General features: G+C 63.0%; 52 protein-coding genes, 1 pseudogene and 1 riboswitch (2 of these 54 cut by a window edge). Of the genes and pseudogenes, 31 read left to right on the top strand and 22 right to left on the bottom strand.

Annotated features, from left to right (window positions below; all coding sequences use genetic code 11):
* The 4 genes from GNH96_RS14235 to GNH96_RS14220 form a co-directional block, all read right to left on the bottom strand.
* A protein-coding gene (locus GNH96_RS14235; RefSeq protein WP_169604258.1) for an efflux RND transporter permease subunit crosses the window boundary here: on the bottom strand, positions 1 to 1462 show its 5' end (the start). The gene continues 1589 nt to the left of window position 1, outside the view; only the first 1462 of its 3051 coding nucleotides appear in the window; the start codon lies at positions 1460 to 1462; its stop codon lies off the left edge, out of view.
* A complete protein-coding gene (locus GNH96_RS14230) occupies positions 1459 to 2556 on the bottom strand; it encodes an efflux RND transporter periplasmic adaptor subunit (protein WP_169604257.1) in 1098 nt (365 codons plus the stop codon). Before GNH96_RS14230 ends, GNH96_RS14235 begins: the two co-directional genes overlap by 4 nt.
* Entirely contained in the window at positions 2553 to 3797 is a 1245-nt protein-coding gene (locus GNH96_RS14225) for a TolC family protein (protein ID WP_228719884.1), read from the bottom strand. Before GNH96_RS14225 ends, GNH96_RS14230 begins: the two co-directional genes overlap by 4 nt.
* Positions 3798 to 3905: 108 nt before the next feature.
* Entirely contained in the window at positions 3906 to 4301 is a 396-nt protein-coding gene (locus tag GNH96_RS14220; protein ID WP_169601129.1) for a hypothetical protein, read from the bottom strand.
* A gap of 294 nt (positions 4302 to 4595) precedes the next feature.
* On the opposite strand from GNH96_RS14220, the gene GNH96_RS14215 reads away from it, so the two are divergent.
* The 3 genes from GNH96_RS14215 to GNH96_RS14205 are packed head-to-tail and all read left to right on the top strand — an operon-like array spanning position 4596 to position 9325.
* Positions 4596 to 7274, top strand: coding sequence for a UPF0182 family protein (locus GNH96_RS14215; protein WP_228719883.1), 2679 nt, complete (start codon positions 4596 to 4598; stop codon positions 7272 to 7274).
* Positions 7275 to 7320: 46 nt separating this feature from the next.
* Positions 7321 to 8409 (top strand): glycine oxidase ThiO, encoded by a 1089-nt coding sequence (thiO, locus tag GNH96_RS14210; RefSeq protein ID WP_228719882.1) that lies wholly within the window; start codon positions 7321 to 7323, stop codon positions 8407 to 8409.
* Between the two features lie 40 nt (positions 8410 to 8449).
* The gene (locus GNH96_RS14205) at positions 8450 to 9325 is read left to right on the top strand and encodes a Kdo hydroxylase family protein (RefSeq protein ID WP_169604255.1); all 876 of its coding nucleotides are present in this window, start codon (positions 8450 to 8452) and stop codon (positions 9323 to 9325) included.
* Positions 9326 to 9329: 4 nt separating this feature from the next.
* On the opposite strand, the gene GNH96_RS14200 is transcribed toward GNH96_RS14205, so the two are convergent.
* The 8 genes from GNH96_RS14200 to GNH96_RS14165 all read right to left on the bottom strand — a co-directional run bounded on the left by GNH96_RS14200 (position 9330) and on the right by GNH96_RS14165 (position 18443).
* Positions 9330 to 10379 (bottom strand): glycosyltransferase family 9 protein, encoded by a 1050-nt coding sequence (locus tag GNH96_RS14200; RefSeq protein ID WP_169604254.1) that lies wholly within the window; start codon positions 10377 to 10379, stop codon positions 9330 to 9332.
* Positions 10376 to 11044: a sulfotransferase family 2 domain-containing protein gene (locus GNH96_RS14195; RefSeq protein ID WP_169604253.1), complete on the bottom strand. Its 669-nt coding sequence runs from the start codon at positions 11042 to 11044 to the stop codon at positions 10376 to 10378. Before GNH96_RS14195 ends, GNH96_RS14200 begins: the two co-directional genes overlap by 4 nt.
* Before the next feature lies 1 nt (position 11045).
* Positions 11046 to 12659 (bottom strand): cytochrome P450, encoded by a 1614-nt coding sequence (locus GNH96_RS14190; protein ID WP_169604252.1) that lies wholly within the window; start codon positions 12657 to 12659, stop codon positions 11046 to 11048.
* A gap of 13 nt (positions 12660 to 12672) precedes the next feature.
* The gene (gene thiC / locus GNH96_RS14185; protein ID WP_169604251.1) at positions 12673 to 14547 is read right to left on the bottom strand and encodes a phosphomethylpyrimidine synthase ThiC; all 1875 of its coding nucleotides are present in this window, start codon (positions 14545 to 14547) and stop codon (positions 12673 to 12675) included.
* A 64-nt stretch (positions 14548 to 14611) separates the two neighbouring features.
* Positions 14612 to 14709: riboswitch (TPP riboswitch) on the bottom strand.
* Complete coding sequence (locus tag GNH96_RS14180) at positions 14672 to 14998, bottom strand: hypothetical protein (RefSeq protein WP_169601127.1); 327 nt, start codon at positions 14996 to 14998, stop codon at positions 14672 to 14674. It overlaps the preceding riboswitch by 38 nt.
* Before the next feature lie 82 nt (positions 14999 to 15080).
* The gene (locus GNH96_RS14175; protein ID WP_169604250.1) at positions 15081 to 15911 is read right to left on the bottom strand and encodes a F0F1 ATP synthase subunit gamma; all 831 of its coding nucleotides are present in this window, start codon (positions 15909 to 15911) and stop codon (positions 15081 to 15083) included.
* Positions 15908 to 17419, bottom strand: a complete 1512-nt coding sequence (locus GNH96_RS14170) for a F0F1 ATP synthase subunit alpha (protein WP_169604249.1) — start codon at positions 17417 to 17419, stop codon at positions 15908 to 15910. Before GNH96_RS14170 ends, GNH96_RS14175 begins: the two co-directional genes overlap by 4 nt.
* Complete coding sequence (locus tag GNH96_RS14165) at positions 17379 to 18443, bottom strand: helix-turn-helix domain-containing protein (protein WP_169604248.1); 1065 nt, start codon at positions 18441 to 18443, stop codon at positions 17379 to 17381. The genes GNH96_RS14170 and GNH96_RS14165 overlap by 41 nt, the downstream gene beginning before the upstream one ends.
* A gap of 307 nt (positions 18444 to 18750) precedes the next feature.
* Here GNH96_RS14165 and GNH96_RS14160 point away from each other — a divergent pair, with 307 nt between their 5' ends.
* The 5 genes from GNH96_RS14160 to GNH96_RS14135 all read left to right on the top strand — a co-directional run bounded on the left by GNH96_RS14160 (position 18751) and on the right by GNH96_RS14135 (position 25942).
* The gene (locus GNH96_RS14160) at positions 18751 to 20604 is read left to right on the top strand and encodes a S8 family peptidase (protein WP_169604247.1); all 1854 of its coding nucleotides are present in this window, start codon (positions 18751 to 18753) and stop codon (positions 20602 to 20604) included.
* Positions 20605 to 20841: 237 nt separating this feature from the next.
* Complete coding sequence (locus GNH96_RS15915) at positions 20842 to 21597, top strand: pentapeptide repeat-containing protein (RefSeq protein ID WP_223163437.1); 756 nt, start codon at positions 20842 to 20844, stop codon at positions 21595 to 21597.
* A 26-nt stretch (positions 21598 to 21623) separates the two neighbouring features.
* The gene (locus GNH96_RS14145) at positions 21624 to 22946 is read left to right on the top strand and encodes a TolB-like translocation protein (RefSeq protein WP_169604245.1); all 1323 of its coding nucleotides are present in this window, start codon (positions 21624 to 21626) and stop codon (positions 22944 to 22946) included.
* Positions 22947 to 22993: 47 nt separating this feature from the next.
* Positions 22994 to 24904, top strand: a complete 1911-nt coding sequence (locus tag GNH96_RS14140) for an InlB B-repeat-containing protein (protein WP_169604244.1) — start codon at positions 22994 to 22996, stop codon at positions 24902 to 24904.
* Between the two features lie 108 nt (positions 24905 to 25012).
* On the top strand, positions 25013 to 25942 hold the full coding sequence (locus GNH96_RS14135) for an alpha/beta hydrolase family protein (RefSeq protein WP_169604243.1): 930 nt from the start codon (positions 25013 to 25015) through the stop codon (positions 25940 to 25942).
* A 350-nt stretch (positions 25943 to 26292) separates the two neighbouring features.
* Here GNH96_RS14135 and GNH96_RS14130 read toward each other — a convergent pair whose 3' ends face one another.
* The 5 genes from GNH96_RS14130 to GNH96_RS14110 form a co-directional block, all read right to left on the bottom strand.
* Complete coding sequence (locus tag GNH96_RS14130; RefSeq protein WP_169604242.1) at positions 26293 to 27054, bottom strand: F0F1 ATP synthase subunit delta; 762 nt, start codon at positions 27052 to 27054, stop codon at positions 26293 to 26295.
* A 2-nt stretch (positions 27055 to 27056) separates the two neighbouring features.
* Positions 27057 to 27323: an ATP synthase F0 subunit C gene (gene atpE, locus GNH96_RS14125; protein WP_169604241.1), complete on the bottom strand. Its 267-nt coding sequence runs from the start codon at positions 27321 to 27323 to the stop codon at positions 27057 to 27059.
* A complete protein-coding gene (locus GNH96_RS14120; protein WP_169604240.1) occupies positions 27320 to 28006 on the bottom strand; it encodes a F0F1 ATP synthase subunit A in 687 nt (228 codons plus the stop codon). Before GNH96_RS14120 ends, atpE begins: the two co-directional genes overlap by 4 nt.
* Positions 28007 to 28012: 6 nt before the next feature.
* On the bottom strand, positions 28013 to 28306 hold the full coding sequence (locus GNH96_RS14115) for an AtpZ/AtpI family protein (protein ID WP_169604239.1): 294 nt from the start codon (positions 28304 to 28306) through the stop codon (positions 28013 to 28015).
* 91 nt (positions 28307 to 28397) lie between these two features.
* Entirely contained in the window at positions 28398 to 29501 is a 1104-nt protein-coding gene (locus tag GNH96_RS14110) for an integron integrase (RefSeq protein WP_456085583.1), read from the bottom strand.
* 30 nt (positions 29502 to 29531) lie between these two features.
* On the opposite strand from GNH96_RS14110, the gene GNH96_RS14105 reads away from it, so the two are divergent.
* The 12 genes from GNH96_RS14105 to GNH96_RS14050 all read left to right on the top strand — a co-directional run bounded on the left by GNH96_RS14105 (position 29532) and on the right by GNH96_RS14050 (position 40917).
* Positions 29532 to 30032 (top strand): AAA family ATPase, encoded by a 501-nt coding sequence (locus tag GNH96_RS14105; RefSeq protein WP_169604238.1) that lies wholly within the window; start codon positions 29532 to 29534, stop codon positions 30030 to 30032.
* Positions 30033 to 30346: 314 nt separating this feature from the next.
* Positions 30347 to 30880 carry a hypothetical protein gene (locus tag GNH96_RS14100; protein WP_169604237.1) on the top strand — a complete coding sequence of 178 codons (534 nt, stop codon included), beginning with the start codon at positions 30347 to 30349 and terminating at the stop codon, positions 30878 to 30880.
* Positions 30881 to 30954: 74 nt separating this feature from the next.
* Complete coding sequence (locus tag GNH96_RS14095) at positions 30955 to 31779, top strand: hypothetical protein (RefSeq protein WP_169604236.1); 825 nt, start codon at positions 30955 to 30957, stop codon at positions 31777 to 31779.
* 110 nt (positions 31780 to 31889) lie between these two features.
* A complete protein-coding gene (locus tag GNH96_RS14090) occupies positions 31890 to 32474 on the top strand; it encodes a winged helix-turn-helix domain-containing protein (RefSeq protein ID WP_169604235.1) in 585 nt (194 codons plus the stop codon).
* A gap of 78 nt (positions 32475 to 32552) precedes the next feature.
* The gene (locus GNH96_RS14085; protein WP_169604234.1) at positions 32553 to 32948 is read left to right on the top strand and encodes a YybH family protein; all 396 of its coding nucleotides are present in this window, start codon (positions 32553 to 32555) and stop codon (positions 32946 to 32948) included.
* A gap of 94 nt (positions 32949 to 33042) precedes the next feature.
* Positions 33043 to 33510, top strand: coding sequence for a hypothetical protein (locus tag GNH96_RS14080; protein WP_169604233.1), 468 nt, complete (start codon positions 33043 to 33045; stop codon positions 33508 to 33510).
* Positions 33511 to 33597: 87 nt separating this feature from the next.
* Entirely contained in the window at positions 33598 to 34254 is a 657-nt protein-coding gene (locus tag GNH96_RS14075; protein WP_169604232.1) for a hypothetical protein, read from the top strand.
* A 129-nt stretch (positions 34255 to 34383) separates the two neighbouring features.
* A complete protein-coding gene (locus GNH96_RS14070) occupies positions 34384 to 37974 on the top strand; it encodes a RecQ family ATP-dependent DNA helicase (RefSeq protein ID WP_169604231.1) in 3591 nt (1196 codons plus the stop codon).
* A complete protein-coding gene (locus GNH96_RS14065; protein ID WP_169604230.1) occupies positions 37971 to 38441 on the top strand; it encodes a hypothetical protein in 471 nt (156 codons plus the stop codon). The genes GNH96_RS14070 and GNH96_RS14065 overlap by 4 nt, the downstream gene beginning before the upstream one ends.
* A gap of 84 nt (positions 38442 to 38525) precedes the next feature.
* The gene (locus GNH96_RS14060) at positions 38526 to 39188 is read left to right on the top strand and encodes a RipA family octameric membrane protein (RefSeq protein WP_169604229.1); all 663 of its coding nucleotides are present in this window, start codon (positions 38526 to 38528) and stop codon (positions 39186 to 39188) included.
* Positions 39189 to 39514: 326 nt separating this feature from the next.
* Positions 39515 to 40009, top strand: a complete 495-nt coding sequence (locus GNH96_RS14055) for an SHOCT domain-containing protein (protein ID WP_169604228.1) — start codon at positions 39515 to 39517, stop codon at positions 40007 to 40009.
* Between the two features lie 251 nt (positions 40010 to 40260).
* Entirely contained in the window at positions 40261 to 40917 is a 657-nt protein-coding gene (locus GNH96_RS14050) for a transposase (RefSeq protein ID WP_267313376.1), read from the top strand.
* A 671-nt stretch (positions 40918 to 41588) separates the two neighbouring features.
* On the opposite strand, the gene GNH96_RS14045 is transcribed toward GNH96_RS14050, so the two are convergent.
* From GNH96_RS14045 to GNH96_RS14030, 4 genes and pseudogenes are all read right to left on the bottom strand, one after another.
* Positions 41589 to 41900, bottom strand: coding sequence for a type II toxin-antitoxin system RelE/ParE family toxin (locus GNH96_RS14045; protein WP_169604226.1), 312 nt, complete (start codon positions 41898 to 41900; stop codon positions 41589 to 41591).
* Complete coding sequence (locus tag GNH96_RS14040; RefSeq protein WP_169604225.1) at positions 41887 to 42072, bottom strand: hypothetical protein; 186 nt, start codon at positions 42070 to 42072, stop codon at positions 41887 to 41889. The genes GNH96_RS14045 and GNH96_RS14040 overlap by 14 nt, the downstream gene beginning before the upstream one ends.
* A 317-nt stretch (positions 42073 to 42389) precedes the next feature.
* Positions 42390 to 42526: pseudogene (locus GNH96_RS14035) on the bottom strand (F0F1 ATP synthase subunit A); the annotation flags it as partial.
* Positions 42527 to 42660: 134 nt separating this feature from the next.
* Positions 42661 to 43221, bottom strand: coding sequence for a CDP-alcohol phosphatidyltransferase family protein (locus GNH96_RS14030; protein WP_169604224.1), 561 nt, complete (start codon positions 43219 to 43221; stop codon positions 42661 to 42663).
* Between the two features lie 193 nt (positions 43222 to 43414).
* Here GNH96_RS14030 and purM point away from each other — a divergent pair, with 193 nt between their 5' ends.
* From purM to pmbA, 11 genes are all read left to right on the top strand, one after another.
* Positions 43415 to 44452 (top strand): phosphoribosylformylglycinamidine cyclo-ligase, encoded by a 1038-nt coding sequence (gene purM, locus GNH96_RS14025; RefSeq protein WP_169604223.1) that lies wholly within the window; start codon positions 43415 to 43417, stop codon positions 44450 to 44452.
* A 29-nt stretch (positions 44453 to 44481) separates the two neighbouring features.
* The gene (locus GNH96_RS14020) at positions 44482 to 45213 is read left to right on the top strand and encodes a glycosyltransferase family 2 protein (protein ID WP_169604738.1); all 732 of its coding nucleotides are present in this window, start codon (positions 44482 to 44484) and stop codon (positions 45211 to 45213) included.
* 14 nt (positions 45214 to 45227) lie between these two features.
* A complete protein-coding gene (locus GNH96_RS14015; RefSeq protein ID WP_169604222.1) occupies positions 45228 to 45599 on the top strand; it encodes a cupin domain-containing protein in 372 nt (123 codons plus the stop codon).
* Between the two features lie 76 nt (positions 45600 to 45675).
* Complete coding sequence (gene nadA / locus GNH96_RS14010; RefSeq protein ID WP_169604221.1) at positions 45676 to 46773, top strand: quinolinate synthase NadA; 1098 nt, start codon at positions 45676 to 45678, stop codon at positions 46771 to 46773.
* A 9-nt stretch (positions 46774 to 46782) separates the two neighbouring features.
* Entirely contained in the window at positions 46783 to 47250 is a 468-nt protein-coding gene (gene rlmH, locus GNH96_RS14005; RefSeq protein ID WP_169604220.1) for a 23S rRNA (pseudouridine(1915)-N(3))-methyltransferase RlmH, read from the top strand.
* An 8-nt stretch (positions 47251 to 47258) separates the two neighbouring features.
* The gene (locus GNH96_RS14000) at positions 47259 to 47867 is read left to right on the top strand and encodes a Maf family protein (protein WP_169604219.1); all 609 of its coding nucleotides are present in this window, start codon (positions 47259 to 47261) and stop codon (positions 47865 to 47867) included.
* Positions 47864 to 49318 carry a ribonuclease G gene (gene rng, locus GNH96_RS13995; protein ID WP_169604218.1) on the top strand — a complete coding sequence of 485 codons (1455 nt, stop codon included), beginning with the start codon at positions 47864 to 47866 and terminating at the stop codon, positions 49316 to 49318. Before GNH96_RS14000 ends, rng begins: the two co-directional genes overlap by 4 nt.
* Before the next feature lie 111 nt (positions 49319 to 49429).
* Entirely contained in the window at positions 49430 to 53239 is a 3810-nt protein-coding gene (locus GNH96_RS13990) for a YhdP family protein (protein ID WP_169604217.1), read from the top strand.
* Positions 53240 to 53293: 54 nt separating this feature from the next.
* Entirely contained in the window at positions 53294 to 54115 is an 822-nt protein-coding gene (locus GNH96_RS13985) for a carbon-nitrogen hydrolase family protein (protein ID WP_169604216.1), read from the top strand.
* Positions 54116 to 54142: 27 nt separating this feature from the next.
* Positions 54143 to 55588, top strand: a complete 1446-nt coding sequence (tldD, locus tag GNH96_RS13980) for a metalloprotease TldD (RefSeq protein ID WP_169604215.1) — start codon at positions 54143 to 54145, stop codon at positions 55586 to 55588.
* The gene (pmbA, locus tag GNH96_RS13975) at positions 55581 to 56954 is read left to right on the top strand and encodes a metalloprotease PmbA (protein ID WP_169604214.1); all 1374 of its coding nucleotides are present in this window, start codon (positions 55581 to 55583) and stop codon (positions 56952 to 56954) included. The genes tldD and pmbA overlap by 8 nt, the downstream gene beginning before the upstream one ends.
* Before the next feature lie 267 nt (positions 56955 to 57221).
* Here the strand turns inward: pmbA and GNH96_RS13970 are convergent.
* Positions 57222 to 57671 (bottom strand): IS5 family transposase gene (locus GNH96_RS13970; protein WP_228719880.1) (it continues 502 nt past the right edge of the window). Within the gene, positions 57222 to 57671 belong to an annotated coding region that runs on past the window's edge; the region does not span the whole gene.

The raw sequence follows: 57671 nt of genomic DNA, 5'->3' as shown, positions 1-57671 counted from the left end.
GGATGACCAGCAGCGACATAAACAACGAACCGCCCATGGCGAACACGTTGGTGAAGGCCACAGGCCTGAACAGCTTCCCTTCAAGCCCTTGCAGTGACAGCAGAGGCACGAAGACGATGGCGATGATGAGGGCGCCGGACACCACCGGCGCGGTCACCTCGCGCATGGCGCGGTAGATGAGGTGTAGGCGGGGAAGTTTGCCCTGCATGCGGGGATCGGCCAGGTGCGTCGTGATGTTTTCCACGACCACGACCGCGGGGTCGACCAGCTTGCCGATGGCGATTGCGAGGCCGCCGAGGCTCATCAGGTTGGCCGAGAGGCCGAACTGGTGCATCAGCAGGAAGGTGAACAGCGCGGACAGCGGCAGGATGCAGGCGACGGTAAATGCGGCACGCAGGTCGCCCAGGAACAGCAGGAGCAGGATGACAACCAGCACGATGGCTTCCACCAGCGCCCGGACGACGGTATGCGTCGCCCGGTTCACCAAATCGCTGCGGTCGTAGAACACGTCGAGCGTGACGCCTTCCGGGAGGGCAGGCCGGATTTCCTCGATTTTCCGCTTGACGCCTTCGACCACCTCCCGCGCATTGGCTCCGCGAAGGCCCAGCACCAAGCCCTCCACGGCTTCGTCCTGGCCGTTCTGGCTGACTGCTCCGTAGCGCGTCAGGGCGCCGATGCGCACTTCGGCCACGTCCCCGATCGTGATGGCGACGCCATTCTGATTGGCGATGACGATGGCCCGGACATCGTCCAGGTCGCGGATCTGCCCTTCGGCACGAACGAGCAACGCTTCTTCGCCCTCGGGCAGGCGGCCGGCGCCGTCATTGCGGTTGTTGGACTTGAGCGCTTTGATCAAGGCATCCATGGTGATGCCGCGCGAGGACATGCCTGCATTGTTCGGGATCACCTCGAAACTTCGCACCATCCCGCCCAAGGTGTTGACGTCGGCTACGCCGGGCACCGTGCGAAGGGCGGGACGAATGACCCAGTCGAGCAGGTTGCGCCGCTCCATCAGGGTGAGGTCGCCGCCTTCGATGGTGAACATGAACATTTCGCCCAGTGGCGTCGTCATCGGCGCCATGCCGCCTTCGATTCCGTCCGGCAGGTTGCCCCAAACGCCGTTGAGCCTTTCGGCGATCTGCTGCCGTGCCCAGTAGATATCGGTGCCTTCCTCGAAGTCGACGGTGATGTCTGTCAGCGCGTACTTGGCGATGGAGCGCAGCATGGTCTGCTTGGGGATGCCGAGCAGTTCCAGCTCGATGGGCGCGGTGATGCGGGTTTCGACTTCCTCCGGCGTCATTCCCGGTGCTTTCACGATGATCTTGACCTGGGTCGGGGAGACGTCGGGAAAAGCGTCGATGGGAATCCGGGTGGTGGCGACATAACCGGCACCGGCCAGCAATGCGGTGAGAAGGATGACCAGCAGGCGCTGGGTCAGCGCGAACTGGATCAGGCGGCTCATTCGTCGCCTCCGCCGAGACCGGTCCAGGCGGCCTTCAGGGCGGCGACGCCTTGGACGGCGACCCGGTCGTCGGCGGTCAAGCCTTCATGAATGATGGCCTTGCGTCCGTCCACGGCGGCGACCTTCACCGGGCGCACGGCGAACCCTTCGGGTGTCCGCACGAAGACGTACTGTTGTCCTTCCTCGCTGAAGACTGCAGCGAGCGGTACCCGACAGATGAAGTCCGTGCTGGCATGCATGACCTGCACATTGATGTTCTGTCCAGCGCGGACGCTGTCGTCGTGCTCGTCGATGATGGCACGCACCAAGGCGCTCTGGCTATCCGGCCTGACATTCTGGCTGACTTCGATGATCGTCGCGCGAATCCGCGGGGAGTCGAGCTCGACCCGGTCTTTGAGCCTGATTTCGTTGAGACGCTCCTGCGGCATATCGATTTCCAGCCACAACTGGTCGACATTGCCGATCCGGAACAGCGGTGCCAGCATGCTGACCCGCTGGCCCACGGTGGCGAGGCGTTCCAGCAACACGCCCCGGATCGGCGTGCGCAAGGCGAGGGTATGGCTTATGCTGCGGGATCGCTTGAGGTCTTCTATATCCTTCGCGGTCATGCCGCTGGCCTGAAGCACTTGCTCCGCCTGGCGGAGGTTGGCCTGAGCCTTGTCGAAGGCGCTGCGGGTTTCCTGCCAGCGCAACCGGGAGATGACGCCTTCGTCGAGAAGCTTCTGGTCGCGGTTCAGCTTGGAGCGGGCGAGTTCGTATTCGGTTGATGCATTGAGAAGGTCCCGTTGCAAAGTAAGCAGGTCGGGGCTCTGCATCTCCGCGACGACTTGGCCCGGTACGACGGACGATCCCAGTGCCACATCGATCCGGCTGATGACGCCGGCCTGCGGCGCACTCACGATAAACTCCCGGTCCGGCGGAATGACCACGCGTGCCGGCGCCCAGGCCAGGGGCAATGCATCGACGACTTCAGGTTTGGCAACGCGAACGTCGAGGTGTTCGATCTGCTGGGCATCCATCTTGACGAGCGTGTCGGCCGTGAGCGCGGGAGCCGCTAGAAGACAGGCGAGAGCGAGGAAAAAATGCGGTTTCATGGCGTCACCCCCACGACCTGATTGTAAGCGGCAGTGTCTCGTTTGAGCTGGATTTCTTTCTGCATGGCGTCCCAGATGGCCGCCTGGGCGGTGGTCTGCACCTTGAGAAAATCGATGAGCTGGATTTCGCCGGTTTCAAGGGCGATCCGGTTCATCCGGATCAAGGTTTCGGCCATTTCACGCCGATTCCTGGCTATCTCGAGGGCTTTGCGATCCGCCTCCAGCGTCTGTTGGGCCTGCTTGAGCGCGCGTTGGAGAAGGCGGATCAGGTTGTCGCGTTCGGTGATCTTCTGGGTCAGAGCCAGATTGGCCTGGGCGACGAAGGGTTCGTTATAGGCATCTCCGCCGATGGGAATCTGTAGAACCACGTTGGTGTCGTTCTGCACGTTTTTGTCGTTGAAGGCGCGATGCTGGGCGCCGATCAGGACGGTGGGCTGGGTGCCCTGCTTCCACTGCCGGACGAATTCCACGTCGGCCTGGGCGCGTTCGATCATGGCATTCAGGGCGGCCAACTGAGGGTGGTCCTCATCGATTGCCACCGACTTGGACAACTCTTCGTCGAACTTTTCCGGTGCCGCCTGCAACCGGCTCAGGTTCGCGAAAGCCTGATGAGCGTGCTGCAGATCGACGGTGGCCTGGGTGAGGGCGGTCTTCTTTTCCAGCGAATCGCTTTGGGCCAGCAGCAGGTCGGCCTGGGCGAGGTCCCCGAGCTCGACGCGTCTGTTGACCGTCTCGACCAGCTTCAGCGACACTTCGTAGACCGTCCTGGCGAACGCATGGCGGTTCTGCATCATCTTGAGATTCCACAGGCTCTCCCGGACCAAGCCGGCGACTTCGTGCCTGAGGCCGCGGGCGAATTGTTCGGTGCTTTCGGCCGCCCTGTCGGTGACCGCCCGGCTCGCGTCCCGCTGTCCCCAGCGCCAGATGGGGAATTGATAGCCCCATTGGGTCATGCCTTCGCCGTCGCCCGCGACATTCTGGTTGTTCTGGACGTAGACCATGGGGTAGCCCGGAATCCAACTGTCGCTGCGCTGCTGCAGGGCGCTGGTTTCCTGGCGCATGGCGTCGACCATCGCCGCTTGCGGATAGTTTTCGAAGGTGGTTTGCACCACGCTGTGGAGACTGAGCCGGCTGTCGAAGGGAAGCAGGCCGGGCGGCTCGGCCGTGGCATCCTCTTCGCCGCGAACCGATGCGCAGGCAATGGCGAGGAGGATTCCGAGGAGTCCCTGAAGGAAGATCATCGGCAGTACCAGATTCTTGGTGTCAGCATACCAAGCGCCGCCGCGGTGTCGGGAACTTCAGCGGGCGCCGTCGTGCGTGCGGGAAAGCCGCCACGCGAGAAGGAAGAATCAGCGGGGAGGACCGCGCGCCGGAGGAGCTTGGGACGACGGCGAGCCGGGGACGGGGAGGGTCACCGGATGGGGGGGGAAAGCCTTCGCTCGTGCCAGTGGCTGCGCTTCGGCCTCGATCCGGCATGGAACATCATCCGGCGCGGGTTTGTCGGCCTGGCAAGGCCACAAGGCGCGCGATGGCTCCAAAATCCCGTTCTGCACGGCGATGACGACGGACGATTCCGAAGCCGGCGCATGCCACCCTTCCCCCGGCAGGCGTTCGAGAAACTCGAGGCCGGGTAGGTGGAGCTGGCCCCCCGCTTCGCCGTTGGCCGTATGCGCATGGACCAACGGCGCCCAGAGCTGGATCAGCACCGAGAGGCACAGCGCGAGGAGTTGGGCGTATCGAATCAAGGGGCGGACCGTATTCCGTGCGCGTCGACCGGGGAATAAGCACTTCGAAAACGCTTGTTTCTGCGTTCCCCCGGTAGTGTATCCGAATTGTCTGGCCGGCGCATGTCGGCCCTCTGGGCGACCAGAACCGGTCCGCTTTCGCCTATCGAATTGCAGGGCGGTCGGGTATCATTTACTGGTTTGGCTTCGCCAGCGCGAGCAAAGCCGATCACGCCGGAGCATGCGCTTGCCGCCCGCGTTCCATCCCCCTGCAAGCCCATCCCTACGAGTAAGACGACGCCGAACGAGGACGATATGGGAAACTGGAAACGACTGCTGATTTCCGCAGCCGTGGTCATAGCGGTTCTGGCTGGCCTGTTGCTCGCGCTCATACTGGCGGCGACGCATTTCCTGGTGGATTGGTGGTGGTTCGAGTCGCTGGAACTCGGTGCCTATTTCTGGCTGCGTTTCCTGTACCGCTACATTCTGTCGGGCGGTGTGACCCTGTTCTTCTTCCTGATCTTCTTCCTGAACTTCTGGGCCGCCTCTCAGTATCTGGGGGTCGACCAGGCGGTTTACGCCGCTGGATCGGAGGAGTCGCGTTACCGGCGCTGGCTGCGGATGTTCCAGACCGGCGCATTGCCGGTCTATCTGCCCTTGTCGGTGTTCCTGGCGGTGCTGGTCGCGTTGCCGTTCTATTACGAGTGGGAAGCCGGCCTCCTGTTCTTTTTCGCGCCCGATGCCGGCGTCACCGAGCCCGTGTTCGGGGAAGACGTTGGATACAAGATGTTCCGTTTTCCCATCTGGCTCTTGGTGCAATCGGAATTGCTGGTATGCGTCGGCATTCTGGCGGTGATGGTGGCGGCGCTCTACTGGGTGGAGCACGAGTTTTCCCCGGCCCACCGGCGGCCGTGGCCCCGGGGCGCCCGCATCCATTTGAACCTGCTGGTGGTGCTGGTCGCCGTCGTGGCTGCGTGGGGGTACATGTTGGAGCGGGACGAGCTGCTTTTTGTGGACGATCATGAGCCGGTGTATTTCGGTCCGGGGCTGATCGAACTCCGTTACCATCTGCCTCTGATCTGGGTTCAGATTGTTACGCTGATCGTCGGCGTCGTTGCCGCATTATCGTTCGTGCAGCGCCACCGGGGTCTCAAGCTGGCGCTCGCCTGCGCGCTGGTCTGGGTTTCCGCCGCGGGGCTGCGCAAGATCGAAGCCATTCCCCATCTGATCGATCGTTTTCTGGTCAAGCCGAATCCGGTAAAGACCGAACACGAATACATGAAGAACAACATCGACGCTACCTTGGCGGCTTACGATCTCGACGAAATTCGGACCATCGATATCACTGCGGTGCCCGAGGGTTCCGAAACCATCGATCCGCACGTGCGCGAGCACTTGCACAATATCCCTGTGTGGGATCCGGAATATCTGGATGACGTGTACCAGCAGCTTCAGGGCATCCGTCCCTATTACAGCTTCACCGAGGTCGATACCGCGCGCTATCTCGTCAACGGTCAGATCGAACAGGTCAACCTGGCGGCCCGCGAAATCAATCTCACCAAGCTGCCGAAGGAGGCCTTGACGTGGGAGAACATTCATCTGCGCTATACCCATGGCTACGGTGCGGTGATCACGCCAGCCGCCCAATCCGGCGATCAGCCGATGCAGTGGTGGCTGAGGGATCTGAGCATGCATTCGGATGTCGGTCTGACCACGGACAAGCCCGATATCTATTTCGGTCTGGAAAACCTGGATTACGCGATCGTGCCCAACCGCCTCAACATCGTCGACATCGCCAGCTTCGACCAGGGGTCCAGCCAGAATTATTCCGGCAACGGCGGCGTTCCGATCTCGTCGCTGCTGCGGCGACTGCTTCTGTCCATCTATTTCCGCGACGAGCGGCTGTTTTTTTCGCTCAACATCACCGAAAGCAGTCAGGCGCTGTTCCGCCGCAACATCATCGAACGGATCAACACGGTCACGCCGTTCCTGGCGTTGGACAGCGATCCGTATATCGTGGTGACCCCGCAGCGGATTTTCTGGGTGGTCGACGCCTATACTCTGCAGGCGTCCTATCCGATTTCGAAGCCGACACGCTACCGGTTCAATGGCGACAAGGAAGAGCGCGAGTTCAATTACATCCGCAACTCGGTCAAGATCGTGGTCGACGCTTTCGACGGCTCGCTGGATTACTACGTGGTGGACCACGACGACCCCGTCATCAAAGGCTACAGCAGGGCCTATCCCGGACTGTTCCAGGATGCCAGCGCCATGTCTCCGCTGATTCGGGAGCAATTGCGTTTTCCGCGCGACTACTTCGAGATCCAGATGCGGATGTACGCCAAATACCACCAGACTCAGCCGGAGCTGTTCTACCAGCAGGCGGAAACCTGGGATTTCGCCAAGGTCGGCGTGAGGCGCCGCGATGGCCAGACCGTGATGCGAACCGTGGCGCCCTATTACTTTACGACCCAGCTCGATGGTTGCGAAAACATGCAGAACTTCGTGCTGATCAACCCGATGACGCCGATCGGCCGCAACAACATGAGCGTGCTGGCGATCGGTGGCGCATTGCGGCCCGAAGCCTGCGGCATGCCGTACTCCAAGTCGATCGTGCTCTACAAGTACAGCAAGGATGTCCAGGTCGACGGCCCGGCGCAGGTGAGCGCGATGATCGACCAGGACGCGGAAATCGCCAAGGAGTTCGCCCTTTGGGACCAGAAAGGCTCCCATCTCACCCGCGGCCGCATCATCATCCTTCCGATCGGGCGCTCGCTGCTGTACGTGCAGCCGGTCTACATCGAGTCCACCAGCAGCGTCAAGATTCCGGAGCTTGCCCGCGTCATTCTGTCGATGGGTGACATCGTGGTGATGGAAACCTCGCTGGAGGCAGCGCTGAACAAGCTGGAGCAGCGGCTCCTTGCCTTGCAGAAGGCGCGTGGAATCGCACCGGTGCCGTCCAGGCGGGAGGCGCCTGGCATGCATCCCATGTGAGCGGGATGGTTTCGTCATTCGTTTCTCGATGGGAGGGGCGGCGAACGTGAGCGATGTAATCGTCGTCGGCGGCGGAATCAGCGGCCTGTTGGCGGCGCGCGAACTGGCCGGGGCCGGCTTGTCGGTCACGATTCTGGACAAAGGGCCTGCCGGACGCGAGTCCTCGTGGGCGGGGGGGGGGATTCTGTCGCCGCTGTATCCTTGGCGCATGCCGGAAGCGGTCACCGCACTGTGTGCCTGGAGCCAGCAGCGTTATCCCGCCTTGGCTGGGGAGTTGCTGGAGGCGACCGGCCTGGATCCCGAATGGCGGCAAAGCGGGCTGTTGATGCTGGATCCGGAAGATGCCGTGCTTGCCGATGCGTGGTGCGAGGCGCACGGCATGCGCCGCGAGTGGGTCGAGGCCTGCGCCTTGCGATCGCTGGAGCCTCGGCTTGCGCCGGTTTCCGCGCCGGCGATTCGCCTGCCCGAGGTGGCCCAAGTGCGCAATCCCCGCCTGTTGCAGGCGATACTGGCGGACGTTCGCCGGATCGGCATTGCCGTAGAGGAGGATGCCGCGGTGACCGCGCTGGAAACGCGGAACGGAAAGGTCGTGCGGGCGCTGACCGGGCGGGGGGCGTTCGAGGCGGAAACCTATCTCGTCACTGCCGGCGCCTGGTCCGCTGAAGTGTTGCGGAAACTGATTCCGGATCTGCCCGTCGCTCCGGTCAAGGGACAGATGCTGGCGCTCCGGGCATCCGCCGGACTGGTCGGTCACATCGTGCTGGCGGAGGACCGTTACCTCATTCCGCGCCGGGATGGGGTCTTGCTCTGCGGCAGCACCGTGGAGCATCGCCAGTTCGACAAGGTTCCGGATGCCGAAGGGCGGCGGATTTTGCTGGAATTCGCCCGCCGGCAGGTGCCGGCGCTGGCCGATGCCGATGTCATCGGCCATTGGGCCGGTCTGCGGCCGGGATCGCCGGAAGGCATACCCTTTATCGGGGCGGTTCCCTCGGCCGCGAATCTGTATGTGAGCTGCGGCCATTTCCGCAACGGCCTGACCATGGCTCCCGCCTCGGCCCGGCTCGTGGCCGACCTGATTCTCGGGCGTCCGCCGATCGTTCCCGCTGAACCGTACCGCGTCTCGCGCCGCGAGTGAAGACGCACGACAATGAGGCATCAGGAGAGAGGTACAGCGTATGAGCAGAACATTCGAGTTCGACACCGCCGACTGGGATGTGTCTTTTTCCGCGGAGAAGCGTGGCGACGCGCTGAACGAAATCGAACAGGGCAAGGTCCTGTATTTCCCGAACCTCGGGTTCGGAATCGAGGAGAACGAAAAAGCTTTCCTGTCACCGCAGGCGGTGGCCAAGAGCAAGAACGTCAGCTTCGATGCGGCCAGCGGCGATCTGCACGGGACCGGGCCGGCGGTGGCGGACGTGGAAGCGCTGCGCGGCATGATGGCGCGCTTCGCGGCCCGGGCGGCTGGCCTGGTGGCGAGACTGCTGCCGGAATACAGCGCCGCCCTGGTGCAGGGCCGCACCAGCTTCAGGCCGGTGGAAGCCGCCGGACGCGCGAGTTCCTGGCGCAAGGATGACACCCGGCTGCACGTGGACGCCTTTCCGTCGTCTCCCGTGCAGGGGAGAAGGCTCCTGCGCGTGTTCAGCAACGTGAACCCGGAAGGCCGCCCCCGCTGCTGGCGGCTGGGCGAGGCGTTCGAGCCCATGGCGCGGCGGTTCCTGCCCTCCATCCCGGCGCCGCTTCCGGGCAGCGGCCCGCTGCTGCAATGGCTGGGGCTGACCAAGAGCCGCCGCAGTGCCTACGACCACTACATGCTGCAACTGCATGACAGGATGAAGGCGGACATGGCTTATCAGGCGGAGGTGGATCAGGCGCCCTTCGATTTTCCGCCTTCGACCACCTGGATGGTGTTCACCGACCAGGCTTCGCATGCCGTGATGTCCGGCCAGTACCTGCTGGAGCAGACCTTCTATGTGCCGGTCGAAGCCATGCGCGATCCGGCCAAATCGCCGCTGAAGATACTCGAACGGCTGACCGGGCGGGCACTGGTTTGAAGGCCTAGGCCCGTTTCAGGAGAGCATCGACGGCGGCGAGGGTCTTCTCGATGGTGAGCTGCGCCATGCAAGGGAAGGCGCCGTCGCATGTGGGATGGCGCTCGCAGGGCGAGCATGGCAGCGCCTCGTAGAGGACGATGGCATCGTTGCGTCCCGTTTCGAGATAAGGCGCGGTGGAGCCGAACAGAGCGAGGGTGGGGCAGCCGAGGGCGATGCTCATGTGGGTCAGGCCGGTATCCACGCCGATGCCGAGGGCCGAGCGTTGGATCAGAGCGCCGCTGACGGCCAGTCCGGTTTTTCCCGCCAGGTTTTTCAGATCCGAGCGGCAGCGGCTTCGTATCCCCGCGGCCCGCTCGGTGTCGCCCGGCCCGCCCAGCATGACGACGGGCCAGCCGTAACGGCTGCTGATCTCATCGGCCAAGGCCGACCAGTTGTCGTCGATCCAATGCTTCTGCGGGCGAGTCGTGAACGGGAAGATCGCCGCGTACGGGCCGGCGATGCCGAGCGAATCCAGGACTGTCCCGGCTTCTGCCATGGCCTCGTCGCCCGGCACGAAATCCATGGCGAAGGCGGTGGTGTCCAGGCCCAGTTCTCCGGCGAGCTTCAAGTATTCGCTGCCGATGACGTACGACTCGGTGCGGCGGTCGATGCAGCGGTTCATCAGATATTGGCTGCCTTCGCGCGAACCGAGGCCGATGCGGGTCTTCCCGCCCGCCAGCGCCGCCCAGACGCCGCTCTTCATGAGTCCCTGCAGGTCGAGCACCCAGTCGAAACGCTCGTCCCGCAGGCTCCGCACCAGGTTGCGGCATGCCTTCAGCAGGATGCCGTAATGGCCGTCCTTCCGCAGCCTGGCCCAGTGCGCGCGCGGCCAGGTCGCGACCCGGTCCAGGCGGGGATTGTGGATCAACATATCCTTGTAGGCCTCATCGGCCAGCCAGACCAGCCGCGCGTCGGGAAACGCCTGCCGCAACACCGGGATCAGCGCGGAGGCGAACACGATGTCGCCTATCGCCCCCAGCCGGATGATCAGGATGGATCCGGGGTGCTCCGTCACAGGAACGGCTCGTCGAAACGGTAGCCGAAGCGCTCGATGTCCGGACGGTAGTGCGCTTCGATCAGCTCGGCGGTGGCGTCGTCGTAATAGCGTCGGTAGTCCTTGCTTCGGTCCTGGGCCTTGCGGCTGTGCAGCAGTTTGGGGCATGCGATGCCGATGCGCCGGCAGGCTTCCTCGAAATCTTCGGCCAGGCGTTCGTAGCGGCCGACGAAGTCGACGATCAGGTTGCCGTGCAGGTCGATGAGGTAGTCGGTCTGGAGTTCGATCGACATGTCGGCGTGGTACTGCGGCGGGCGTTCGGGGTCGAGCTTCCAGCGCAGGAACGCCTCGAAGCCGTCGATGCCCGCCAGCAGGTCCGGGCGCTCGCGCCGGATGTGATGATAGGAACTGACCTGCAGGTCCCAGGGATTGCGCACGAAGGCGAACTTGAACAGCTTCTGGTACAGCTCGCGCGGCAGCATCTCCATGGCGGCGATGGCCTTGGCGTGGCGCGGGAACTTGGCGCCGATCTCGTGGCCGGTGAGCCCGCTGAGCTTGCTGCACAGGAACTGCGGAATCCGGGCCGGGTCGGTCCATTTGTAGCGCCACAGCGAGTCGCGCACGCTGGTGCCACCGGTCTTGGCGATGTGGACGAACAGGAAGTTGTAACGGAGCGAGAGCAGCATCTCAGGTTTCTACCGGCAGGATCGTGATGGCCCGTGCCGGGCAGAATTTCTCTGCGGCCTGGGCTTTCTCGGCCAGGGCGGGATCGGGCGTTTCGCTGAGCAGGCTCAGCCGTCCGTCTTCGTCGACCCGGAAAATCTCCGGCGCCTCGGCCATGCAATTGCCGTGGCCTTTGCACAGGTCCCAGTCCACTGCGACCCGGAAGGCGCCCCGCAGCGTTTCGGGCGGGGTCTCGGCGACGGTTGCCTTGCCATCCTTGGCGGCCGGCAGATCGCGCCTGTGGTAGCGGATCATGCAGGGCGAAGCCGGTTCGACGACCATTTTCTTGTAGTCGTCCCGGTAGGTTTCGGGCGCCGCCGCCAGTTCGAATTCGTAGTTCCGCAGCAGGACGCAGACGATGGCCTTGATCTGGAACATCGCGAAGGCATTGCCGGAGCATTTGTGGCGGCCGCCGCCGAAGGCCTGCCAGCCGTACAGGTCCTTGTCCTCGGCCCGTTCCGGGGTGTAGCGGTCGGGATCGAACAGTTCGGGGTCGGGGAACAGCTCGGGAATCCGGTGAGTGACGGAGGGCGCGGCGCAGACGAATTTGCCGGCCTCGATGCGCATGCCCTGGACCTCGAAGTCCTTCATCACCTTGCGCATCAGCAGGATCAGCGGCGGGTGCAGCCGCAGCACTTCCTTGATGACGTTTTCCAGTTGCGGCATCTGCCGGAGCGATTCGAAAGTCACCCGGCCATGGGCCTCGAACAGGGCGTCGATCTCCGCCCGTACCCGCCGCAGGTATTCCGGACGCCTCAGCAGCTCGATCAGCACCCAGGCGGTGGTGCCCGAACTGGTGTGGTGGCCGGCGAAGATGGTGGCGATCAGCATGCCGGTGATTTCGTGGGGCGTCAGCTTGCTGCCGTCGTCGTAGCTGGCATCGATCAGCATCTGGAACACGTTGGTGCTGCGTTCCTGCGATCGGGCGCGGCGCTCCATGATCTGGGTCACCAGTTCCTGCAGCCGGACGCGCGCCTGGTCTCGCCGCTTGAATACCGGCAGCGGCAGGTTGGGGAAGACATAGGCGATGGGCTGGATGCCCATTTCCAGGTCGCGGTAGATCTCGGCGAATTCGGCGTTCAGTTCGTGGCGGAACTCCGAGCCCAGCAGGCAATGGCTGGAGGTGTAAATCGTGAGTTCCTTGGTGAGCTCCAGCAGATCGATGGTGCCGGCATCCTCCCAGTCCCGGATCATGGCCTCGACTTCGGCGACGATGATCTCGGAGTAACTGCGCATCGGCTTGTCGCGCAGCGCCGGCATCAGCATCTGCAACTGCTGGTTCTTGCGCTCGATGCAGGCGTCGAACACCACGCCGCGGCCGAAGATCGGGGTCATGATCTTGTAGGCCGGACCCTGGTCGAGCACCTCGTCCGGGGCCCGGTAGAAGGCCTCGCTGGCTCGGCTGCCGGTGAGCAGCACCATGCGCTGGTGGAACATCCGGAACTCGGCGACGTCCCCGAAATCGCGCCGCAAGGCCATCATGAAGGCATGGGGATTCTTGCCGAACTCCAGGATGTGGCCGAGGAGGGGCAGGCCGCCCGGCTTGACCGGCGGTGTGGTCGACACTTGATTTTTCATCTTGGGACGATGGTCAGGTGCGGTGGTAGACCTCGGCCCCGGCCTTGACGAATTCGTCCGATTTTTCTTGCATGCCTTTGGCCAGCGCTTCGGCTTCTTCGAGTCCGTGCTCGCGGGCATAGTCGCGCACGTCCTGGGTGATCTTCATGGAGCAGAAATGCGGCCCGCACATGGAACAGAAATGCGCCTGCTTGGCGCCCTCCTGCGGCAGGGTCTCGTCGTGGAATTCCAGGGCTTTTTCCGGGTCCAGCGACAGGTTGAACTGATCCTGCCAGCGGAATTCGAAGCGGGCCTTGGACAGGGCGTTGTCGCGCGCCTGGGCGCCGGGATGGCCTTTGCCCAAGTCGGCGGCGTGGGCGGCGATCTTGTAGGCGATGATGCCATCGCGCACGTCCTGCTTGTTGGGCAGCCCCAGGTGTTCCTTGGGCGTGACGTAGCACAGCATGGCCGTGCCGTACCAGCCGATCATCGCGGCGCCGATGGCGGAGGTGATGTGGTCGTAGCCGGGAGCGATGTCGGTGGTCAGCGGCCCCAGGGTATAGAACGGCGCCTCGTGACAGTGCTTCAACTGCTCCTCCATGTTGGCCTTGATCATGTGCATGGGCACATGTCCCGGGCCTTCGATCATCACCTGCACGTCGTGCTTCCAGGCGATCCGAGTCAGCTCGCCCAGGGTGCGCAGCTCCGCGAACTGGGCCTCGTCGTTGGCATCGGCGATGGAGCCGGGCCTGAGGCCGTCGCCCAGGGAGAAGGCCACGTCATAGGCCTTCATGATTTCGCAGATGTCCTCGAAATGGGTGTAGAGGAAGCTTTCCTCGTGGTGGGCCAGGCACCATTTCGCCATGATCGAGCCGCCGCGCGAGACGATGCCGGTAACGCGTTTGGCGGTCAGGGGGATGAAGGGCAGGCGGATGCCGGCGTGGATGGTGAAGTAATCGACCCCCTGCTCGGCCTGCTCGATCAGCGTGTCGCGGAAGATTTCCCAGGTCAGCTCCTCGGCCTTGCCGTCGACCTTTTCCAGGGCCTGGTAGATAGGTACGGTGCCGATGGGTACGGGCGAGTTGCGGATGATCCACTCGCGGGTCTCGTGGATGTTCTTGCCGGTGGACAGGTCCATCACCGTGTCGCCGCCCCAGCGGATCGCCCACAGCATCTTTTCCACTTCCTCTTCTATCGAAGAGCTGACGGCGGAATTGCCGAGGTTGCAGTTGATCTTCACCAGGAAATGGCGGCCGATGATCATCGGCTCGGATTCCGGGTGATTGATGTTGTTGGGGATGATGGCGCGGCCGCGGGCGACCTCGTCGCGCACGAATTCGGGGGTGATGACTCGGGGGATGGTCGCGCCGAAGGCTTCGCCCGGATGCTGGAACTTGTACATCTCCGCCAGGGCGTCCAGCTTCTGGTTTTCGCGGATGGCGATGAATTCCATCTCCGGCGTGATGATGCCCTGCCTTGCATAATGCATCTGGGTGACGTTGGCGCCGGCCTTGGCCCGGCGCGGGGCGCGGATATGCTCGAAGCGCAGGGACGCCAGGGCCGGATCGCGCTGGCGCTGAAGGCCGTAGGACGACGAGGGGCCCGTCAATCGTTCGGTGTCGCCGCGTTCCTCGATCCATGGCTCGCGCAGGGGCGGCAGGCCCAGTCTCAGGTCGACCGATACGGCGGGATCGGTGTAGGGTCCCGACGTGTCGTAGACGTACACCGGCGGATTTTTTTCCCGGCCCAGGCTCGTTGGCGTGTCCGACTGGCTGATCTTGCGTAGGGGGACGCGCAGGTCCGGGCGGCTGCCCTGGATGTAGACCTTTTCCGAGGCCGCGAACGGCTGGATCGAGGCTTTTTTGGCGGTGACCGCCTCGTGCAGGAATTCTTGGGGGATCGCGCTCATCGCTTGCTCCTGGTTGGACACGGATAAGGCGCGCGGGGGAGGATGTCGATCGGGTTCTTCGAACAGCTCGAAAGCTCAGCTTCCCTACGCCGGTATCAGCCGGATCAGGTTCGAAGGGTGTGTCTCAGCCCGGCCATTCGCCAGGCACCCCCAGCCTTACAGACCGCTCACGGTAATGCATCGAAGGAGGGATTTCAAGCTTTGCGTCCGGAGGGGAATTCCGACGCCATACGGGATCATCGTGACGAAAGGGGGCACGATCCCGAGCACGACCGGCGCCTTCACGGCCGACCGCCCAATAGCCCAGATCGGCCAGGAAACCCTGCGCGAGGGCGGTCAGGACGAGGCCGTAGAGGACGGCCTTGATCGTCACTGCGAGCGTGCTCGAACAGCGGGGACCGTCGATCTCGATTGCTTGCTTCCTCAGCGTGATCACCGGCGCTTTGATCATGGCATGCCCTCAAAAGGGGAACGTGTCTGCGGCGGCAGGGGATCGGAACCGCCTGCCAGTTTGCGGAACGGGCCCATGCGTTTCAAGCCGAGTCCAGGGCTTCCGCGCCCAGCAGGATGACCTGCAGTTCCTCGGTGATCTCCTCCTGGCGCAGGCGGTTGTTGCTGGAGCGTAAGGTTTCCAGGGTGTCTTCGATGCGGCGGGTGGCGCCGTCCAGGTGGCGGATCCGGTACTGGTGCTCGCTCAAGAGGGAACGGTCCAACAGCCAGTGCAAGACGGCGAACAGATAGTGTTCGACGAGGTGGCGGAAGACGTCATCCGGCGCCTGGTACAGCAGCGGCGGATACGGGCGTTTCGATCTTGCGGACGGCTTGCCGAACGGCGGCACGATCCGCGTTTCCAGCACCGTTTCCGCGTCGTCGGCATGGTGGAGGGCGGTGATCCGGAGCGGGCCGCGACTTTCGATGAGCTGGTTGATGGCATCGATCAGGGCGGGGAGCCGCTCGGCGGTTTCATCCGCGGTGAGCGGGCCGGGCAGTTGCCGATGGACGGCGACATCCAGGGCGGCGAATTCGGCGCCGATCCGGCTGCCCACGACGATCACCGGCTCACCCGGAGACCGCCGCTGTTCCAGGATGGCGCGCAGGCGGGTGTTGAAATCGCCGCAGAAGCCGCGTTCGGAACCCACCACCAGCCAGGCGGTCGCAGCCGGCTGGACGGGCAGCAATGCGGGATAGTGGCCCAGCAGTTCCTCCGCGCTGCTCCGCAGCGCCGCCTCCAGATGGCGCTGGCATTCCACGGAACGTGTCAGTCGGCGGCTCTCGATCACGGCCAGCGTGCGCATGGATTCGAGGATGCCGGCGATTTCGCCCAGCGTTTTCATCCGCCGGCGGAGGAGGTGGCGCCGGCTCACGGATCGTCCTGTCCCGGCCGGGGCAGATTTTGCCTCAGCCACTCCACCCATTCGCCGCGCGAAGCCTCCAGCGCCGGAGAGCCGCTCCGGACGGCCGTGTTCAACACGTTCAAGGCGTTCTGAACCGCGGCGAGCGGAACGGCGTCCAGCAGCCCTTCGTTGTAGGCGGTCATCCAGGCGAGCTGGAACTCCGGCGGCAGCGGCTGCAGGCGCTCCTGCCGGAGGATTTCCCGCAGCAGCCTTCCCCGCCGGATCCGCGCTTCCATCCCGCTTTCCAGCCGCGCCCCGAAACGGGTGAATATCTCCAGCTCCAGGAATTGCAGATAGTCCAGCTTCATCCGCCCGGCTTCTTCCTTGATGCGCGGATGCTGGGCCTTGCCGCCGATGCGGGAGACCGAGCGGGTGACGTCGATCGCCGGCTTGAAGCCCGCGGCGAACAGGTCGGGGTCCAGGTAGATCTGGCCGTCGGTGATCGAAATCAGGTTGGTGGGGATGTAGGCCTCGATCTCGCCCAGCCGGGTCTCGACGATCGGCAGCGCCGTCATGCTGCCACCGCCGTTGGCGGGATTCAGCACCGTGGCGCGCTCCAGCAGCCGGGCGTGGAGGTGGAACACGTCGCCCGGGTAGGCCTCCCGCCCCGGCGGGCGTCGCAGCAGCAGCGACAGTTCACGATAGGTCTGGGCGTGGGTGCTCAGGTCGTCGTAGACCACCAGGGTGTCGTGCCCCAGCGCCATCCAGCTTTCGGCGATGGCGCAGCCGGCGAACGGGGCCAGGTACTTGAGGCCGGGCAGCGCGCCGGCTTCGCCCACCACGACCGTGGTATAGACAAGCGCACCATAGTTGCGCAGCAGGTCGATGGTGCCGACGACCGCGGATCGCTTCTGGCCGATCAGCACGTAGACACAGCGCACATCGCGGCCCTGTTGGTTCAGGACCGCGTCGATCGCCAGGCTGCTGCGCCCGGTTCCCTCGTCGCCGATGATGAGCTGGCGCTGGCCCTTGCCGATCGGCACCAGGGTGTCGACCAGGCGGGTGCCGGTGTAGAGCGGTTGCTGGACGAAGTCGCGCGCGACGATGGGGGGCGAGGGGCTGTCGAGCGGGCGTCGGCTGCGGGATTCCAAGGGACGCCCGCCGTCCAGCGGATTCCCGATCGGGTCGATCACCCGTCCGAGCAGCGCCTCGCCGACCGGAACGTCGAGTGTCCTCCCGGCCAGCCGGGCCGAGGTGCCGGCGGTCAGGCTTTCGGTCTGGTGCAGCAGCACGGCGCCGATGCGCTTCCGGGTCAGGGCGAACACCACCGCCCAGCTCCCGTCCTCGAACATCAGCACGTCGTCCATCGCCGCCGATGGCAGGCCCGTGATCCAGGCGATGCCGTCCCCGATTGAGGCCACCGTGCCGTATTCGCCAATGCGCAGCCGGGGCCGGTAGTCGCCGATGCGGACCGTTTTTGCGAGCGCGGAAGCCGGCTCAGAAAGCCGGGGCATTGAGTTCTCTGACCCAGCGTTCATAGCGGCGATCGATGGGGTGGTCATGACCCTCGGTAGTATAGCGGACGGCCTGCAGGCCGATGGACCGCGCTTCGCTCGGACTCATGCCGAAGGCGTGACGGAAGCTTCTGCTGAAATGGGCCTCGTTGCGGAAACCCACGCGGTAAGCGATCTCGCTGACACGCCACGGCCGGGAGGCCGGTTGGGTCAGCTCCAGGAAGGCGCGCCGGAGCCGTTGCTGCTGGATGTAGCGGGTGATTCCTCCCAGTGGCTGGAACAGGGAATACAGGTAGGACCGCGACACGCGGAAGTACGCCGCCAGGGACTCCGGCGTCAGCCGGGGATCGCCCAGATGATCCGCGATGTGGCGGCGTAGGGTCTCCAGCAAGGCGGCTCCGGTTTCCGGACGGTCTTCCTCGACCCGGCCTTCGCCGAAATAGGCGCCGATTAGATGGACCAGTCCTTGGGCAATGCCGTGGGCCTCGTCGGAACTCAGGGTCGTCGCGACCTCCCACAGCGTGCGGAGGTGCTGGCCCAACAGGCGTCCGCGGGCCGAGTCACGGGCCAGCGACTGGCCATGCAGTCGCTCGGGCGCGCCAAGATGCTGTGCCAGCAAGTCACGCGGCAGCATCAGCGTCAGATTGCGGAAATCGCTGGCGCAAGAATCCAGCGGCTGGGTCAGGTCGAGCAGGAAGACGTCGCCCGGCTGGACGGTACTGTGTCTTTTCCCCCATTCGCCGCGGGTCGTGCCGTTTTGGTAAACCTGGATGATGCAATGGTCCAGCCCGTCGCGTGCGATCAGCGGCGATTTCCGCTGAAAATATTGTCCGACGCTGGACGTCTCCGCCAGCAGCATGGAGCCGAGATGACAGGTCGTCAGCATTGCGGCAAACGGTGCAGAGCCTGCCTCGACTTCCCGTTCCACGTCGAAGATGACGGAAATGCTCTCCTTCCAGATCGAATAGCGGTCCTCCGCCGGAAGACTGCCCAGATCGAAGCGCGCGATCGGGACGGTGTCCGGAGGCCTTTCGGATTCACCCTTCACGTCATTGCCCTCTTGGTGCACGTGTTTTTTTCATGGCTGGCGACGGACCGTTGGATCATGCGCATTCGAATTGGCTCCCCGTGGCGACCATACGAAAGCGAGCCGCCAGCTCCGCCGCGAGCTTTGTGGACACGGCGGCAAGAAATCGTGGACGCAGAGACAAAACGAGCGCCCCGATTTTATCTACGATGTCGCCCTCGACGCGATAACGGCGTTCGAACGCGCTGACACATGGGATTTCACGAAACGCCAAAGTGCCATAGGCAAGATCATCGGATCATTTGCCGACGGGAGAACAGGAGTTGCAATGAAGAGGCTCTCAAGGGTTTCCATCGCATCGTTGTTGCTGGCCGCTGCGAGCGCTTCGGGGATGGCGGCGAATGCGCCGGTCTCGATCATCGTCATGTTCAAAAGCGATGTCGACCGCGATGAGCCCGGCGCGATCAATGCGGCCGAGCTCGATCGTCTGCAGGCCGAGACCGGTTTCGATTTCAAATGGATGGGGAATACCCGGACCAACGCCAGGATTTTGCGGACGCTCGATACGTTGACCCAGGATGAGGCGACGGCCCTGGCGCGAAGGATCGGCGTCATGGACGGTGTGCTGTGGGCCGATGTCGACGCCGGGCGGGGGACGGCATCCGCCAGGTCGGCCGTTCCGGCCGTTGCCGGCATCGAGGAATTCATCATCAAATTCAAACGCGGGGCGGGTTCGCTGCCGCTGGATGTCGAGAAGCTCTCGGCGGCTGCCGGAGCACGGCTGGTCCCCACGTCGGAAACCGTAGGCGCGGCGCAGGTGTACCGCCTCGCCCGTCCGGTGGGCGTGGCGGACGCGGGCGCGATCGAGCGGCGCCTCGAAGCCTTGCCGGAAGTACGCTATGCCGATCCGGTAACGCGCATGAAGGCCCAGGCCGCCGCCGAGCCGGTCATGCCCAGCGACGAATATTTCCCCCAGCAGTGGCATCTTCAGAGCGGTCCCGGGGCGGTTGCCGGCTCGGCCAATGTGCAGGCCGCCTGGTCACTCACCCGGGGGACGCCCGAAGTCACGGTTGCGGTGCTGGACAGCGGCGTCTTGTTCGCTCCGACCCATCCCGACCTCGAAAGCCGGCTGGAATACCGGAATGCGGAGAAAACCGTGATCGTCGGCTGGGACATGATCCGGAATCCGAGGTTTGCCCGGGACGGCAATGCCCGCGACAAAAAGCCGAAGGACGAGGGCGACTGGGAGGCGGTGGGCTGGTGCGGGAAAGAAGATGGAATACCCGTGCCTACGGCGTTCAAGCCTGCCGAATGGCATGGCAGCCATGTCGCCGGCATCATCGGCGCCGCCACCGACAACGGTATCGGCGTGAGCGGCGTCGACTGGCTCGCCAGGATCGAACCCGTGCGGGTGCTCGGCCCTTGCGATGGCAACGTCAAAGACATCATCCAGGGGATAGGGTGGGCCGCGGGCAAGAAGGGCGTGGGAGGAACCCAGCCGAATCCCAGGCCGGCCAATGTCATCAACATGAGCCTGGGGCCCGATGCGCCCGGCACGGGACCCTGTCCGGACGCCATGCAGGAAGCCATCGACTACGCCCTCTCGCGCAACGCCGCGGTCGTCGTATCGGCCGGCAACGAAAACGACAACACCCGCAACTATGCCCCGGCGAATTGCCGCGGCGTGATCGCAGTCAGTGCCGTCGGGCCGTCCGGCGACTTGGCCTCGTACAGCAACTTCGGGGCGGAGGTCGCCGTCGCGGCGCCCGGCGGAGACATCGGCGCGAAGGGTGAACGTCCGCAGGACGGCATCCTCTCGACCCTGAATACCAGCCAGAAGCGGCCTTCCGCCGAGGGCATGTCCTATGGGGCGATGGATGGCACCAGCATGGCGGCGCCCGTGGTTTCCGGCGTCGTGTCGCTGATGCTGGCCGCGGATACCGAGAAAAAACTCAATCCGCAGCGGATCATGGCCATCCTTCGGGACACCGCGCGGCCGTTTCCGGAAGGTTCGCGCTGCACCACCTACCTCAAGGGACAGTGCGGAGCGGGGATCGTGGACGCCTATGCCGCGGTGAAGGCCGCGATGCCGACACCGCCGGTTGGCAGAATCGAGCCCCATGCGCAAGGCAATGGCGCCGATTTGTCCGGCCGGAATCTGTCGATTGTCCGGGTTCGGTAGGCAGGCGAATGCATGACGAACTTGCATGGAGCGCAACTTGGATCGGCGAACTTCGCCGATGCCGATTTGATGGCGGCGGATCTGACGGGGCATGGGGTGCCAGCCTCTCTTACCCAGTTAAAGACGCGACCACTACCTGCCCGGATGGAGCCCATGGACCCTGCCGCTGATCCGCGGGTTTTCCGTTGGGCAGCCGGAAACTGTCACGAGTTTGTCAGATGATATGGTAGGAGATATATGCTGAATAACCCGACTATCACGTTACCGCAGCGGTTTCTGGCGAGCATCATTAAACTTGGCATGTGTTTGCTGCTTTCGATTGCCGCCGAGGCTCGCGCCGCTTCGGTGACAGTAACGAACTACGGATGGTTCGTTGCCAGTTTTGCCCTGAAAGGCTGTGACAAAGAATTTAATGCCGGCGATATCCCGGTCGAACAATATCGTACCTTGAACCTCAATGAATTGGGCTGTTCCAAGGAGCAAACGGTGAAGTTGGAGATATATTATCACTGGTGGGGATGGAAACTCCTTGACTTCCCCCCTGTCGTGGAGCTGCGTTGGGTAGGCGACCGGGTGTGGCGTGTGGCGAATGGGGTGAATGGCAGGGACCTGGCGACACAAGGGAATATTTCGATTCGTTTGGACGGGCCTGCGTGGGCCCCGGAAGCCTCCCTCATGGATGTTAAAAAGGACCTGGAGAAGGCCGACTTGCCTGGCGCGGACCTGGCTTATGTCGACCTGAGCAAGGGGAACCTGGAGTCTGCCAATCTGCCCAGAGCGGATTTGCGCGGAGCTGACCTGCGCCGGGCCGATCTGTCACGGGCCAATCTGTCCAAGGCGGACTTATCCGGTGCGTATTTATACGGCGCGGATTTGAATGGAGCCGACCTTTCCGGAGTGAAGGGCGCTGATCTTGAAAACGCTATCACGACACGGGCGACGACCTGCCCCAATAAAAAACCCGGACCTTGCCGCAGAGATGATTGGTATTGAATACTTGGCCCGTTTGGAGATCCAGCATGATTAATCGCCTTGGCTACCGCCGCCGTGTCGATTCGAATCCCGTCCTGCCGTTCAGTGTGCTGATGGCGCTGCTGTCGGGAGGCGTTGCCGAGGCCGCCGTGCCGTCCCTCAAGGTCGTCAGTCCGCCCGTACGGACCAGCGGCCTGCCCTCGGTCAGCGCCGACGCAAGCCGTGTGGCCTACGTCACCAACGTGGTTCGGAAGCACGGCGAACAGCAGCGCGACCAGATTTTCCTGTGGGAGGATGATGCCGCCCGTCGCAGTTTGATGAGCCGGAATGGGGGAGGAAAACAGGCCGCCGGTAACAGTCTTTTTCCCGCGCTCGGTGGCGATGGCTCGGTGGTGGTGTTCACTTCCGACGCCACGGATATCGATCCGGCTTGCGCCGTTCCGGGGGTCAGGAATATTTTTCGGCAGGATGTCTTGGCGCGGGAAACGCCGCCTCTCTGTCTCTCTGTTCCGGCCACAGCGGCGGCCGCCGACGGCGACAGCCTGTATCCGGCGGTCAGCGCCGATGGCCGGGTCGTCAGCTGGGCATCGGCGGCCAGCAATCTGGTGAAAGGCGACAGCAATGGTCTCCCCGACGTGTTTGTCCGCGGCGTCGATGGCGTCATCCGGCTTGTCAGCATCGCGAGCAGCGGCGAGCAAGGGAACGGCCTAAGCTCCCTCTCCAGCCTGAATGGCGATGGCAGCCGCATCGTCTTCATGTCCGAGGCGACGAACCTGGTTGCCGATGACAGCAACGGCGTCAGCGACATCTTCCTGCGTGACTTGGCCAGCGGTGAGACCACGCGTATCAGCAAGTCCTCGACCGGCGAGCAGGCCAACGGTCCCAGCTATGGCCCTGTCTTCAGCGCCGGAGGCCGCTACGTAGGGTTCGTTTCCTCCGCGTCCAACCTGGTTGCGGGCGACAGCAACGGCAAACGAGACATTTTCCTGCGAGACCTCGAAACCGGTATCGCCGAACGGGTCAGTATCCGGACCGATGGTGGCCAAGCCGATGGCGACAGCGATTATGCCAGCGTCACTGCGGACGGACGCTGCGTCGCCTTCCAGAGCAAGGCCACCAATTTGGTGCCGGACGATGGCAATGGCGAAGAAGATGTGTTTGTCCACGACCGGCAGACCCGCAAGACCCTCCGAATCAGCATGACCGGCAAGGGCAAGGAAGCGCGCGGTGCGGGTTTTTTCCCCGTCATCAGCGCCGACGGCAGTGCCGTGGTTTTCACTTCCGACGCCCCGGGCCTGACGCCAAACGCCGACGGTAAAGATGATCCGGATGTCTATGTACGTCGGTTGGCATCGGGGTGGTGCCGATAGAGGCGGGAGATGACGGGAGGGGATCTCTTCGGCCTCTCCGATCCGGCGTGACGAACCAAGTTTCACCCTTTGAGCCATCAACATTCGGAGACCGTGCCTTGCCTATGTTCCGTCTTGCAAACGAAGTCCGCCCCACAGGGCGCTTCTCCATTCCGCCCTTGTGGGCTTGGGGAGTCCTGGCAAGTCTCGTTTGCTCGCCAGGGCGCGCCCTGGCGGAAGGGTCGTGGTCGGATCAGGTCGTCGATCTCAGCGCCGCCGGCCGGATCGCTCGCAATCCTGCGGCAGCCGTGGATGCGAGCGGCAACGTGACCGTCATCTGGGGGCTCGATCATGCGAACGAGAATACGATCCTGCAGGGCAACCGCTTCAGCACCGGCTGGAGCGGTGCCATCGACATCGATGGCACGGGCAGCAATTGGCAGCCCCGTGCCGTGGCGGAGCCGGCTGGCGCCGTGATTGCCGTCTGGGAATCGAAAACCGGCGAGCAGTGGGCGGTTCGGACCGCCCGTTTCAGCAACGGCGGCTGGAGCAGCCCGATCAGCCTCAGCGCCCCTGGCCTGGATGCGCGGTCTCCCGCCGTGGCCGTGGACGGGAGCGGAAACGTCACGGTCGTTTGGCAGCGCGGAAGCACTATCCAAAGCGCGCGGTCCATTGGAGGGAGCTGGGAGAAAGTCGTCGACCTGGGAGATGCCGGTACGGCGACCGCGTCTCCTCAAGTGGCCGCGGATGCCAATGGCAATGTGACCGCGGTATGGGAACGCGGAGGTGACGGCGGTGTAACCATCCAGAGTGCCCGGTTCAGCGAGGGACACTGGGCTGCTCCCGCCGAAATCAGCGTTCCGGGAAAAGACGCAAGGAGGCCGAACGTGGCAACCGACTCCAACGGCAATGTCACGGTGGTATGGGAGCTGGCCGGCGCCGCGGATCGGATCGTCCAGAGCGCCAGATTCCGTGCCGGCGCCTGGACTGCCCCGATAGATCTGAGTGATGCGGGCGCCCAAGCCGGCAAGGCGCAAGTCGCGGTCGACGGAACCGGCAACGTGACCGCGGTTTGGGGTGCCAAGGTCGGTAGCGATTTGATCATCCAGAGTGCCCGCTTCGGCAATGAAGGCTGGAGTAGACCCGTGGATATCGGCGTCGCGGGCAAACTCGAGACCTGGGGAGAGCGAGGTTTGCCTTCGCCAAAGGTGGCTTCGGATCGCGCGGGTACGGCGACGGTCGTGTGGGAGCGCGTCGACGATCGCGGCGTGAGCGTCCAAAGTGCCCGTTACGCTTCGGCAAGCTGGGGAGCCGCCACCCGGCTTGCCGAGGCAGGACCGGCCAGCGCGTCTCCCCAGGTCGTCGCCGATGATGCTGGCAACGTCACCGCGGTGTGGTTGAACAGCGGCATCGTTCAAAGCAAACGAGGTGGCGACGCCCCCCAGCCGCGCACCTACACCATCACCATGGCCAAGTCGGGCGAGGGGACCGTCACCAGCTCACCGGAGGGTATCGATTGCGGGACGGTCTGCAACGCCGCCTTCGAGGAAGGCAGCTATGTCTTTTTGTTCGCCAAGCCGGGTTCCGGCCAAGTGATAGGCGGCTGGTCGGGTGACTGCGGGCAGTGGATAGGGCCTCCGAAGGCATCGTGCATGTTGACCATGAAAGCCAACAAGACCGTAAGCGTCTCGTTCCGCCCTGCCAGTGCCAACACAAAGACACTTCAGCTGATCAAGAAGGGCAAGGGCACTGGAACCGTCAACAGCGAACCCGCCGGATTGTCCTGCCGGGAAGATTGCCGGACCACCTTGGCCAGTTTCGAGAAAGGGGCCCGAGTGACGTTGACGGCAGCAGCGGGCGAAGGCTCCCGCTTCAAGGGTTGGAGTGGCGCCTGTAGTGGTAAGAAGACAACCTGTGTATTGAAGATGGGCCAAAGCAAGCGGGTTGGCGCGATATTCGATACCTATCCAAGGAACTGAGCCCAACGGAATTGAAAATTGCTTGCCAGGTATTCCACAGGGGCAGGGTAATACAGTTTGAAAGGTAATTCCATACTCTCGCCAGCAAGGCTATCGAAGGAAGTTATCATGGCCCGTTATGCAGGACTTATCATTTTTGTCGCTTTCGTTGGTTTCTCAGCGATAAGTGCGTTCGGTGCCATGCCGCCCGGCCAGCCCAACGATTTGACGGCAGATAACGCCCAGGCGAAGGCGCAGAATTCCGTTCAGGTTCATACGATTTCGCTCGCGGTCAAAAGCGGCGCGCAGCGTTCGGCCTATCTCATCCAACCTGCCGGAGCAGCATTTCCCCCTCGGAATGTTCCGATGGTCTTGTGGCAGCAGGGAGGCCCTGGCGGCGAGATGGTCAATAGTTGGAGCGCCGTGGCCGAGTCGCCTTTCAATCTGTTGCCCAACTTCGGCATTTCCGTTCTGGTGCTGCCTTTACAGATGCGTCCGGGGTGGGGAGAAGAACGATGGTTCGATCTGGCAAACGGCCGCCATTTCGGCCGGATAGATATCGATGAGGCCGCCCAGTTCGTGCGTAAGCTGATAGCCAAAGGCTATACCTCCCAACAGCGGGTCGGCATTTCAGGGTGTTCCTACGGTGGCTATTTTGCGAGCCAGAGCGTGTCGCGGCATCCCCGTCTTTACGCTGCGGCCAATCCGGCTTGCAGCCTCCTCGATATTCCCACCGAGTTTGCCTCCGGCTATACAGCGTTCATAGCCTTTCTGGAAGGGAAAACACCCTATCAGAACCTGAGAAAGTACCGCGCCGATTCCCCCATCTATCAAGCCGCCCGCGTGGTGACCCCCACGCTGGTTTTCCACGGCAGCCAGGATTTCCTGCCCGTCGGCATCGCGGCGAACTTCTATGCGGGCATCTCGGGTCGAGGCACGCCGGCTCGAATGGTGGAATTCAACGGCGAGGGTCATGGCATTCGCGAGCCCAAGAACGCCTTATATCAAGCCCAGGAGCAAATTGCCTGGTTTCGCCATTACTTGGGGCAGGATCGATAGATAGCGAGTACGTTTAGCCGGTGCCTCGGGGTCCAGCGGCGTCGTGCTGATTGATCGACGAAAGGCAAGGGCACCTTTCTCAAAGTGCTCTTTGGGGCCGCTGACATGGCGGTGAAGGAAGCGGGCTCTTGTTTTCGTCTTTCGCGCTTGCGCTAAGGCTGAACCCTCAGAAGGTCAGGGACATCCTCACGGCGACCGCTCGGCCGTTCCCGGAGGGCACCCGCTGCGCGACCGACCCTTCGGCTGAGCTCAGGGCAGGCCTTCAGGGCGCGTGCGGGGCAGGTATCGTCGACGCCCGTGCGGCCGTCAAGGCCGTGCAAGACCTGCAGTGACGCTGGAGCGGCCGGGGTTCACCCGCCGCCAAGGGAGTTCTCCGCCCCGTTCGCGAAAAACTTCAGTTCCTCACTGACATTGGCTGAAAGTACCCGATGGCCCGCCCGCAGCCGGATGCCGCAGATCAGGGCGGGGTCCTGGCGGAAACGCCAGGTGATGGTCCGGCCGGTGCGGGTCTCGATCAGCCGCGTGAGGTCGGCGCAGGATTCGGGCTTCAGCGGGAACGCGCTGGCGATTTCGGCTTCGGCGCGTTCCGGTTCCTCCAGCGCGCGTGTGAGCGCGAGCCAGTGCTCGGGGGGCATGGCGGCGAGGTCCTCGCCGAACATCCGGAGCAGGGCGGCTTCCATCTCCGGCCCGGCCAGCCGTTCGAGAAAGCGGGCAGCGAACTGCCGGCTCAGGCGCAGGGCCTCGCGCTTAAGGTCCGATTCCATGTCGCGGCGCTGGCGCTCGATCAGTACTTGGGCCTTTTCCCGTTCGGCCTCCAGCGCCTTCTCCAGCTCGCCCAAAGCGCGCTGCCGTTCCGCTTCGAGTTCCCGTTTGAAGGTTTCGCGCGCCTGCCGTTTTTCGGTTTCCCAATCGGCCAGCCGCGATTCGTACTGCATCCGCAAGGCTTCCGCCGCCGCCTGGGTCTCGTGGGCCTCGTCCACCGTCCGGGCGATCTGCCGGCGCCGTTCGTCGATGGCCGCGCTCACCGGCTGGTACAGGAAGCGCTTGAGCAGCCACACCAGGATCAGGAAATTGGCGACTTCCAGAACGAAGGTGGAAGGGTTCAGGTCCACGGTCAGCGGCCGAGGTATTCGATCAGCGGATTGCGGAACAGCACGATCAGTACGATCACCAGCGCATAGATGGCCAGCGACTCGATCATCGCCAGCCCAATGAACAGGGTGCGCATGATGGACTTTTCCGCCTCCGGTTGGCGCGCCAGGGCTTCCAGCGCCGTGGCAATGGCGCGGCCCATGGCCAGCGCCGGCATCATCACCGCCACGGCGATGCCGGCCACCGCGGCCACGGTGGAGAGGCTGACGAACCCGGTCATGTCGTTCATGGGGAGTGGTTCTCCTGTTGCGGGCCGGACTGAATGCCGCCGGCGATATAAACCAGTGCCAGAATGCCGAAAATATACGCCTGCACCAAGCCCTCGACGATGTGCAGAAGCAAGATCGGCACCGGCACGAACAGTCCGCCGATGACCAGCAGCAGCAGCCCGATCAGTTCCATACTCATCATGTTACCGAACAGACGGATCGCCAGCGCCAGCGTGCGGGTGATTTCGCCGATCAGGTGGAAGGGCAGCAGGATGGGGTTGGGCGTCAGGTAGTGCTTCAGATAGGCTGACAGCCCCTGCTGGCGGATGCCGAACCAGTGCACGGAGAAGAATACCAGCACGGCCAGTGCTGAAGTCACTGACAGATCCCGCGTGGGCGAATCGAAGCCGGGAATGAGGCTGATCAGGTTGGCGGTCGCCAGGAACAGCCACAGGCTCATGATGAACGGCGTCACCTCGCGGTAAGCGGTCGGGATCACGTCGCGCACCGCGTTCTCGCAAGCCGACACGATGCCTTCCAGGACCACCTGAACGCGGTCTGGCAGCGCCGTCCTGCGCCGGGTCAGGACCGCCGAAACCGCCGCGAGCAAGCCCGTCACCAGCACCGACGTGAGGAGGCTGTCACTGATCGCCACCGGCCCGATGTGGCCGAGGACGCTGGCGAAAAAGTCGATCTGCTCCATCCCCGCTCAATCCTCATGCCGCCGGATCAGCTGCCAGGCGTTCCAGGCGCCGACGACCAGCCCGAGGAACAACAGGCTCAGCGTCCAGCGGATCGAATAGCCCGCACTGTGCTGGTCCAGCCATCGCCCCAGATACGCCCCCGCCACCAGCGGCAGCACGAACACCAGCCCCAGCGTGCCGAGATAGGCCGTCTGCGCCAGCACCCCGCGGCGCTCGCGCTCGGCCCGGCGCAGGCGCTGGGCCTGGCGGTCGACCGTGGCGCTGAGGCGGGTTCTCGAATTAGGGAGGGGCGGTTTCAAGAGGTTTCCCGTTACCAAAGTCGCTCCGGGTAGTTTGGCATGATGCGCCCGCCTCGTGGGAGTGGGCCGGGGTACAAAGAATTTTATCCGCTTAGATTCGATCCAACGGACTCACTACGCCTTGCCCGCCCCGGTTAAGCACGTGGGTGTAAATCATCGTCGTGCTGACATCCTTGTGCCCCAGCAATTCCTGAACGGTGCGGATGTCATAGCCGGCTTGCAGCAGATGGGTTGCAAACGAATGCCGCAAGGTATGCGGTGTCGCCGGCTTGGCCAGCCCGGTATCCCGCACCGCCTGTTTCATCGCCCGCTGGATGCATTTTTCATCGAGGTGATGGCGGCGCATCGCGCCCGAGCGGGGATCGACCGAAACCTGGGTTGCCGGAAACACATACTGCCAGCCCCATTCTTTCCCTGCATTCGGATATTTTCGCTCAAGCGCAAAGGGCAGATAAACGCTGCCGAACCCTGCCTTAAGATCGTCCTCATGCTGCCGCTTGACGGCCTGCAGATGCATTTCCAAAGGTTCGATCAATACCGCAGGCAACATCGTTACCCGATCCTTAAATCCTTTCCCGTCCCGTATGATGATTTCTCTGCGTTCAAACTCGATGTCCTTGACCCGCAGCCGCATCGCCTCCATCAGCCGCATTCCCGTTCCATACAACAGGCGGCCGATCAAGCCGTGCACCCCTTGCAAACGATCCAGCAAAGCGTTGACTTCCCCATGGGTCAAGACCACCGGTATGCGGCGGGATTCCTTGGCTGCTTCCACCCCTTCGAGCCAAGGCAGCTCCTGCTGCAGCACTTCCCGATACAGAAACAATAACGCCGCGCGCGCCTGATTCTGCGTAGAGGCGGCAACCCTTCCTTCCACGGCCAAGTGGGTCAGAAAAGCTTCCACTTCCGCCGCCCCCATTTCCGCCGGATGGCGTTTGCCGTGAAAGAAAATGTAGCGCCGTGCCCAGTCCACATAGGCCTGTTCGGTGCGCAGACTGTAATGCTTGAGCCGAATTTTGTTACGAACCTGATCGAGAAGTTTTGGCGGTCGCGGCGACGGAGCCGAAGGTGTGAGCAGCTTCATTTTTAGGGTGCTCATATACGCGATGTTGCAATCAGAAAGGCTGTTCTGTAGAGTTGCATCAAAATTGTACACCTTGAAGGTGCAAGAAGATACGCCCTTTAGGGTGTCCATTTGTAGTTAGGCTTAATCAGGAGCTACGAAATGAGTTTCCAAAAAATGAAATTGTCGCTCGTTAATGCTTACGATAGGAACGTTCAGGTTGTCCGTATGAAACAACTCATCAGCGATGGTCATGTGATCATCGGAGACCACTCTCCGGGAAAATTGAGAATCCCGGTTTTGTCTGGCCTGACAGGAATTGGCAAAACCGCTTGTGTTACAGAGTTTGCAACTGAAAAAGATTTTGAGCTAATCAAGTTAGATTGTTCGTATATGCCGTCCAGCACTTTGGCAACGTTCATGTACAGCGCTATTAATCGCATTCTTGCGGGGCAAATCAACGGATGTGTGCTACTAATTGACAACATTAACGAAGCGGATAGTGAATGGCTAGAATTATTTGATCAATATTCAAAGAACTATTTTGATGCCCCTGTAAATATTGCGGATGACGCCAATCAGGATCGCATATGCAAGACAAGAGAGCGAATTGACGAAATTCCAGAGGGGCTATTCATTGTTGGCGAGCAGAGACCAAGCTAGCGGAGGAAATTTTTATGCTGAATCTATATCACGGAAGCTGTGACAAATGCGGCTCGACATGCTTTCCATTTACCGAACAAAGCGTATCGGTAACATGCAAGAAATGTGGGGAGAAATTCAAAATATGCAATGAATGCAAACCAAAAGGGTGTCCTAAATGCGGCGGAAAACTCGAATCACAAATGGATTGGGCTGCAAGAAATGGCATTATGTTTTAGTTTGGAGTAAAGATGCCTAACAATCGCATCAACTCGGACTGCCAACTACGCTGCGCTTCGTTAGCAGCCGGTTATGCCGCACGTTAGAGCTCACTGATGAGTGAACCGGCTCTCAAAGATGCATTCGTCCGCGACTTCAGCGGGGACTTCACTATCCACAAGGATATTCCGGGTGAGAGCCTCGTGGAAGGCAAGCCCGTTGTCATCGATTTCCTGATAAAACCCAAGCAACACTTGATCGATAGAGGGTTTGATAACGATTGGATCGGCGTTGAAGTCAAATACCTGAAAAGTTACAAGCTAGGTGAGGTCAACGCTTTGGCTTGGCAGGCACTTTCTTACGCACAGTCTCGGTTCAATGTTGGCTCTATGCAGGTTCGGCCAATGTTCGTGCTCATGCACGCCAATCTTTCCCTTAATCTGCAGAACGCCAAGAACAAAGGCATCCCGGATGACTCCTCAGGAGTGATCTCCTTCGTCGAGCGAGGCAACGTCGGCTGGATTGAGCGAGACCCTAAGTACACGTGGCGGATCGGCTTCGGGAGTCACGGTTACTTCAACATCAAGTACGGCAGAGCCGCCATAGCAACCTTGGGCATCAAACGAAATGCAGGCAACGTGAGGTGCTAGGCGTGAGCTCTAACAATTCATTCAAGCCGAAACCGCTTCGCGGTTCGGCTTAATTCAGGTGTTAGCGAGCACATATGGACGCCAATCGCTTCAACCAGATTCTAGTCGTTGACTCAATCCCGGCCGGAGAGCTCAATACAGCGAAGCGATTGATCGACGATATTAGTACTTACGCTGCCGCGTACTCACCATCGCCGGCGGTTAAATACGTACGCGTCGAGACCGGCGACGAGCTTATCGAGCAGATCCATAGTTGCCGCAAGGCTGTACTCGACCAAGGCATCGTCCCCATGCTGCACATCGAATGTCATGGCGATGAGGATGGGTTTCAGTTCGCAGATGGTTCGCTCGCTGACTGGGAAGAACTGAAGTTACCGATTACCGAGCTAAATGCTGCAACGCATCTCAACCTGATGATTGCGGTTGCCGCATGTACGGGAGGCGCACTCGCTAAGGTACTTCGGATGAGCGATAGAGCGCCGTTCTGGGGACTCATTGGCCCAACAAAGACGGTCACGGCCGCAGCGCTCGAGAAAGCCTACCGCGCGCTGTATCTAACGCTTCTAAGTACGAAGTCTCCGGCGGAAGCGGTCAAGGCGATGGATGCAGCAACGGAGCCAGGGCTGTTCTTGCGTACAACAGCGCAGGGCCTATTCGAGAAAGGATGGGCCGGCTACAGGAAAGACTACTGCACCCCGGAGGCCCTCGATATCCGTGCCAAGAGGATGCAAGCACGCTTCATGGAGCTGTCCGACACGATGCCACCGAGTCTAGAAGAGTTACGGACGCGTCTTATCAAGCACGAGCCGAAGGCGTTCGAGCGATACCGGGCCAATTTTTTCATGTACGACCTGTTTCCCGAGCATCGATCGAGGTTCCCGATTCAGTATGTGCCATGAGTCAGAGGTGCTCGCTAACCTCGCGCTGAACCGGACGCACAAACAGCGGCGCTGCGCTTGCTGTTTGTGCGCCGGTTAGCGCGGTCGTTAGCCGTCTTCAGGAGGGATCCATGATCGAAAACAACCCGACAAACGTTGTCGCAGCCTTCGAGATGTTGCTCGAAGAGATCGAAGCGGAGATCGACTTTGTGAATCGGGTGGGCGCTCGCGCCTTCGAAGTCCGTGACTACGACAAGGCGAAGGAAGCCCTTGAACGTGCGGCACACGTTACAAGCTTCCGGGACAAGGCTGATGCTCTTCGTCGCGAATGGGGAAATCTGTTTGCCCGCGACGAAGAGGAGGAAGGTGTTGAAGCACATGCTGAACGGCGCAATCTTGGCCGTCTCCGCCGTGGCCTGCGCACCCGCGAAGAAGCATACTATCGCCCAATCTTGGAGGCCCTTGAATCACTGGGAGGCTCGGCGCCTATGACGAAGGTTCTTGACCATGTTCTCCAGAGCATGAAGGGGGCGCTGAAGGATGTGGACTACGAGCCGCTCGCTTCTGACCCAGAGATGCCGCGCTGGAAGAATGCCGCCCAATGGGCGCGCAACTCGATGGTCAAAGAGGGGCTGCTGCGAAGTGACAGCCCGCGAGGAGTGTGGGCAATCAGCGAGGCAGGAATTCGGTACCTTCGCGGGGAGAGCAACGGCTAACAACCGGTTGCAGCGGACGGTCCGCCATGCGGCCCGCCGCTGAAGCGCGGCGTTGGGCATCACGAAAGAGAGGCGCTTATGCAGAATGACGAGCAAGAGATTCGCCGGCTTGTTGCTACCTGGATGGCCGCAACCAAGGCCGGTGACGTTGATACAGTCCTGTCGCTAATGACAGATGATGTTGTCTTCTTGGTGCCCGGCCGTCCCGTCATGCGCAAAGGAGATTTCGCAGCGGCATCAAGGGCGCAAACAGGTGCGAATGCTCCGAAGTTTGAAGGGTCGAGCGAAGTTCAGGAAATAAAGGTTCTCGGTGAGTGGGCGTTTATGTGGTCGAACCTTACCGTCGTTGTAACGCCACCAGACGGTGCTAAACCCATGAAGCGCGCGGGGCACACGCTGACCATCTTCCAAAAGCAGAACGGCAAGTGGGCGCTGGCCCGCGACGCCAATATGCTGGCGCCGGTGGAGGAGTGATGCCCAACCAGCGCTTCCAGCGGACGGTCCTCGCGCTGCGCGCTCGGCCCGTCGCTGAAGCGCGGCGTTAGGCATTTCACAAGGGAGAATCACCATGAACTACAAATTGCTACTTGCTGTCCCGCTAATGACTCTCGCGCTTAATGCACAAGCCGGAAAAGGTGGTGTCGGTGCTATCTTCGGCGCGCTGATCGGCGGCGCTGTTGGCAAATCTGCCGGTCAAAGAATGACCGTGGATGAAGCCTTGGTGAAAGTTGTCGATCAAATCAATAAGCAACTTCCCATGACCGTTGACCGCGACACGCGTTGGGAGTCAACACAAGCAGGGCCTGGTCGGGCCTTCACCTATCACTACACGATCGTTACCGCTCGGGCAGCCGAGATAGATACGACAGAGTTTTATCGCGCCATGTCATCACATCTTCGGAATAGCGTTTGTACTAGCCCCGATATGCAGGTTTTTTTCAAAAATGGCGTAACCGTCTCGTACTCATACCGCGGCAGTGATGGCCGCCACGTCACTAAAGTTGCAATTACTCCCCGTGATTGCGGCATTTCCTAACCCGGCGCTCAACCTCGCTCCCTTTGGTCGCTGGACGCTGCGCGATAAAGCCGCGCAGCGCCGGTTAGCTCTACGTTAGGGCTCGCTATGACAGTCGATGTCGCTGAGGAGAGAAAGAAGGTTCACGCGGAACTGAAGACTGAGCTATTCAAGCGTCAGCTCTCGAACTCCGATAATTTTGACAAAGCAATACTTACCTACTCATCCGCGGGCCTTGCCTTATCCCTTGGGTTCCTGAAGGACTTCATTCCTATTACCCGTGCCGACGCTTCCTGGCTTCTCTTCTTGTCTTGGGCTCTCTTTGTCGTTGCCGTGGTGGTGACGTTGATCTCCTTCATTTCTTCGCAGTTCGGAATCGCAAGGCAATTGGCCCTCAACGAGAAGTATTACCTCCGAATGGATGATTCCGCTCTCTCCGAATCCAATTTCTTTGCGCGGTGTACTGACTGGCTCGCGTATATCGCTGGCACCGCATTTGTTGTAGCAATCGCATGCAGTACGATTTTTGTTTCAATCAATCTTGAAAGGGCAGCGATCATGGCCGAACAGAAGCAAGTACCGTTGAGAGAGGGCGCCCCCGTGCCTACCATTCAGCAGGTTCCGCAGACAGTACAAAAAGGCGCTCCGGTGCCGGGCATCCAGCAAGTGCCACAGCAGACCACTCAAGGTACCGGATCAACCGGAGCTACAGGCAGCACAGGTAGCACCACAAACTCAAGCAATAATGCCAGCGGCAAGCCCTAACCCTGCGGTGCAGGGGACGCTGCGCGATAAAGCCGCGCAGCGCCCCTGACCTTGAACGTTAGGTGCAGTGTAGTGCCAGCAAGTGGAGGAAAATCCGTGCCGCAAACCTGCCCGCAATGTGGCAGTCCGATGCAGCTGCGGACCGCGCGCCGTGGACGGAACGCCGGCCGTCAATTCTGGGGCTGCAGCCGTTACCCGGTCTGCAGAGCGACCGTCGAGTTGGCGCTCGGCGGCGACGATCCTGTACCGACAAGTCTGCCGACTGCTGCGACGCGAGCGTTCGCGGTGCCTGTGGCCGCCACACCGCGAGAACGTCACGGCCAGAGCACCTTCTTCCAGGCATGCGGACTGCCCGCGGCGTTCGTCGAGCAGCTGCATATGGAGGATTCCAAGCCGTCGCTCGTTAGGGCGGCCGCCCAGTGGCGACTCGACTTCCCGCGGCCACACGGCGAGGGCGTGCCGACCGAATATCGCAACCTGCTTGCCGTCGCCGAGTCGCTCCTCACCCGCGGCACTACGCCCTTCTGCTCGCCTTCCCTGGAGCGTGCGCTGGGAGCGGCGTCTGTGCCGCCCGACGAGGCCGAACCGGTCATCGAGGCGGTACGCCGTGTCGCCTCCACGCCATCGTGCCGACTCCGCCCGCTCTCGTTTGATAGCGTCGAGGAGCGCAAGGCGTTTGATTGGATACTGACACTGGTCAAAGACCAAGGGCTCCCTTGGTCACTAATTCCCCAAGTAGAACTCGCGTCCCTCACTCCAGCGATCGACCCGCGCACCGCCGAACGCGGCGATCTCTTGCTCGTCCACCCCGAGCGTGACCCAGTTCTTATCGAGATCGATGGCTTAGCACACAGCGCCCACCGCGAGCGGGACGAAGAGCGTGACCGCAGTCTTGCCAAGGCTGGGGTGCGCGTCATACGCATCCAGGCGAACGACATCCGAAATGGTAGCGGCCCGACTCTCGACGCGTTGAAGCAGAGACTAATGGGCGGGCGAGTCGAACTGCCGCCGGAGACCGAGCTATCCCGCACGATACGCTGGTACAAGTTCTTACACCAGGTACAGCTTGCGCTCGTATCAGCGCTGCGCGGCGGGTGGCTCCGCCTCGATGCCCCCTGGAGGGTCGGTGTGGTTCCGCCTCGCATCCTCGGTGGTGACCCGCGGGCTGCTACACTCGTTCAGCTCGCGGTGACCGGCCTGTTGGAGCTGCTCGGCCGCCTCGCACGGCTGCATGACCAGCCGCTCCCTCCGCAAGAGCCGCGGGTTGTCCTCGCTGGCCACCTCGATGATGTGGACCACGAGTTGGACGTGCTCATCGGGCCAGCCGACGGAAGCGCTGACGACCTGTTACCTCAGATGCGGGCGCGGTTCTTGGTGTCTGACGTCTACCTTCCGGCCGAGGTCCAGGCCCCGCTCACCGCCGCGTCGCCTGCGCGGCTCCGCTCACCACAGCGGGAAGACGCGCGTTGGTTCCTCCAGTACCTGTTTCGCAAAGACGACTTTTGGGAGGGCCAGTGGGAAACGATCGAGCGCCTCCTGCGCGGGCTCGACTGCATCGTCCTCCTGCCCACCGGTGCTGGCAAGTCGATCGCCTACCAGTTGGCGGCGCTGCTTTTGCCGGGGCGGTGCATCGTGGTGGACCCGATCATTTCCCTGATCGACGATCAGATCGACAACCTAGCGCGAGTCGGCATCGAACGCTGCATTGGGATTACAAGCCAACTGACTGCTGACGAGCGCGAACAGGCGCTCCAAGCGTTCCAGTCGGGGCACTACCTCTTCTGCTACGTCGCGCCGGAGCGGTTCCAGACCGTGCCGTTCCGTGAGGGACTGCGGACGCTCACCACCAACACGCCCGTCTCGCTGATCGCCATCGACGAGGCGCACTGCGTCTCCGAGTGGGGGCATGACTTCCGCACCGCTTACCTGAACCTGGGCCGCATCACCCGCGACTACTGTGCTTCGCAGGGTGTCGTGCCGCCGCTCGCCGCCCTCACCGGCACGGCGAGCAAAATCGTGCTCAAGGATGTGCAGCGCGAGCTGGGGATCACGTCATTCGACGGCATCATCACTCCGAGGACCTTCGACCGGCCCGAGCTGCGCTACAGCATCCTAACCAGCCGCTCCGACGAGAAGGTGCAGCGGGTGCTGGGATTCTTAGAGCGTCTCCCGACCGACTTCGCGGTCGACGGCAGTCGCTTCTTTCGGCCGGCGGGGAGGCAGACGGCCGCAGGCCTCGTGTTCTGTCCGCACGTGAATGGCCTGTACGGTGTCTTGGAGCAGAAAAAGCACCTTGAGCGGGCACTCCGGACCAGTGTCGAAATCTACAGCGGCGCGCCACCTCATAACCACGACCACCAGGGCTGGGAGGACGTGAAACGGAAAGTTGCCCACGACTTCAAGCGTGACCGGGTCGCGGTGTTGGCCTGCACGAAAGCGTTCGGCATGGGTATCGACAAGCCCAACATCCGCTATACAGTCCACATCGGCCTTCCGGCCTCGATCGAGTCCTTCTACCAGGAGGCAGGTCGCGCGGGACGGGACCGTCAGCGCGCCGAGTGCGCCATCGTCCTGTCCAACGACGACCCGAGACGGTCGCAGCGCCTTCTCAGCCCGGCCACGCCGCTCGATCAGGTGGCGCGGATCGTCAACGATACCGGATGGGACGAGGCGGATGACATCGTGCGGGCGCTCTGGTTCCATGTGCGGGCATTCCGCGGCGAAGAGGCCGAGGTCAAGGATGTCGCCAGCATGCTTGACCAGCTTGGCGACGTGCGGGTGCGGCGACAGGTGAATGTCACCTGGCGCACCGCGCACTGGTCGTCACAGGGGGATGCTGCTCGGGAGCGGGCGGAGAAGGCCCTCCACCGGCTTGTCGTACTCGGCGTAGTCGAGGACTACACGGTCAACTACGCTTCGCAGGAGTTCGGCGTCAGGATCGTTGGTGCGACGCAGGATGAGATCGCGGCCGCATTCGGCCGCTATGCGGGCGCATACCAGCGGCGGCTGGGTGAGCAGGCCGAGGCGGAGGCGCTGGCGCTGCAACGGGAGCCTCACCGGGAGTATATACTGGGCGTGGCCGAGCGGCTCCTCGCGTTCATTTACCAGCACATCGAGCTCGCCCGTCGTCGAGCGCTCAACGAGATGCTGCAGGCAGCGGTCAGCGCGCGCAGCGGCGATGACCTGCGGCGCCGTATCCTGGACTACCTGGAGCAGTCCGAGTGGGACGACCGTCTGGAGGCTGTCCGCGCCTCGGCGCGCGGAGGCGTGGACAGCCTCGCACCCGTGCTGGACGATCTGGTCTCTCCGAACGATGCCGTTGCCCTGCGTGCAGCGACAGGCCGTGCGCTGGCATCGTATCCAGATGTCCCGGGACTGCTGATCCTTCGGAGCGTCTCCGAGGCGCTGAGCCCCGATGCCGATCCGGAGGTGGTGCGGCAGAACGTCGAGGCGGCGCTGAGGTTCGGAGTGGAGAAGTTCCGACTCGACGCGACGGAGCTGGCGGCTGCCCTCGGTCAGGCAATCGCCCGCGCGCGGGACAAGGCTGGTGCAGGAGAGTTATTGATGGAATCGATTCCCGCCTCGATCCACGCCGATCGCATGTTCGTGCGCGCGTTCATGCGGCACGTGCCTATAGATCTGGCTGGGATTCCTGCCGGGTGGCTGATGAACGAACTTGCGGGCCGGTGCGCCGCACTCGTGACCGCGGAGGGAGGATGAGCATGGCAACGCGTGGACTGGATTTATTCTTGCGCGCCGAAGAGGAGGCGAACCGCCTCGTGGAGGAGTTGCGGCGACTCAAGGACGAGGTCGAGTCTTACAAGACGGCCCGTGAAGCGCTCGGTCAAGCGGCCATGGGCGTAAGCGAACTATCGACTCGATGCGCTAAGATCGCTGAGCAGCTTGGCGGCCTTGCGGAAACGCTGCGGTCGATCGGTACGCCTGAGCTGTTGCGCGGACTGGAAGCAATCACCGCCGAACAAGGCATGCTACGGAAAGAGCTCGAACAGCGACACGAAGCGCAGCGACAGGAAGTCCTGGCCGTTCAGGAAAACCTGGGTGCACAGGCGGCAGGTACCAAGGCCCTCGTAACCACTGTGCGGAATCTGGCGCTTGGGAGCTTTGGGCTATCACTAATAACATTGGCTTTGCTTGGCTGGCTGGTACTGACGCTTGGGCGTGGGTGAGCGCGCCTAACAACCGGTTGCAGCGGACGGTCCGCTGCGCGGCCCGCCGCTGAACCCGAGCGTTATGCGTCTTAGGAGCCCCATGTGAGCAAGGTTATATCCCAAGCCGAATACATGTCCGCGTTCGCCGGAGAGAAGCGAGCGAAAGCTTTCGAGCATGCTCTCGATATACGCAAATTTGAGATCGACCTCTATTGGAAGAGAGCCACGTATTTCTGGACCTTTATCGGCGCCACCCTCGCTGGCTATGCCGCAGTATTTGTGGCGTCTGGCACGTTCCCTAAGACCGACTTGCTCGTCATTCTGTCCTGCCTCGGGCTTGTCTTTTCCTTCGCTTGGTTTTGCGTGAATCGTGGAAGCAAGCATTGGCAAGAGAACTGGGAGAATCACGTTGATATGCTGGAGGATGAAACGATTGGGCCTTTGTACAAAACGGTGCTAACTCGCCCCGATTCTGCATGCGTGAGCGAATACGTTGCCGACATTATCACAGGCCCATCTCCATTGTCCGTGTCAAAGATTAACCAGATCATCAGCCTCTATGTCACAGGCTTGTGGGGCTTCCTTCTTTATAAAGCACTTCCGCCCTTTTCATGCGCTGCTCCGGTGAAATGGGAATACGTTGGGCTGGTTGCGTTCGCGTTGGCGTCCTGCATAGCGTTTCTTACGTTGGGCAGAACTTATGGGGGCTCTTATAGGCTTGTTGCCAAGCAACGTAAGGCTAAGGAATTACGCGAAAGCGGCTGAGCTGTACTCCCGAATTAGAGAGCGTTTAAGTCCGGCTGAGGTTAAGAAACTGAGCATCGCTGAAGAACGCTGTAAGGATTGACATGTGACTGGGCGAATTCTCCACCCAGCCCGCGTAGCTCCGATTAGCGTAGCGTAATCGGACGAATTTTTGCTACCGATTGACGGGGGCGAGGTTCCATATTCCGACATACTCGGCGCCCTGTTCGTATATGCCGATAAAGGCAACGTTCCTTCCTATTTGGTATTGAAAGACGGTTCAGTTCTCATAGGCATTCGCTCAAAAACAGAATAAGACGACCACAAACCAACTAATCGAGGGTAGTATGAAACTGGTGGCGTTACTGTTAATTGTTTTGTCGTGTACGGCTTGCGCAAATGCGTCAAAGATTTCGTACGAAGTAACAAGCCGTCCTCCACAAGCTCCCGTTGAAGTAAATGGTGTAAACATGGGAGAAACGCCGACCGTGGTATCGCTTCGATGTAGTAAAACATGGGTTGGTTTAATGAATGCGCCAGGTGGATGGGCTAATTCATCCGGTAATTACAAAGTGACAGCTTACCCACCGAAGAATTCTGCTGGGCAATCACAATCGAAATTTGTTGATCCATGCCAATGGGAAGGTGAAGGAAATCCAAAAATCTTTTTTGATCTTAACTTGGAATCTGTTGCGCCAACTCAAAGAATCGAGGTCACTACAAATCAGGCCACACCTCCACCAAATAGAGAACGGGCCATCGATGCGCTGAAGACACTTCGTGACCAAGGCGTAATTTCAGATGATGAATACAACAAGAAGATACTTGAGCTTGTGCGATAGCTCGCGTAGGGCTGAACCCATACCATTGATTTTTTGTTGTCTGGCAGAGATGTGTGTAAAGGTATGGGCGGAACCGGCTCCATCGGGTTCCGGCATCGATACTGGACGCTGATTTTGGCGGATCGCCTTTCCAACAGAAAAGGGGTCAGGTTACATTATTTTATTTATTAGCATGAAGCCGTCCTGGCTCATCCCCAACCGCTATGGCTCGACTTCCCCGCCTTGACTTGCCGAATGTTCCGCAACACATCGTGCAGCGCGGCAATAATCGTCAGGCCATCTTTTTTCATGAAGACGATTACGGCGTCTACCTGGACTACCTGCGCGAAGCCTTGGAGAAGAACGACTGCAAGCTGTATGCGTTCGTGCTGATGACCAATCACTCCCACCTGTTGACGCTAGGCATGGCGCCGGGTGGGGTTTCCGGCTTGATGCAATCGGTCGGCCGTCGCTACGTGCGCTATGTCAATGCGACGTACCGACGCTCGGGAACCCTGTTCGAAGGGCGTTTCAAATCCAGCTTGGTCGATAGCGAGCGTTATCTGTTGACGTGCATGCGCTATATCGAACTCAATCCCTCGCGGGCCGGTATGGTGCGCAATCCTGGAGATTACCGCTGGTCCAGCTACCGACCCCATGTCGGCGAAAGCGTCATGGGTTGGTTGGCCGAGCCGGAGGAATATCGCCGGCTGGCTGCCCGTCCCGAGACGCGCGCGCTGGCTTATCGCGAACTGTTCAGGCAACCGCTGGCAACTGATGATCTTGAAGCGATACGAACACATCTGAACAAGGGTTGCGCGCTTGGAGCAAGCAAGTTTCAGGATGAAATCGAGGCCATGGCGGGTCGGCGCGCCAAAATCGTGCCGCGGGGGCGGCCTAGGAAACCCAAAGGTGGTGGAGAAAAGTAACCTGACCCTTTCTTGCCTCACGGGCGGCAATCGTATGAGATTGGGGCGGCTGTTACTGCGTTCGGAACTCGATACTCAAGGGGGGCAATCATTCGTCACTCAGATCGAGATACTGGCAAGCGTTATCGCAATTATGCGGCGATCACGCCGGAAGGTGTGATTGCTGGTCTCGAACAGCTAAGTGCATTGATGAAACGCTACGGGCGGTCAGCCCTTGATGGTGATCCGAAACTCTTTTCAACGCTCGAAAGTGAGCGAAGATCCTGGTCTGAAGGATACGCTCTTGACGTCTTGGCCGACCAATTGCGGCCGCAAGCAGATGAGGCATTTAGGCAAAGGAATTACGCGAAAGCGGCTGAGCTGTACTCCCGAATTAGAGAGCGTTTAAGTCCGGCTGAGGTTAAGAAACTGAGCATCGCTGAAGAACGCTGTAAGGATTGACATTTTACTGGGCGAATTCTCCACCCAGCACGCGTAGTAATCGGACGAATTCTTGCTACCGATTAATGGGGGCGAGGCCCCACGTTCCGACATGCTCGCCGCCCTGTTCGTCTACGCCGACAAAGGCAACGTCTCGGCCTATCTTGAATTCAGCATCGTCTTGATGAGATCAAGGTTCCGGAATCAGAAGAAGCTTATTGAACCATCAGACCCCGCTCCGCGGGGCTTTCTCAATCATTCTCCCACGGCTTCTTCTCCTGCCCTGCCAGGTCACGGCTGCCGTGCATGACGGCAAGGATGAGCACACGGTCAATTTCCAGGTGATACATCACGCGATAGCCTTGCACGATGATCTCGCGCAGTGATTTGTCCTCGGCCTCCGGAATCATCCGCCCGCTTTCCGGAAACTCCCTCAGCCGCCGGGTGGCAAGCACCACCTTTTGGCCGAAGCGCCGGGCATAATACGCCGAGTCGCGGCTGATGTAGCACACCAGATCATCGAGATCGTCGCGCGCAAAATCCGACCATTCAACGCGCATCATTCAGGAATTGCTTTTCCATCTCCTCCTGCGAGGTCACCTTGCCTGTTTCCGCCGCCTGGAGTGAGCGCTCCAGTTTCTGGCGCACATAGAGGGCATACATGGCATCGTCGAAAGTCGCCTGCTCCGGCAGGCGGTCGGCGATATCGTGGACGATTTGCTTAACGGTTTGCATGATGATCACTCCTCACGACGCTTGCTTGAATCAGGGTATCCAGCATTTCCATCCCAAACTTCTGCCTGGTCCGTGGTAATTGACTGATCTGCTCGGTTTGCTACTCCAGCGTTGACACCGGCCCGCGCTTACTCTTGGCCTCATTCGGTGCAGCTCCCCGACCATACTTCAGCGCCTTGGTCAGGACGGGCGGGGCTCCACCGCGATCCGCAGCCGAGTAGCCGATGGTCTGCTGCGCGATCCCCAAGGCCTCGGCCAGTTGCTGCTGGGTCAAGCCCCAGCCTTGCGAAACTGCGGGATCCACTGCCCCTGCGCCCGGACAAGTCCTGCTGGCGGATGCCGAAGCAGTGTACGGAGAAGAATACCAGCACCGCCAGCGCGGAGGTCACCGACGAGTCGCTCGTCGGCGAGTCGACGCCGGGATGAGGCTGATCAGGTTAGCCGTCGCCAGGAAAGGGAGCTGATGGTGTCTGACCCCGTTTCTCCCCTTTCTGGCTGGAATTTCGATGGTTGTTCCCGGCCCGAGGCGCCACTCGAAGCACCCGCCTTGCCTATCCGGAGAACCGCCGGATGCAAAGCCCGAAAATCTCACCTGCGCCCCCGCGCCGTTTCCAGCCGGTAGTTCCGCCCCCAGACGTAGACGTAGATCGCTCCGCTGGCGATCGTCGTGGCGAGGGTGGCGGCGAGGAGTGTATCGAGCAGCAACGGGGGCAGTTCGGAGACGCCGCGGTTGAAGAGGATGGCGACGATGAACGCCAGTTGCAGCAGGGTGTTCAGCTTGCTGGCGAGGATGGGCTGGCCGTCGAAGGGGTGTGCTAGCAGGTAGTAGGCGATGGCGCCGGTGACGATCACGGCATCGCGGAGAAGGACGGCGGCGGCCATCCAGACGGGGAGGAGGCCGAGCCAGGCGCCGGCGACGAAGCAGCAGACCAGGAGCAGCTTGTCCGCCAGCGGGTCCAGGTAGGAGCCGAGCCGGGATTGCCAGCCGTAGTGCTTGGCGAGGAAGCCGTCGATCGCATCGGATAGGCCGGCGATCACGAACAGCGCCAGGGCGCCGGTGTAGCGCTCCGCCAGCATCAGGTGGACGACCGGGTAGACCATGAGTATCCGGAGGGTGCTGATGATGTTTGGGATGTGTTCTGGCCGCATGGTCGCACTCCTTACCGGACGTCGATAATCTCCGGATGGGGGGTGGCCGTCAAGCCTGGAGCCGACGGTAACGGCGGCGGGGGTGATGGTGATAAACTATTGAGTCAGTTTTAAGTCCGAACAAGGCGCCGTCTCGACTCAAGAGACAGACGGCCGGCGGGCCGCCCGGTCCGATCTTCATGCAGGAGTCTCCTTGAAAACCGAAAATCCCCCTTCTTTCGACTACAAGAGCGCCGGCGTCGACATCGCCGCCGGCAATGCCCTGGTGGAGCGCATCAAGCCGGCGGCGCGGAAGACGGTGCGGCCCGGCGTGCTGGCGGGGTTGGGGGGATTCGGTTCGTTGTTCGAGCTGCCGGCGGATCGCTACCGCAAGCCGGTGCTGGTGGCCGGGACCGACGGCGTCGGCACCAAGCTCCGGCTGGCGATCGAGTCGGGCCGGCACGGCGGCGTCGGCATCGACCTGGTGGCGATGTGCGCCAACGACATCGTGGTGCAGGGCGCCGAGCCGCTGTTCTTCCTCGACTACTACGCGACCGGCAAGCTGGATGTGGACGTCGCGGCCTCGGTGATCGCCGGCATCGCCCAGGGCTGCGAGCAGGCCGGCTGCGCCCTGGTCGGCGGCGAAACGGCGGAGATGCCGGGCATGTATGCCGGCGGTGACTACGATCTGGCCGGGTTCTGCGTGGGTGTGGTGGAGAAGGATGCGATCATCGACGGCAGCCGGGTCAGGCCCGGTGACCGGCTGGTCGGCCTGGCATCCTCGGGGCCGCATTCCAACGGTTATTCCCTCATCCGCAAGATCGTCGATCATGCCGGCCTTGGGCTGGATGCGCCGGTCGCCGGCCGCCCCTTGGGCGACTGGCTGCTCGAGCCAACCCGGATCTACGTCAAGCCGCTGCTCGAACTCCTGAAATGCGTGGAGGTCCATGCCCTGGCCCATATCACCGGCGGCGGCATCACCGAGAACCTGCCGCGCGTGCTGCCCGCCGGAACCGCGGCCCGGATCGACACCGCCGCCTGGGCCATGCCGGAGATTTTCCGCTGGCTGCAACAGCAGGGGGGGGTGGAGACTTCCGAGCTGCTCAGGACGTTCAACTGCGGCGTCGGCATGATCGTATGCGTGGCGGCGGAGGACGAAGCGCGTACCGTGGAGACCTTGCGCGGCCTGGGCGAGAGCGCATTTCCCCTGGGCGAAATCGTCCCCGGCGAGCCCGCCGTCCAATACGCCTGAGCCCTATTTAAGCGTTCTTATTCCAAGGTATATCCATGCGCCTTTCGGTCGTCGTTCCCGTTCATAACGAAAGAGACAATCTCGAATCCCTCATCGGCGAGATCACCCAGGCGCTGTCTCCGCTGGGTGATTACGAAATCGTCTACGTCGACGACGGCAGCACCGACGGGACGCTGGAGAAGCTGCGCGCGCTGAAAGCATCGGTGCCCGCGCTGCGCGTGCTCCGGCATGTCCGCTGCTGCGGGCAGAGCACGGCGCTGCGCACCGGCATTCTGGCGGCGCGGGGGGCATGGGTCGCCACCCTGGACGGGGACGGCCAGAACGACCCGGCGGACATCCCCCGCCTGCTCGAAGCGCTGGACCAGCTCGGCGGGGAAACCGGCCGCGGCATGGTGGCCGGGTATCGGCGGAAGCGCAAGGACACTGGCTGGCGCCGGTTCTCCTCCCGCATCGCCAACGCCGTCCGCGGCGGTTTGCTGCGGGACAATACGCCGGATACCGGCTGCGGCCTCAAGGTGTTTTCCCGCGCCCTGTTCCTGGAGCTGCCCTATTTCGACCACATGCATCGCTTCCTGCCGGCGCTGACCCAGCGGGCCGGCGCGCCGGTCGTCTCGGTCGAGGTCAATCACCGGCCCCGCCTCTCCGGGGTGTCGAAATACGGCACCTGGCACCGCCTGTGGGTGGGGATCGTCGACCTGTTCGGGGTGATGTGGCTGCAGCGGCGCGCGCGTGTTCCGCAGGTCGAAGAGCTGGGTTTCTGATGCGGAGGGAGAGCATGAAATCACGCATTCGCTTGCTGCTTTTGTTGGCGGCTGCCGCCGGCCTGGGCGGCCAGGCCATGGCCGCGGAACCGTCCTTCTCCCGCCAGGAACTGCTCGAGAAAGCCTTCGAGCCGGGCGGGCCGCGCCTCGACGTGCGGGTGGCGCGGGTGGTGCTGCCCGTGGGCTACAAGACGCCGTTGCACACTCACGAAGGGCCGGGGCCGCGTTACGTGGTTCGAGGGCGGGTGCGGGTCGAGGAGGGCGGCCAGTCCAACACCTATGAACCGGGGCAGGTGTTCTGGGAGTCCGGGCAATGGATGAGCATCGAGAACGTCGGCGAAAACGAGGCGGAGCTCATCCTGGTCGAGCTGGCGAAGCCGAAATGAACCGCGCCGGCCCGCTTTTGTCATAACATACCAGTCCACTTGGTTATTCCTTGCGCCAGACCGGCTGACGAAGTCCATGAGTGAAACCGCTTTATCCATACACGATTACGCGATGCTCGACGATGCCGAGTGCGAAACCCGCATCCGCGCGGCGCGGGCGGCGCTGGGCAAGCGCTGCGTGATCCTCGGCCATCATTACCAGCGCGACGAGGTGTTCCGGCACGCCGATTTCACCGGCGATTCGCTGAAGCTGTCCCGCCTTGCCTCGCAGTCGGACGCGGAATACATCGTCTTCTGCGGCGTGCATTTCATGGCGGAGGTGGCGGACATCCTGTCGCGGCCCGACCAGATCGCCATCCTGCCCGACCTGGCCGCCGGCTGCTCGATGGCGGACATGGCGAACTTGGTCGCCGTGGAGCGCTGCTGGCGCGAGCTGGCGACGGTGCTCGATCCGGAAAGCGAGGTGACACCGGTCACCTACATCAATTCGGCGGCCGACCTCAAGGCATTCTGCGGGCGCCACGGCGGCATCGTCTGCACCTCCAGCAATGCGCAGAATATCCTGGAGTGGAGCTTCGGCCGGCGCGAGAAGATCCTGTTCTTCCCCGACCAGCACCTGGGCCGCAACACCGGCTACCGCATGGGGATCCCGCTGGAGGAGATGGTCACCTGGGATTTCGGCAAGCCCATGGGCGGCCTGACGGAAGACGAGATCCGGCGGGCGCGGATGATCCTCTGGGCCGGGTTCTGCTCGGTGCACCAGATGTTCCGCCCCGAGCATATCGACCGCTTCCTGGAGCAGTATCCCGACACCCGGGTGATCGTGCACCCCGAGTGTAGCTTCGAGGTCTGCCAGAAGGCGCAGTACATCGGCTCCACCGAATACATCCTCCATACCGTCCGGGCGGCCGAGCCGAACACGCGCTGGCTGGTGGGCACAGAGCTCAACCTGGTCAACCGCTTGGCCCACGAGGTCCAGCCGCAGGGCAAATCGGTGCATTTCCTCTCGCCCACGGTGTGCATGTGCTCGACCATGTTCCGGACCGACCCGCAGCATCTGCTCTGGGTGCTGGAGAATCTGGTCGAAGGTCATGTGGTCAACCGGATCAAGGTCCCCGACGCCATCGCCGCCGAGGCCCGCGAGGCGCTGGAAAACATGCTGCAGGTGGCCTGACCCCGCCCGATGCAACTCAACCTGGTCTGCGTGGGCGAGCGCATGCCGTCCTGGGTCAACGAGGGGTACGGGGATTACGCCCGTCGCCTGCCGCGCGAATGCGCCCTGGTGTTGCGCGAGATCGCGCCGGGCCGGCGCACCCGCCATTGCGACACCCGGCGCATCGTCGCCGACGAAGGCCAGCGGATGCTGGCCGCGGTGGGCGGCAACGCCCATGTCGTCGCGCTGGACATGGGCGGCAAGGCCTGGAGCACGCGCGAGCTGGCCGATGCCTTGGCGCGCTGGCTGCGCGAAGGGCGGGACATCGCCCTCCTGGTCGGCGGACCGGACGGCCTGTCGGACGCCTGCCGGCAGCGCGCCGCGGAAAGCTGGAGCCTGTCCCGGCTGACCTTTCCGCATCCGCTGGTGCGGGTCATCGTGGCCGAGCAGCTGTACCGGGCCTGGAGCCTCCTCAACAACCATCCCTATCATCGCTGACCCCCCCAATGCAGGCCAAACACCTCAAACTGATCCTCGCCTCGACTTCGCCCAGGCGCCGCGAGCTGCTGGGCCGCTTCGGCCTGCCGTTCGAGGTGCTCGCCGTCGAGGTCGAAGAGCGGCCCCGGTCCGGGGAGGCCGCCGAGGACTATGTGCGCCGGGTGGCGTCCGCCAAGTCCGCGCAAGGCCAGACGTTGGCGCCGGCTGACGTGGCGGTGCTGGCGGCGGACACCGAGGTGGTGCTCGACGGGCACATCTTCGGCAAGCCGCAGGGGCGAGAGCACGCTCGCGAGATGCTGGGCCGGCTGTCGGGGCGGACCCACGAGGTGCTCAGCGCGGTCTCCCTGCGTCGGGGCGGCCTGCACTGGGAGGCGCTGAGCGTCAGCCGGGTGCGGTTCCGCGACATTCGCCCTCAGGAGATCGACGCCTACTGGGCCAGCGGCGAGCCGACGGACAAGGCGGGTGCCTATGCCATCCAGGGCCGCGGCGAACTGTTCGTGACCGAGCTTCAGGGCAGCTTTTCCGGCGTCATGGGCCTGCCGCTGCGGGAAACGGCCGGCCTGCTGCGGCACCTGGGGCTGGAGACCGAGCGCCTGCTGGCCGGAGCCCCGCCGTGAGCGACGAGATACTGATCAACGTCACCCCGCCGGAAACCCGCGTCGCCCTCGTCGAAAACGGCGTGGTGCAGGAAGTCCTGATCGAGCGGGCCCGCCGCCGCGGCCTGGTCGGCAACATCTACAAGGGCAAGATCTGCCGGGTGCTGCCCGGCATGCAGGCGGTGTTCGTCGACATCGGCCTGGAACGGGCGGCCTTTTTGCACATCTCCGACCTGAGCGCGGCCGAGCGCGAAAAAGCCGGCACCGACAAGATCGAGGCCATCTTCAAGGAGGGCCAGGAGATCGCCGTGCAGGTCGTCAAGGACCCCATCGGCACCAAGGGCGCGCGCCTGAGCACCGAGATTTCGGTGCCGTCGGTCTACGAAGTCTACATGCCGTTTGCCAAGACCTCGGGCGTGTCGCAGCGGATCGAGTGCGAGGCCGAAAGAATACGCCTTCGCGCCTGCGTGGAAGCCTTCCAGCGCGAGCACGGCACCGGCGGCTTCATCGCCCGGACGTCGGCGGAGGGCGTGGACGAGGCCATGCTGCGGGCGGACATGCTGTTCCTGCTCAAGCTCTGGAACTCCATCGCCCAGCGGATCAAGACCGCACGGGTCAAGATGCTGCTGCACGAGGACCTGCCCCTGAGCATGCGCGTGCTGCGCGACCTGCGCCGCACCCGGGTGGACAAGATCCGGGTGGACTCGCGGGAGACCCACGCGCGGCTGACGAAGTTCGCCCGCGAGTTCGTGCCCGAGATCGCTCCGATGATCGAGCATTACGCCGGCGAGCGGCCGCTGTTCGACCTCTACGGCGTGGAGGAAGAAATCCAGAAGGCGCTGGAGCGGCGGGTGACGCTCAAGTCCGGCGGCTACCTGATCTTCGACCAGACCGAGGCGATGACCACGGTCGACGTCAACACCGGCGCCTTCGTCGGCGGGCGCAACCTCGAGGAAACCATCTTCAAGACGAATCTCGAAGCCGCCCAGGCCATCGCCCGCCAACTCCGGCTGAGGAACCTGGGCGGCATCATCATCATCGACTTCATCGACATGCGGGACGAGGAGCACAAGACCCAGGTCCTGCAGGCCCTGGCTCGGCACCTGGAGCGCGATCCCGCCAAGAACACCATCAGCGAGGTCTCGCCGCTGGGGCTGGTGGAGATGACCCGCAAACGCACCCGCGAGAGCCTGGAGCAGGTGCTGTGCGAGCCTTGCCCCGCCTGCGGCGGGCGCGGCGTGCTGAAGACGGCGGAAACGACCTGCCTGGACATTTTCCGCGAGATCATCCGCGAGGTGCGCCAGTACCAGGTCCAGGAACTGCTGGTGCTGGCGTCCAACGAGGTGGTGGAGCGGCTGCTGGACGAGGAGGCGGACACGCTGTCCGAACTCGAATCCTTCATCGGCGTCCCGATCAAGTTCCGCGCCGAGTCCCAGTACAACCAGGAACAGTATGATGTCGTGATTCTCTAGCCCGCGTTTCCCTCCCGCCGGCGTTTTGCGGGCGACCGGCCGGCGTGGGAGAATCCGCCGACGCCTTCGGGCGACGTTCCCTGTCGATATTTCCATGCGGCTACCGGTCTTTTGAAAAGAATCCTTCGCGTTTCCGCCCGCGCGGTCCGTTACGGAGCGCTCGCCGCGCTGCTCGGGCTCGCCGCCGGGTCCGCGGCGTTCCGGCTGTGGCTGATACCCGGGGTCGACGAGTTCAAGGGGCAGTTGGAACGGCGGATAGGCCAGCTCGGTGGCGAAAACATCCGGATCGGCCATATTTCGGCCACGATGTGGACCGGGACGCTGGAACTGGTGTTGCGAGAGGTCTCCGTCCTCGACGACGCGGGCGCCGAAGCCCTCCGTTTCGCCGAGATACGGCTCGGCATAGCGGGCATGGCCTCGCTGATGGCGCGCGACCTGCGCGTGGCCTGGCTGGAACTTCGCGGCACCCCGCTTTCCCTGCGCCGCCTTGCCGATGGCAGCTTCGGCATCGTCGGCCTGCATGCGATCGAGACGATTCCGGACTGGCTTCGCACCCTGGGTTCTTTCCGGATCAGCGATTGCCGGATCGACTGGCAGGATATCCAGCGGGGCGGCGCCAGGCTCGAACTGGGCGATGTCGATCTGCTGCTGGTCAGCCGCGGCGACAGCCACCGGCTGAGCGCGAGCCTGGACCCGCCGGCGGCGCTGGCGGGGACCGTGCGCGCCGGTTTCGATCTGCGCGGGGATTTGTTCGAATTCGACACGCTTTCCGGCCGCATCTATGCCGACGCCCAGGAACTCGCCCTGACTGCCTTGGACGATGAATTGCCGGCGAGTTTCCGGCTGGGGTCCGGACTGGCCGACCTCCGGGTGTGGGGAGAGCTTTCCGCAGGCCGCATCGAATCGCTCGCCGCGCGATTCGGCGGCCGCAATCTTCGGTTGGAACATCGGCCGAGCGAGGAAGGAAACGTTCCGGGACTCGCGCTGGCCGCTGTTGCGGGCGATGTTTTCTGGCGCCGCACGCCGGAGGGCTGGCGGTTGAGCGCGCAACGGCTGAAAGCGGTGTCCGCCGGGCACGAATGGCCGTTGTCCCGGATCGCCTTGGCCGTGAACCGTGGGCCAGGCGCCGCCGTCAAGTCGGCTTTTGTCGTTGCCGACACGCTGGCGCTGGACGATTTCAAGCCGCTGTGGCCCATGCTGGGGTTGCCCGTTCCCGCGCCCTCGGGTGTGCTCGACGAACCCCGTTTGGGATACGAGAACGAAGGACGCCCGCGATTCGGGCTGTGCACGCGGTTCGCCGGGGTGGTTCTGCCAGCCCGCGAGGGCGTGCCCGGCGTCGCCGGGCTCGATGGCCGCATCTGCGGCAGCGACGAACGGGGCGCGGCCGTGATCGGGATGCAGGATGGCGCGCTGGATCTGGCCGGGATGCTGCCCGAGCCTCTCCTGGTGAAGCGGGCGGGCATGCATCTGGACTGGCAGCGTAACGGCGAAGGCTGGGCCGTGCGCGCCAGCCGGGCACGGGTGGAAACCGACGATTGGTCGCTCTCGGCGTCGTTTGGGCTTGGCCGGGACGCAGGGCAAGGCCAGGGGCTCAGGCTCGATTTGCAGGCGGAGGCGGGTGCGGCCGAAGCGCATCGGCTCAAGCGCTATTTTCCGGCCAGGGCATTTCCGCAGTTGGGCCGCTGGCTCGAGCAGAGTCTGGAACAGGGCCGGCTGGACGGGGCGCGCATCCGTTTCGAGGGGCCGGTCGCGGCATTTCCGTTTCGCAAGGGCGAGGGCGTGTTCGAGGCCGTCGCCGGGTTCTCCGGCGTACGGCTGCGCTACGATCCGGCGTGGCCGGTGCTGCGCGATGCCGGCGGGACGGTTCGCTTCGCGGGAGCGGGGATGGAGATCGACGCGACCGGAGCGCGCCTCGGCGGCGGCGAGATACTCGGCGCCAGAGCCAGGATCGCCGATTTGGCGAAGGACGCCGTCATCGGCATCGAGGGCCGGGTATCGGCCACCCTGCCGCAATGCCTGGAATTTTTCCGCACGACGCCGCTCAAGCCGGTTGCGGACAAGCTGGATGCGTCGCTGGCGGTAAGCGGGGATGCGATGCTCGACCTCGCATTGAAGGTTCCGCTGGAAAGCAAGGGACCGCCGTTCAGGCTGAATGGTACGGCGCGGCTGAGCCGGACTCATATCGAGCTGGCTGGCCTCGCCGAGCCGGTCGAGGATGCCAAAGGCGAGCTGGCGTTCACCGAGGACGGGCTGGTTTCCGGGCGGCTCCAGGGAAGCTGGCTGCGCCAGGCCCTGTCCGCCACGGCCAGGCGCAACGGTGACATCCTCGATGTCGCCGTGAGTGGCCAGCTTCCGGTGGCGGCACTCAAGAGCCGGTTTCCGAGCCCGTCCTGGCGGTATCTGGCAGGGGTCGTCCCCCTGAACTTGACCATGAAGCTGCCAATGGATGCGGACAAGGGTGGTGACGAGGTGCCGCTGAGTCTGAGTTCGGACCTCGCCGGCACTCGTGTGGCTTTGCCGGCACCCTTGGGCAAGGCCCAGGGCGAACGGCGGATGTTTCGCCTCGATACCCGCCTGGGCGGCGCGGGCAAGCGCGTCGACCTGAGCTTTGGGGCGGACGTCACGGCGCGGTTCGATCTGACGGGGGATGATTTCCGCCTGAAAGGCGTTCAGCTCGCGATTGGCACCGCGCTGCCGAAGATCGCCGATGCTTCCGGTTTGCGCATCCTGGTCCGGTCGCCGAGCCTGGATCTGGCGCCCTGGGCCGATGTCTTCGCAGCCGCCGAAGGCGGCGGGCGCGACGGCATCGGAATGGATATCAAGGCGCTGGACGTGCAGGTCGGGCAGCTGCTGTGGGACGGCAAGGCGAAAGGCCCGGCCGCCGTGCAGGCGGTCTCGCGCGCGGGCGGCTTCCGGGGCGTGATCGATTCGGACTACGTCAAGGGCGGATTCGACGCGGACATGGTCGGCGGGCGATTATCCCACGTCAAGGCCGACCTCGATTTCGTCAAACTGTCCCGGCTGGACGAAAAAGCGGTCGCTTCGACCGATTCCTGGCTGGACACCCTGCATCCGGGCAGCATACCGTCGCTGAGCCTGGTCGGCCGCCATGTGCTCTGGCACGGGTTCGACGTTGGCCGGCTGCAGGCCGAGGTGGACAGCCAGGCGCGCGGCATTACCCTGCGTTCGGCCAGCTTGCGTTCCGACAATCACGAGCTCGTCGTCGAGCAGGGCGAATGGACGCGCCACGGCGGCACCGACAGGACCCGCATCAGCGGCAAGCTCAAGGTGAACAATTCGGGCATGCTGGCGGCGGTGCTGGGCTATCCGGAAGTCGTCCGGGATACGCCCGCGGACGTGGACTACAAGCTCAACTGGGCGGAGACGCCGTTCGGGGTCTCGTCGGCCAATCTCGCCGGCACGGTCGACTTGAAATTGGGGAAGGGCGCGCTGCTGAAGGTGGACGTGGGGATAGGCCGGTTTCTCGGCTTGTTCAGCGTCGGTGCGCTTTGGCGGCGCCTGAGCCTGGATTTCTCCGACCTGTTCGGCGCCGGCATGGCCTACGACGGGATCGCCGGCAAGCTGGACATCGCCGACGGGCGGGCCGAGACCAAGGGTTTTGTGATCGATGGCGTGGCGGCGAAGATCGTCATCAACGGTGGAGTGAAACTGGCGACCCGGGAAGTCGATCAGGTCGTGACGGTGATCCCCAACACCAGCATCGCCTTGCCCGTCGCCGGCGTGCTCATGGGCGGTCCGCTCGGGCCGGCGGTGGGGGCCGCGGTAGGGGCCGGCGTGTTCGTCGCCGACAAGATGATGAATGGGCAGGTGGAACGCCTGACCCAGACGCGCTATCTGGTCAAGGGCAGCCTGGACAATCCGGTCATCACCAAGGTGACGGGCGACACGCCGCAGGACTGAGGCCGGGATCGTCATGGATCAAATGAGTCAACAGTGGGTAGAGAGATTGAAGGAATGAAAAAAATGATTTGTGCAGCGGTTCAGATGGCCTCCGGTCCCCAGGTGGGGGCAAATCTGCTGGAGGCCGGCCGTCTGGTCAAGCAGGCCGCGGCCGCCGGCGCCAAGCTGGTGGTGCTGCCGGAGAATTTCGCGATCATGGGAATGACCGAGACCGACAAGGTCGGCGTCGCGGAAACCGACGGCAGCGGGCCGATCCAGGAGTTCCTGGCCGGCGCGGCCGAGCGGCACAAGGTCTGGCTGGTCGGCGGCACCATGCCGATGCGCGCCGGCGACGGCCGGGTGCGGGCGTCCTGCCTGATCTATGACGACCACGGGCGGCGGGTCGGCCGCTACGACAAGATTCATCTGTTCGACGTCGTGGTGCCCGGCACCGAAGAGACTTACCGCGAGTCCCAGACCATCGAACCCGGAACCGAGCCGCTGGTGCTGGATTCGCCGTTCGGTGCCTTAGGGGTAGCCGTCTGCTACGATCTCAGGTTTCCCGAACTGTTCCGGCGCATGGCGGAGAAGGGCCTGGATCTGCTTGCGGTGCCGGCGGCATTCACCGCGCGGACCGGCGCCGCACACTGGGAGATCCTGGTGAGGGCGAGGGCGGTGGAGAACCTTTGCTATACCGTGGCGTCCAACCAGGGTGGCTTCCATCTGAATGGTCGCGAAACCTTCGGCCACAGCATGGTGGTCGATCCCTGGGGCAAGGTGCTGGCGTCGCTGCCCACGGGCGCCGGCATCGTCTGCGCCGAAATCGACCGCGAGCGGCTGGCCCAAGTGCGCGCTTCCTTCCCGGTGCTCGAACACCGGCGCCTGTATTGCGCCTGAGCGCCCATGGCAATGACTTGAGTAATCATGGCAAATGAAATCGTAGCGATCGCTGAACGAGCGATCCTGGAACCCTGCGGCCTGATCCCGCAGGATATCGAAAAGGTCCTCGCCCGGATGGCGGGCGAGGCGGTGGACGATGCCGACATCTATCTTCAGTCCAGCCATTACGAGTCCTGGTCGCTGGAAGACGGCATCGTCAAGGAGGGCTCCTACGGCATCGAACAGGGCGCCGGACTGCGCGCGGTGTCGGGCGAGAAGACCGGCTTCGCCTACAGCGACGAACTGGCGCTGCCGGTACTGCTGGAGGCGGCGCACAATGCCGGCAGCATCGCCCGCGGCGGCCATGCCGCCCGCGTCGCCGTTCCCGGCGGCCAGGCCGCGCCGCGCCTGTATGCCCCGGTCGATCCGCTGGGCTCCCTGTCCGCCGAAGCCAAGATCGAGCTGCTGCGCAGCCTCGACGCCGAAGCCCGCCGCGCCGATCCCCGCGTCGAGCAGGTGTTCGTCAGCCTGTCCGGCGGCTATTCCTCGGTGCTGATCTTCGGGCTGGACGGCGCGATGCACGGCGACGTGCGGCCCATGGTGCGGCTCAACGTCAGCGTCATCGTCGAAAGCGGCGGCCGGCGCGAACAGGGCAGCGCCGGCGGCGGCGGACGTACCGACTATGGCTTCTTCTTCGAACAGGACCGGGCGCTGGGCTATGCGCGCGAAGCGGTACGCCAGGCCCTGGTGAACCTGGAGGCCGGCGACGCCCCGGCCGGGACCCTGACCGTGGTGCTGGGCCCCGGCTGGCCCGGCATCCTGCTGCACGAGGCGATCGGTCACGGCCTGGAAGGCGATTTCAACCGCAAGGGTACCTCCGCCTTCAGCGGGCGGATTGGCGAGCGGGTGGCCTCGCCCCTGTGCACCGTGGTGGACGACGGCACCCTGGCGAACCGCCGCGGTTCCTTGAGCATCGACGACGAAGGCACCCCGACCCGCCGGACCGTGCTGATCGAAAACGGCATCCTCAAGGGCTACATGCAGGACAAGCTCAACGCCCGCCTGATGGGCGTGGCGCCCACCGGCAACGGCCGCCGCGAATCCTACCAGTGCCTGCCCATGCCGCGCATGACCAACACCTACATGCTGCCGGGCGAGCATGCGCCGGAGGAAATCATCGCCTCCGTGTCAAACGGCCTGTATGCCCGCAATTTCGGCGGCGGCCAGGTCGACATCACCTCCGGCAAGTTCGTGTTCTCCGCCAGCGAGGCCTATCTGATCGAGGACGGCCGCATCACCCGCCCGGTGCGCGGCGCGACCCTGATCGGCAATGGGCCGGACGTGCTGACCCGGGTCAGCATGGTGGGCAACGACCTGGAACTCGATCCCGGCGTGGGCACCTGCGGCAAGGACGGGCAGAGCGTGCCCGTGGGGGTCGGCCAGCCGACCCTGAAGATCGACGGATTGACGGTGGGAGGCACCCGTGTCTGACTCGAAGAGCAGCGAAGCTGAGACGAATACCAACAGCGGGCAGCGCGCCAAACTCGAATCGCTCGAGGCCCTGACCCGGTTCTGCCTGGACCAGGCGATGAAACAGGGCGCGAGCGCGGCCGAAGTCGGCTGCAGCGCCGACCAGGGCCTCTCGCTCACCGTTCGGCTGGGCGAAGTGGAGACCATCGAGCATCACCGCAGCCAGGGCCTCGGGGTCACCGTGTACTACGGCCAGCGCAAGGGCTCGGCCAGCACCACGGACCTCAGCGAGCGTGCCTTGGCCGAAACCGTGAGCGCGGCTTGCCGCATCGCCCGCCATGGCGCGGAAGACCCTTGCGCCGGCCTGCCCGAAGCCGAACTGCTGGCCAAGGACATTCCGGAACTCGACCTCTATCATCCGTGGGCGCTGGACGCGGAGCAGGGCATCGAACTGGCGCTGGCCTGCGAAAACGCGGCGCGGAGCTATTCCGAGGCGATCACCAACTCGGAAGGGGCCAGCCTCAACGCCTTCGAAGGCGTGCGGGTACTGGGCAACAGCTTGGGCTTCCTGCACGGCTATGCCAGCAGCCGCCACAGCCTGTCGTGTTCCGTGATCGGCGAGAGCGAGGGCGGCATGCAGCGCGACGACTGGTGGACCGTGGCGCGCGATCCGGCCGAACTGGAAGCCGCCGAGGCGGTAGGGCGCAAGGCCGCCGAGCGCACCGTGCGCCGCCTCGGCGCGCAGGGCCTGTCGACCCGGCAATGCCCGGTGCTGTTTGCCGCCGACGTGGCTTCCAGCCTGCTCGGCCATCTGGTCGCGGCGATCCGCGGCGGCAATCTCTACCGCAAGTCCTCGTTCCTGCTCGATGCGCTGGGACAGCGCATCTTCCCGGCATTCGTCCATATCCATGAACTGCCGCACCTGCCTCGGGGCTTAGGCAGCGCGCCCTATGATGCCGAAGGCGTGGCGACGCGGGCGCGCGACCTGGTCCGGAACGGCGTGCTGGAATCGTATGTGCTGAGCACCTATTCCGCACGCAAGCTGGGGATGCAAACGACCGGCAACGCCGGCGGCGTCCACAACCTGATCCTCGACCCGGGCAACGAGGATTTCGATACCCTGGTCCGGCGCATGGGCACCGGGCTGATCGTCACCGAACTGCTGGGGCAGGGTGTCAACATCGTCACCGGCGACTATTCGCGCGGCGCGGCGGGCTATTGGGTCGAGAACGGCGAAATCCGGTTCCCGGTCGAAGAATTCACCATCGCCGGCAATCTCCGGGACATGTTCGGCCACATCGCCGCCGTCGGCAACGACGTCGACCTGCGCGGCAACATCCGCACCGGATCGATTCTGATCGAGTCCATGACGGTAGCGGGGAATTGACAGGCCGCGAGCCTGGTTTGCGAGTCATGCGTCACATGACCGGCCAGCGAATTGCCGTGACGGAGTCAGGGTGCGAATGGCCTCAGGCTCGGGCAACGCCATTAAGTCACTAAGGAACCTCTGAACAAACCCGATTTGGCCGGTAAAAACACATCCCGCTGATAATCAGGCTTTGAAAATGGGTGAAGGGTACCGAAATTCCTTACTTACCGTGGCGATCCCCCCCGGATGCGCCCGTCGGGGCGGATTCCGGGCGCACCTCGCCCGTCAGGTCATCAATGCGTACCGCTTCAGGTAGAGATTGGTCAACCCTATCAGGGTAAACACCTGGGCGGCGTTCTTAGCCAGACCCCGGTAGCGCGTCTTGGTGTAGCCGAACTGCCGCTTCATCACCCGAAAAAGGTGCTCGACTCGGCTGCGGATCGACGACATTCGCCGATTGCGGCGTTTCTGCGCAGCCCCCAAGCGCCGTTTCGGACGGGCTTTCAAGGCGACGCCCCACACGACCCCGGCCTGCCGCGCAGCGCGCTTATAGGTGTCGTTGACGTAGCCGGCATCGCCGAGGATCAGCCGGTCGTCCTCGCGCAGCAGGTTCGGCAACTGGCTGATGTCGGCGGCATGGGCCGGTGTCACCGAGACCGTGTGGGCGACGCCGGTGTGAACGTCCGCTCCCACGTGCACCTTCATGCCGAAGAACCACTGATGGCCCTTCTTGGT

Origin of the sequence: Methylococcus geothermalis (assembly GCF_012769535.1) — a bacterium.
Classification (GTDB): domain Bacteria; phylum Pseudomonadota; class Gammaproteobacteria; order Methylococcales; family Methylococcaceae; genus Methylococcus; species Methylococcus geothermalis.
Note: the sequence above shows the minus strand (reverse complement) of the source record. Positions and strands in the feature narration are given on the sequence as shown.

Coding starts and splice junctions, on each gene's coding strand:
- tldD (WP_169604215.1), top strand. CDS start 54,143: ATGGCAAATGAAATCGTAGCGATCGCTGAACGAGCGATCCTGGAACCC.
- GNH96_RS14090 (WP_169604235.1), top strand. CDS start 31,890: ATGATCGAAAACAACCCGACAAACGTTGTCGCAGCCTTCGAGATGTTG.
- GNH96_RS14160 (WP_169604247.1), top strand. CDS start 18,751: ATGAAGAGGCTCTCAAGGGTTTCCATCGCATCGTTGTTGCTGGCCGCT.
- GNH96_RS14145 (WP_169604245.1), top strand. CDS start 21,624: ATGATTAATCGCCTTGGCTACCGCCGCCGTGTCGATTCGAATCCCGTC.
- atpE (WP_169604241.1), bottom strand. CDS start 27,323: ATGAACGACATGACCGGGTTCGTCAGCCTCTCCACCGTGGCCGCGGTG.
- GNH96_RS13985 (WP_169604216.1), top strand. CDS start 53,294: ATGAAAAAAATGATTTGTGCAGCGGTTCAGATGGCCTCCGGTCCCCAG.
- thiC (WP_169604251.1), bottom strand. CDS start 14,547: ATGAGCGCGATCCCCCAAGAATTCCTGCACGAGGCGGTCACCGCCAAA.
- GNH96_RS14085 (WP_169604234.1), top strand. CDS start 32,553: ATGCAGAATGACGAGCAAGAGATTCGCCGGCTTGTTGCTACCTGGATG.
- GNH96_RS14015 (WP_169604222.1), top strand. CDS start 45,228: ATGAAATCACGCATTCGCTTGCTGCTTTTGTTGGCGGCTGCCGCCGGC.
- rlmH (WP_169604220.1), top strand. CDS start 46,783: ATGCAACTCAACCTGGTCTGCGTGGGCGAGCGCATGCCGTCCTGGGTC.
- GNH96_RS14215 (WP_228719883.1), top strand. CDS start 4,596: ATGGGAAACTGGAAACGACTGCTGATTTCCGCAGCCGTGGTCATAGCG.
- GNH96_RS14225 (WP_228719884.1), bottom strand. CDS start 3,797: ATGATCTTCCTTCAGGGACTCCTCGGAATCCTCCTCGCCATTGCCTGC.
- GNH96_RS14000 (WP_169604219.1), top strand. CDS start 47,259: ATGCAGGCCAAACACCTCAAACTGATCCTCGCCTCGACTTCGCCCAGG.
- GNH96_RS14075 (WP_169604232.1), top strand. CDS start 33,598: ATGACAGTCGATGTCGCTGAGGAGAGAAAGAAGGTTCACGCGGAACTG.
- GNH96_RS14135 (WP_169604243.1), top strand. CDS start 25,013: ATGGCCCGTTATGCAGGACTTATCATTTTTGTCGCTTTCGTTGGTTTC.
- GNH96_RS14230 (WP_169604257.1), bottom strand. CDS start 2,556: ATGAAACCGCATTTTTTCCTCGCTCTCGCCTGTCTTCTAGCGGCTCCC.
- GNH96_RS14055 (WP_169604228.1), top strand. CDS start 39,515: ATGAAACTGGTGGCGTTACTGTTAATTGTTTTGTCGTGTACGGCTTGC.
- GNH96_RS14190 (WP_169604252.1), bottom strand. CDS start 12,659: ATGAAAAATCAAGTGTCGACCACACCGCCGGTCAAGCCGGGCGGCCTG.
- GNH96_RS14110 (WP_456085583.1), bottom strand. CDS start 29,501: ATGGACACCCTAAAGGGCGTATCTTCTTGCACCTTCAAGGTGTACAAT.
- GNH96_RS14120 (WP_169604240.1), bottom strand. CDS start 28,006: ATGGAGCAGATCGACTTTTTCGCCAGCGTCCTCGGCCACATCGGGCCG.
- GNH96_RS14180 (WP_169601127.1), bottom strand. CDS start 14,998: ATGATCAAAGCGCCGGTGATCACGCTGAGGAAGCAAGCAATCGAGATC.
- GNH96_RS14070 (WP_169604231.1), top strand. CDS start 34,384: ATGCAGCTGCGGACCGCGCGCCGTGGACGGAACGCCGGCCGTCAATTC.
- GNH96_RS14080 (WP_169604233.1), top strand. CDS start 33,043: ATGAACTACAAATTGCTACTTGCTGTCCCGCTAATGACTCTCGCGCTT.
- GNH96_RS14195 (WP_169604253.1), bottom strand. CDS start 11,044: ATGCTGCTCTCGCTCCGTTACAACTTCCTGTTCGTCCACATCGCCAAG.
- GNH96_RS14205 (WP_169604255.1), top strand. CDS start 8,450: ATGAGCAGAACATTCGAGTTCGACACCGCCGACTGGGATGTGTCTTTT.
- nadA (WP_169604221.1), top strand. CDS start 45,676: ATGAGTGAAACCGCTTTATCCATACACGATTACGCGATGCTCGACGAT.
- GNH96_RS14065 (WP_169604230.1), top strand. CDS start 37,971: ATGAGCATGGCAACGCGTGGACTGGATTTATTCTTGCGCGCCGAAGAG.
- GNH96_RS14100 (WP_169604237.1), top strand. CDS start 30,347: ATGAGTGAACCGGCTCTCAAAGATGCATTCGTCCGCGACTTCAGCGGG.
- GNH96_RS14170 (WP_169604249.1), bottom strand. CDS start 17,419: ATGAACGCTGGGTCAGAGAACTCAATGCCCCGGCTTTCTGAGCCGGCT.
- GNH96_RS14040 (WP_169604225.1), bottom strand. CDS start 42,072: ATGCAAACCGTTAAGCAAATCGTCCACGATATCGCCGACCGCCTGCCG.
- GNH96_RS14095 (WP_169604236.1), top strand. CDS start 30,955: ATGGACGCCAATCGCTTCAACCAGATTCTAGTCGTTGACTCAATCCCG.
- GNH96_RS15915 (WP_223163437.1), top strand. CDS start 20,842: ATGCTGAATAACCCGACTATCACGTTACCGCAGCGGTTTCTGGCGAGC.
- GNH96_RS14045 (WP_169604226.1), bottom strand. CDS start 41,900: ATGATGCGCGTTGAATGGTCGGATTTTGCGCGCGACGATCTCGATGAT.
- GNH96_RS14030 (WP_169604224.1), bottom strand. CDS start 43,221: ATGCGGCCAGAACACATCCCAAACATCATCAGCACCCTCCGGATACTC.
- GNH96_RS14105 (WP_169604238.1), top strand. CDS start 29,532: ATGAGTTTCCAAAAAATGAAATTGTCGCTCGTTAATGCTTACGATAGG.